General features: G+C 59.1%; 34 protein-coding genes and 5 pseudogenes (1 of these 39 only partly in view). 17 read left to right on the forward strand and 22 right to left on the reverse strand.

The window, feature by feature from the left end:
* Together PQR54_RS25310 and PQR54_RS25315 are read left to right on the forward strand one after the other, a co-directional pair.
* Window positions 1-262, forward strand: the 3' portion of a protein-coding gene (locus PQR54_RS25310) for a hypothetical protein (protein WP_408250464.1). It extends 38 nt beyond the left edge of the window; 262 of the gene's 300 nt are visible here — the last part of the coding sequence; the start codon falls outside the window, past its left edge; its stop codon occupies window positions 260-262.
* 98 nt (window positions 263-360) lie between these two features.
* Window positions 361-582: a hypothetical protein gene (locus PQR54_RS25315; RefSeq protein WP_408250466.1), complete on the forward strand. Its 222-nt coding sequence runs from the start codon at window positions 361-363 to the stop codon at window positions 580-582.
* A 108-nt stretch (window positions 583-690) separates the two neighbouring features.
* Here the strand turns inward: PQR54_RS25315 and PQR54_RS25320 are convergent, their stop codons facing one another.
* The 4 genes from PQR54_RS25320 to PQR54_RS25335 form a co-directional block, all read right to left on the reverse strand.
* Window positions 691-924, reverse strand: coding sequence for a hypothetical protein (locus PQR54_RS25320; RefSeq protein WP_408250468.1), 234 nt, complete (start codon window positions 922-924; stop codon window positions 691-693).
* Window positions 914-1,069: a hypothetical protein gene (locus PQR54_RS25325; protein ID WP_408250470.1), complete on the reverse strand. Its 156-nt coding sequence runs from the start codon at window positions 1,067-1,069 to the stop codon at window positions 914-916. The genes PQR54_RS25320 and PQR54_RS25325 overlap by 11 nt, the downstream gene beginning before the upstream one ends.
* Before the next feature lie 98 nt (window positions 1,070-1,167).
* A complete protein-coding gene (locus tag PQR54_RS25330; protein WP_408250472.1) occupies window positions 1,168-1,557 on the reverse strand; it encodes a hypothetical protein in 390 nt (129 codons plus the stop codon).
* Window positions 1,554-2,570, reverse strand: a complete 1,017-nt coding sequence (locus PQR54_RS25335; RefSeq protein ID WP_408250474.1) for a PRTRC system protein D — start codon at window positions 2,568-2,570, stop codon at window positions 1,554-1,556. Before PQR54_RS25335 ends, PQR54_RS25330 begins: the two co-directional genes overlap by 4 nt.
* A 1,291-nt stretch (window positions 2,571-3,861) precedes the next feature.
* Between PQR54_RS25335 and PQR54_RS25340 the strand changes: the two genes are divergently transcribed.
* Window positions 3,862-5,001: an integrase domain-containing protein gene (locus PQR54_RS25340; protein ID WP_408250476.1), complete on the forward strand. Its 1,140-nt coding sequence runs from the start codon at window positions 3,862-3,864 to the stop codon at window positions 4,999-5,001.
* A 241-nt stretch (window positions 5,002-5,242) separates the two neighbouring features.
* Here the strand turns inward: PQR54_RS25340 and PQR54_RS25345 are convergent, their stop codons facing one another.
* Genes PQR54_RS25345 through PQR54_RS25355 form a run of 3 tightly spaced genes read right to left on the reverse strand, consistent with a single transcriptional unit; the run spans window position 5,243 to window position 8,673 of the window.
* Complete coding sequence (locus PQR54_RS25345; RefSeq protein WP_408250478.1) at window positions 5,243-6,319, reverse strand: porin; 1,077 nt, start codon at window positions 6,317-6,319, stop codon at window positions 5,243-5,245.
* A gap of 54 nt (window positions 6,320-6,373) precedes the next feature.
* Window positions 6,374-7,306 (reverse strand): alpha/beta hydrolase fold domain-containing protein, encoded by a 933-nt coding sequence (locus PQR54_RS25350; protein WP_408250480.1) that lies wholly within the window; start codon window positions 7,304-7,306, stop codon window positions 6,374-6,376.
* A complete protein-coding gene (locus PQR54_RS25355; RefSeq protein ID WP_408250482.1) occupies window positions 7,306-8,673 on the reverse strand; it encodes an MFS transporter in 1,368 nt (455 codons plus the stop codon). Before PQR54_RS25355 ends, PQR54_RS25350 begins: the two co-directional genes overlap by 1 nt.
* A 199-nt stretch (window positions 8,674-8,872) precedes the next feature.
* On the opposite strand from PQR54_RS25355, the gene PQR54_RS25360 reads away from it, so the two are divergent.
* On the forward strand, window positions 8,873-9,418 hold the full coding sequence (locus tag PQR54_RS25360) for a MarR family winged helix-turn-helix transcriptional regulator (RefSeq protein WP_408250484.1): 546 nt from the start codon (window positions 8,873-8,875) through the stop codon (window positions 9,416-9,418).
* Between the two features lie 521 nt (window positions 9,419-9,939).
* Here the strand turns inward: PQR54_RS25360 and PQR54_RS25365 are convergent.
* The 4 genes and pseudogenes from PQR54_RS25365 to PQR54_RS25380 all read right to left on the reverse strand — a co-directional run.
* Window positions 9,940-10,878: an HNH endonuclease gene (locus PQR54_RS25365; protein WP_408250486.1), complete on the reverse strand. Its 939-nt coding sequence runs from the start codon at window positions 10,876-10,878 to the stop codon at window positions 9,940-9,942.
* A gap of 144 nt (window positions 10,879-11,022) precedes the next feature.
* Entirely contained in the window at window positions 11,023-11,934 is a 912-nt protein-coding gene (locus PQR54_RS25370; RefSeq protein ID WP_408250488.1) for a DUF72 domain-containing protein, read from the reverse strand.
* 1,364 nt (window positions 11,935-13,298) lie between these two features.
* The gene (locus PQR54_RS25375) at window positions 13,299-13,862 is read right to left on the reverse strand and encodes a hypothetical protein (RefSeq protein ID WP_408250490.1); all 564 of its coding nucleotides are present in this window, start codon (window positions 13,860-13,862) and stop codon (window positions 13,299-13,301) included.
* Window positions 13,863-14,454: 592 nt separating this feature from the next.
* Window positions 14,455-15,114 (reverse strand): annotated as a pseudogene (locus PQR54_RS25380) (IS6 family transposase); the annotation flags it as partial.
* Between the two features lie 130 nt (window positions 15,115-15,244).
* Here PQR54_RS25380 and PQR54_RS25385 point away from each other — a divergent pair.
* A pseudogene (locus tag PQR54_RS25385) lies at window positions 15,245-16,034 on the forward strand (IS110 family transposase).
* 263 nt (window positions 16,035-16,297) lie between these two features.
* Here the strand turns inward: PQR54_RS25385 and PQR54_RS25390 are convergent.
* The 4 genes and pseudogenes from PQR54_RS25390 to PQR54_RS25405 form a co-directional block, all read right to left on the reverse strand.
* Window positions 16,298-16,372, reverse strand: a pseudogene (locus tag PQR54_RS25390) (IS6 family transposase); the annotation flags it as partial.
* A 44-nt stretch (window positions 16,373-16,416) separates the two neighbouring features.
* Window positions 16,417-17,544 (reverse strand): hypothetical protein, encoded by a 1,128-nt coding sequence (locus PQR54_RS25395; protein WP_408250492.1) that lies wholly within the window; start codon window positions 17,542-17,544, stop codon window positions 16,417-16,419.
* A gap of 1,089 nt (window positions 17,545-18,633) precedes the next feature.
* A complete protein-coding gene (locus tag PQR54_RS25400; protein ID WP_408250494.1) occupies window positions 18,634-19,713 on the reverse strand; it encodes a MarR family winged helix-turn-helix transcriptional regulator in 1,080 nt (359 codons plus the stop codon).
* A gap of 90 nt (window positions 19,714-19,803) precedes the next feature.
* Entirely contained in the window at window positions 19,804-20,844 is a 1,041-nt protein-coding gene (locus PQR54_RS25405; RefSeq protein WP_408250496.1) for a Gfo/Idh/MocA family protein, read from the reverse strand.
* Window positions 20,845-21,166: 322 nt separating this feature from the next.
* Between PQR54_RS25405 and PQR54_RS25410 the strand changes: the two genes are divergently transcribed.
* The 6 genes from PQR54_RS25410 (at window position 21,167) to PQR54_RS25435 (ending at window position 28,104) form a co-directional block, all read left to right on the forward strand.
* Window positions 21,167-22,021: a fumarylacetoacetate hydrolase family protein gene (locus PQR54_RS25410; protein ID WP_408250498.1), complete on the forward strand. Its 855-nt coding sequence runs from the start codon at window positions 21,167-21,169 to the stop codon at window positions 22,019-22,021.
* A gap of 27 nt (window positions 22,022-22,048) precedes the next feature.
* Window positions 22,049-23,065, forward strand: coding sequence for a cupin domain-containing protein (locus PQR54_RS25415; protein WP_408250500.1), 1,017 nt, complete (start codon window positions 22,049-22,051; stop codon window positions 23,063-23,065).
* 136 nt (window positions 23,066-23,201) lie between these two features.
* Window positions 23,202-24,293: a porin gene (locus PQR54_RS25420; protein ID WP_408250544.1), complete on the forward strand. Its 1,092-nt coding sequence runs from the start codon at window positions 23,202-23,204 to the stop codon at window positions 24,291-24,293.
* A gap of 27 nt (window positions 24,294-24,320) precedes the next feature.
* Window positions 24,321-25,310 carry a substrate-binding domain-containing protein gene (locus PQR54_RS25425; protein ID WP_408250502.1) on the forward strand — a complete coding sequence of 330 codons (990 nt, stop codon included), beginning with the start codon at window positions 24,321-24,323 and terminating at the stop codon, window positions 25,308-25,310.
* Between the two features lie 25 nt (window positions 25,311-25,335).
* Window positions 25,336-26,682 (forward strand): MFS transporter, encoded by a 1,347-nt coding sequence (locus tag PQR54_RS25430; protein ID WP_408250504.1) that lies wholly within the window; start codon window positions 25,336-25,338, stop codon window positions 26,680-26,682.
* 171 nt (window positions 26,683-26,853) lie between these two features.
* A complete protein-coding gene (locus PQR54_RS25435) occupies window positions 26,854-28,104 on the forward strand; it encodes a flavin-dependent oxidoreductase (RefSeq protein ID WP_408250506.1) in 1,251 nt (416 codons plus the stop codon).
* Between the two features lie 597 nt (window positions 28,105-28,701).
* On the opposite strand, the gene PQR54_RS25440 is transcribed toward PQR54_RS25435, so the two are convergent.
* From PQR54_RS25440 to PQR54_RS25450, 3 genes and pseudogenes are all read right to left on the reverse strand, one after another.
* The gene (locus PQR54_RS25440; RefSeq protein WP_408250546.1) at window positions 28,702-29,886 is read right to left on the reverse strand and encodes a porin; all 1,185 of its coding nucleotides are present in this window, start codon (window positions 29,884-29,886) and stop codon (window positions 28,702-28,704) included.
* A gap of 105 nt (window positions 29,887-29,991) precedes the next feature.
* Window positions 29,992-30,617: pseudogene (locus PQR54_RS25445) on the reverse strand (DDE-type integrase/transposase/recombinase).
* A gap of 212 nt (window positions 30,618-30,829) precedes the next feature.
* Window positions 30,830-31,099: a hypothetical protein gene (locus PQR54_RS25450; RefSeq protein WP_408250508.1), complete on the reverse strand. Its 270-nt coding sequence runs from the start codon at window positions 31,097-31,099 to the stop codon at window positions 30,830-30,832.
* Between the two features lie 567 nt (window positions 31,100-31,666).
* Between PQR54_RS25450 and PQR54_RS25455 the strand changes: the two genes are divergently transcribed.
* Window positions 31,667-33,526, forward strand: coding sequence for a hybrid sensor histidine kinase/response regulator (locus PQR54_RS25455; protein ID WP_408250510.1), 1,860 nt, complete (start codon window positions 31,667-31,669; stop codon window positions 33,524-33,526).
* Here PQR54_RS25455 and PQR54_RS25460 read toward each other — a convergent pair.
* Entirely contained in the window at window positions 33,468-34,217 is a 750-nt protein-coding gene (locus PQR54_RS25460) for a response regulator (RefSeq protein ID WP_408222694.1), read from the reverse strand. The two genes, PQR54_RS25455 and PQR54_RS25460, sit on opposite strands and share 59 nt — an antisense overlap.
* A 2,191-nt stretch (window positions 34,218-36,408) precedes the next feature.
* Between PQR54_RS25460 and PQR54_RS25465 the strand changes: the two are divergent.
* Window positions 36,409-37,556: pseudogene (locus PQR54_RS25465) on the forward strand (IS3 family transposase); the annotation flags it as partial.
* Between the two features lie 105 nt (window positions 37,557-37,661).
* Here the strand turns inward: PQR54_RS25465 and PQR54_RS25470 are convergent.
* The 3 genes from PQR54_RS25470 to PQR54_RS25480 all read right to left on the reverse strand — a co-directional run bounded on the left by PQR54_RS25470 (window position 37,662) and on the right by PQR54_RS25480 (window position 39,945).
* On the reverse strand, window positions 37,662-38,063 hold the full coding sequence (locus PQR54_RS25470) for a hypothetical protein (protein WP_408250512.1): 402 nt from the start codon (window positions 38,061-38,063) through the stop codon (window positions 37,662-37,664).
* Window positions 38,064-38,179: 116 nt separating this feature from the next.
* A complete protein-coding gene (locus PQR54_RS25475) occupies window positions 38,180-38,821 on the reverse strand; it encodes an HD domain-containing protein (RefSeq protein ID WP_408250514.1) in 642 nt (213 codons plus the stop codon).
* A gap of 125 nt (window positions 38,822-38,946) precedes the next feature.
* Window positions 38,947-39,945 (reverse strand): GlxA family transcriptional regulator, encoded by a 999-nt coding sequence (locus PQR54_RS25480; protein WP_408250516.1) that lies wholly within the window; start codon window positions 39,943-39,945, stop codon window positions 38,947-38,949.
* A gap of 378 nt (window positions 39,946-40,323) precedes the next feature.
* On the opposite strand from PQR54_RS25480, the gene PQR54_RS25485 reads away from it, so the two are divergent.
* The 4 genes from PQR54_RS25485 to PQR54_RS25500 all read left to right on the forward strand — a co-directional run bounded on the left by PQR54_RS25485 (window position 40,324) and on the right by PQR54_RS25500 (window position 43,509).
* The gene (locus PQR54_RS25485; RefSeq protein WP_408250518.1) at window positions 40,324-40,947 is read left to right on the forward strand and encodes an HD domain-containing protein; all 624 of its coding nucleotides are present in this window, start codon (window positions 40,324-40,326) and stop codon (window positions 40,945-40,947) included.
* A 149-nt stretch (window positions 40,948-41,096) separates the two neighbouring features.
* Entirely contained in the window at window positions 41,097-41,693 is a 597-nt protein-coding gene (locus PQR54_RS25490) for a carbonic anhydrase (protein ID WP_408250520.1), read from the forward strand.
* Between the two features lie 182 nt (window positions 41,694-41,875).
* The gene (locus PQR54_RS25495) at window positions 41,876-42,757 is read left to right on the forward strand and encodes an NAD(P)H-binding protein (RefSeq protein ID WP_027779174.1); all 882 of its coding nucleotides are present in this window, start codon (window positions 41,876-41,878) and stop codon (window positions 42,755-42,757) included.
* A gap of 32 nt (window positions 42,758-42,789) precedes the next feature.
* Window positions 42,790-43,509: an SDR family oxidoreductase gene (locus PQR54_RS25500; RefSeq protein ID WP_408250522.1), complete on the forward strand. Its 720-nt coding sequence runs from the start codon at window positions 42,790-42,792 to the stop codon at window positions 43,507-43,509.
* Window positions 43,510-43,766: the final 257 nt, after the last annotated feature.

Raw genomic sequence — 43,766 nt, forward strand, 5'->3', positions numbered from 1 at the left:
AGTCCGGCTGATGGATCCGGTCAACGGTGAGATCGGCGTCGGCGAAGGGCTGGAGACGGTCCTCGGCGCATACATGAAGTTCCGTGTACCCGTGTGGTACTGCCTGAACCGGGCTCTGCTGTCCGACTTTGTCGTCCCGGAAGGCCTCGGCATACGCGTTGTCCATATCTTCGCGGACGAGTGGGTTGCCTCGTGGTCGGCGCCGCTGGCGCTAGCACACAGAAAGCAAAGTGCCAAGGCGCATCACGCGTTGCATGTCTGATTGAAAGCGGGCGCTCCCGCCGAATTTTTTAAACCGCCCGGTGGGGATTCGTCCCCGCCGGGGCCGCAATCCGTCCGGGCTTTTTTTTGGAGAAAAGCATGTTCACCATGATTGTTGGCCGGTTCAAGATCGTTGCTACCTCTGGCGTGAAGAACGGTTCTGTTCGCGTTGGGAAGTCGGATGCTGTTGCGTACGACGTGATCGACCGCTATCGGCGGGAGAACCCCAGACCCGAAAAGGTCGGCATCCCGTTTGATGACGTCTGGTCATACTGCGTTCGCCGTCAGGCAAGCGCACAGGGCGTCGCGTTACTGCATTAACGTGTCAACCATCCCTTGAAGACAAAACCCGGCCAATGTGCCGGGTTTTTTTCGCCCGCGCGTAATGGCGGGATCAGCTTTGGCGGCCGCGCTCCTCACGCGGCCCCGTCAATCATTGTAGGCGTGATAGCGAAACACGACTTTCAGCAGAAAGGCGAAAAAGAGGATGGTCGGCCGCACCAGACCGACTGTGTAGTACCACGCGGAAAGGCAAACCACGAAAATAGTGTCGCTGACACGGCTTTTCGGAAACTCGGTGTCGATGCAACAGATCGCGAACAGCACAACAGCGAGGATCACCCGTCGATAGATGGGTGGAAGACCCATGAATTTACTGAACATCGTCGCCACCTTTCATCAAACGGGCGTTGAGGGCGCGCAGGAACAGCACAGCGGACTCCCATACTGCCAGGCCGGCCGCCACGAGAATCCAGAAGCGTGCCGCGCGCGTCCAGTCGGATTGAGCGAGTAGATCGAAAAGGTTCATGGTTTGGTCCGTAGGGCAGGTTGCTCACAGTTGACTTCGCCGTGAGCCGATGACCCATCTTCGCAAATGTACTGCGAAGTCAAGGCCATCGGACTACCTCAGAAGTCGGCGAACTGCTCGCCTATCGCGTCCGTGTCGAACCGCCGCGCTGAGGGCGGCGAATGGACGACTGACGGCAGATCGCTCGCAAAGGCAGCCTCTGACCGGCTAGCAGCCGCGGAAGCGTCCGGCATCGACTTCGGCCTTTCCGCAGGTCGGCTATATCCCGATCGAGAGCCCGTGAGCATCGTCGTCGACGACCCCTGCTCGTTGATAAGCCCGCGGAGTGGCAAGGCGGACTGCGCGCGATCGCCGCGGACTGCAGCCCCCGCGATGGACCTGAACGCACCGGCCCTTAGCCGTGCATTTGCAAACTGGCTGAGATAGGCGAAGAGATCAGGGTCGGTCGCTTCGTTCAGCGTTACCTTGATCAGCATCTTCCCGTTCATGCAGCGGCTCCCATCGCCTTGCGTTCGCGCGCGAGGGTGGCTTCACCGACAATCAGGAAGCCTTTTACGTTTGCATAGCAGGGCGCCTCGAGAACGTCGAGCTGGGCGCGGGGGAAGGCTGCCCGGATGACGGGCTCATAGAGCTTGGCTCCGCCGCCGGTCAGTACGATCGAGCGAAGGTCCGCGGTGCGCCCTACGCGGTTCTGCATATCCTTGACCGTTGAGGTCATGACGGCCTCAGACTGCTCAAGCAGCGGAGCGAGGTCAATGTCCCTACCGTAGAACAGCATCGGTTTCTTCTCACGAAGACATTTGTCGATGCGCTCGACGTCGACCGGCTCGGACTCTTCCTTCGAGATCAACGCAGCGATGCGTTTGTAGACCTGGGATGCGCCGCCGGGGACGCCGCCGCTGCGCCGGTCGTTCATGGTGAAACCGTGCGCGACAACCCAGTCGGTCGTGAAATAACCAACGTCGATCACGAGGTGCGCGTTTTCGCGATCGAACCTCTCTCCGCCGTACTCCGAGAACGAGACGAGTGAGCCGAGGGGTTGCGGCACGACCTTGACGGAATTCACCTTCACCGGGCCGTGCCCGAAATCGAGCGTGCCTGTGAATGCGTCACGAAGGTGCGCAGAATACTGCGTGATAGTGTGGACCGGCAGGCCGAGTACCATGCGCTCAACTTCTGTCACGCCGGCGAAATGCAGCGAACCGCCGAGCAGTGCGGCATAGCTGGGCGTAAGGCAGAAGTCCTCCGACAGCGTCCGCCCGGCATTGCCGTAGGCAGACGACATTTCGACGCCGGGGCCGATCTCATATGTCGTTCCGTCGACCTCGATCGGCGCGACCTTGCGCGCTGAAAGCACTCCCTGGCCGAAACCGGACACCGCATCGCTAACGGCAAGGGGTGCTAGCGATGGAAACATCTGCGTGGCGATGTCGGAGCCCATACGAAACGCACTCTTGGTATTGCCGTATCCGACGTCTACTGCGAAAACTGAAACTTTCATGGCTCTCTCCAGAGTTGTAAGGGGTTGGTCGCTGCGAGGCGTGGGGCCAAATTTGGGCACTTATGTGCCCAAGCAGCGACGCTGATTAGTCGCGCTAAACCGCTTGGCCATTTAACGGGCACATGTGTGACCAAAATGTGCCCCAGCGCCTGCATGACGATCCAACTCTATAGGCGTGCGAGAGAAGTCAAGGCGGTAAAAGCTCGCAACATTTACGCAGCTTTCGCACCGCCGCGTGTCGCGTGGGCCTTTAATCTCTACGTTACCAACCGCGCGATTCGCGCATCGACCTCCGAGTTTCACCATTGAAGGGATCGCTTTGCCTGGCGATTTACCTTCCTGTCACAGGCCGCAAAATGAAGCGGCCTTTTTCTGAATCAAATCAAATACACCGTGGGCCAACTTGAGGACCCCGGACACGCGATATCCATTGGGTTAGCGGGCGGTTTTGCCCCATTTTGCGAATTGAGACGAGGTGGCCTCGGACAGTCGGACACATTCGACACCGGGAATCACCACGTATCAATGAGCATGGACACATCCTTTCAGCACACGAAGCTGGGTACGTTGCAAGAGGCCCGACACACCGCGGCGGATTGAACGCGCTTGGGGATGGGGGTATGTGTACGCCATTGCGGCGGGCATGTCCCTGTACGGAAGATTTACGGCAGGCGCAGCCGGAGAAGAAATGGCGCAAAAGGAATTACCGAGCAAATGGCCACAGTCGTGCGAGTCGAGAGACAGGGGCACACAAGCGCGCGAAAGCGTGTTTCGGCCGGCGCGGTAGCCGTAGCAGCCGCATAGCGGATTCGCGGAGCGAAAAGCTCTGAGGCTCTACCAGCGACGGAAGCGGGACGATCAGCGACGATGGATTCTGCAAAGGCAGATCCGGTTCGCCGAGGCGCAACGCAGCAAGGTCGCAGGCGGTTGTCACGCGGGAGCGTGAGGGCTGGCAGCAGGCAGCAGCACGGACAGTCGATGCACGTATCTTCCACGTGCGGGGCTGATCAGATGGAATCGCTAAAGGACAGGAAGGCAGGACCCGGCGGGGCACGCACCGCGTAGCGCAAAAGGTCGATGCAGGGGATAGGCTCCCGGGCGTCCCGCGCGCGGCGCGATCAGAAGGATGCGATGTGCCGCGCCGGCGGCATGGTTCGCTCGGAATTGCGGCACCCGGCGAATGCCGACGGGCGTTGTCTTAATGATGGCGCGGCTTGTGGCGGGAACCCTGTCGGTTCGCGTAGCGAGATCGCAGAGGACGTGCCACTCAAATTCGTGGACTAAGAGACTGATGAAGTCAGCAATATTGAACATACGCGCGGTACTGCGCGATTACCGATTGCCAGCGGACTTCAAAGGGGCGCTCGAGGAGTTGCTGATGAGGAACGTGAACCGGGTTCACAGTCGCACGCGGGTCAGTGCGAAGCCACTGTCGGTCAGGACGCAGAAATTTCGGACGCAGGCGATCTGCAAGTCGTTCGAGGAATTGCGGCAAAACGGCTATGCGCTGCAGTCCCCGTTCGCATTGAAGCAGAAGCACGTACGGTTCCTTGTGGATTTCTGGGTCAAATCGAAGCTGAGCGGCGGCACGATCGAAAACAAACTGACCTATCTGCGAGCGTTAAGCGAGTGGATTTATAAGCCCGGCCTCGTCGGCACGCTAGCCGATTACGTCGACCGCGAGGCGCTCGATCTCGTGCGGACGTACGTAGCGCAGGAGGATAAATCGTGGGAAGGTCACGGCATCGACGCGGCGGCGAAGATCGCTGAAATTGCCGTCACCGATGCGAACGTCGCGGTTCAGTTGAAGCTCCAGGCGGCATTCGGGCTGCGCGTTGAAGAAAGTTTTCTTTTACGCCCAGCCGAAGCGGTTCGAGATGATGGTTTGCTGCGTGTCACGCGCGGTACAAAAGGTGGCAGGGACCGCGTAGTGCCGATTGAATTTAAACTGTCCGTGCTCGAAGAAGCGGCGCATCTTGCGAATCCGTTCACCGGATCGACTATCCCGCACGGACGGACGAAGCAGCAGTGGAAGGCGCGCTACTATAAAGTCCTGAAAAAGCACGGTGTGACTCAGGGGGGCATTGGGGTGACCAGTCACGGTCTGCGTCACCAGTTTCTTCAGCAGATGTATGAGCGACTCACTGGTGTTCCAGCGCCGGTCAAACGACCGGGCGAAAGGGTTGATCGCGATCTGCACAGGGAAGCTATGCAGCGAGTCGTCGAGGCAGCGGGCCACAGCCGCGCGACCAAGGCGAATGCGTATCTTTCGACACATTACGCGCAGGCCGGCAAGAAGAATGCCGAGGTGACGCACGAGATGGCCCAAACGGCGGTCGCTAAAGCGAATGGGGTCAAAAGCCACGCGGCAGCGGCGCTCGGTATTTCGCGTCAGGCGCTATATCGGTTGTTGTCGGATCGATCGAAGTGACAGGTTGTGCACTCGCGTCGATGTGGATTAAGTCGCTTCACGGCGCGATTCTGTTCTCGGAACATATGCTCATCAGGGGTTACCGGTGACGTCGATGGCGAGGGTCAGTGATCGATCCCTCTCAGACCTCCGGCACGCCACCTCTCAATGACCGTTTCGGAGGTCGATCGGTCATTGACCGCCGAGGGCCTAATTTGGGCCACGGCTGAGCGCCGTCATTTCTTGGCCCATTGCACGGAGTTTAGAACTTGGTCCGCAAGCCAACGCGCAAGGCGAGTTGATTCTGACTTGTCGAATACCCCACATTGGTCGCTGGATTCACAATCAGAAAGAGCCCCGCCGGTTGAGCGGCCGAGTTACTGTGAGCAAAATTAGCACTGACGTAGACGTCAGTTCGCTTCGACAACAGGTAGTGCAGCGCCGCGCTCATCTGCCCAAACTGAACTTCCGGATAGTGGTCGTACATGTACGCAATACCTCCGTACAGATCCGGCGCGAAGAAATAATCGAAACCGCCCTCTACTACACTGACTAACAGTTTGCCCGTGCCTGGCACGCCGCTCACGCGATTGTTCGTGTAGTTGCCGAATATCGTCAACGATCCGAACCGATAGCGTGCACCCACGCCGATGTTACGAATCGATGTGCCGAGCAACGCGGCTTCGGCCACCGAGGCGCCCGTGCCATTGGCGTTGGTATAAGCCGCACCGATCGCAAACGGACCACCGTTATCGTAATTCAGGCCGAAACTCGTGAAGCGTGGTGCACCGGTCGTTCCACCAAACGAACCCGCCACGTTGCTAAAGCCATACATCGCCCCAGCACTGAAGCCGGCCACGTTACCGGTCACGTACTTCACCGAATTGTTGACCTGTTCGCCTGCAAGGCGGTCGATGTCCAGCAGGTGCGTAGCGTACACGCCACCGAATCGCGCGATAGCCGTGTCGAATACGATGTTATCAAGCATGAAATCGTACTGACGTCCTAGCGTCAATGTGCCGAAGCGTCCAGTCAGTCCCACGGCAGCCGTGCGTCCGAACATTGCGCCGCCCTGGCCGAGCGCGCCGTTACCGAGCGTGAAACCGTTCTCCAACGTGAAGATCGCTTTCATGCCACCACCAAGATCTTCGGATCCCAGCAAACCCCAGCGATTCGCCTGGGCGATACCCGTATCTTCGATGACGGCACTGTGGCCTCTTTGATTGCTCACATAGGTGATGCCCGCATCGAGAATGCCGTATAGCGTGACCGAGCTTTGCGCGTGAACGGACGAAATGCAGGCTATCGCGAGCGCGATGCCCGTCAGTACTTTTTTCATGGCGTCTCCAGACCAGTCTATATTTTTTTGTTTGCGCAGCGGAGATTCGATCCGCTAACGCGCATCGAACAAACGATCGACGCACCAGTCCGCCGTGTGTCGCATCGCTTTGCGTGCTAGCGGCGTGTCGAATTTGGTGAAACCGTGTGGCATGGTTTCGTAGATATTCAGCGCGACGCGTGCGCCAGCGCGGTCTGCGTGATCGGCGAAGCGCTCCACGTCGCTCAACATCACTTCGTTCGCGCCTACACACAGCAGCACGTTCGCGCTCGCGTCATAGGGCGTGTTCAACGGTGCCGCGAGTGGATCGCTCTTGTCCGCGTCGTCGATATAGAGATCGAGCATCCGCTCGCCCATTTCACGCGTGGCGATATCACGCGCGGCATTCACGTGCCATGAGGCACCGTGCATCCGCAAATCAGCCATGGGACATAGGCCCGCCATGCCGGCTGGCAACGGACATTCGCCGCGCATGACGCGCGCCGGCAAGGTCAGCGCGAGACACCCGCCCGCCGATTCGCCGACGAACACGATCGCCCGGCTCTCATGACCTTTCGCGAGCAATGCGCGATAGACATGAAGAACGTCCAGACTCGCGGCGGGAAAACGATGCTCGGGTGCCTGCCTGAAGCCGATCGCGAGCACCGTGCGCTTTGACAACGCCGCCAGTTCGATCGCGCTTCGGCGGCCCAGTTCGAGACTGCCACGCACGAAGCCGCCACCGTGCAGAAACACAATGAGCCCGTTGGCGTCTGCATCGCTCGTGACAATTTTTTCGCACTGCACACCGGCGACTTCGCAAGATGTGACGACAACGCCCGGCGCATCGACTGCGTATGAATTCGATTTCAGAATGGATCGCGTTGCCTCGCGCATACCGCCTGCAGACTGCGGGCTCGCGTAGACTTCTGCAAATCCGCCGTCGCCAAGCAATGCGGCGGCGAAGCGGCGATCTTCATCGCTCGCGGAAAAGTATTGAATGTTCATCACGCAATATCGGTGGAGTGGGAAATCGGATGCGCCGCCGGTGCGGTCTCACGAGCCAGTTGCCTGAGTGCACGTTTCATTGAAAAGTACGCTGCACACGCGCAGACGAGCAGTACGACGGCGAGCGACACGGAGAGCGCATGCGCGTCGATGGGACCAGCGGCGAGACGGTCACTCGCCGTACCTACCAGCAGCGGTCCAGCGCCGGTACCGACAACATTGACGCCAAAGATGAAGAGGCCGATCACGCGGCCGCGCATGCGGTTGGGTACGCCGACCTGCAGCGGAATCGGCATCAGGGACGTCAACATACTGATCACGAAGACCATTACCGCGTAGCCAGCGGCGGACCATACAAGCGCCCCGCCAAAAGCCATCAGCACGATCGCAGGAATCAGCATCAGACTGAATCGCGCCGCCAGGCGAATCACACGACCGACGATTTCCGTGTCCGCAACACGCCCAACGAACCCCTGACCACTCAGCGAACCGGCCAATCCACACACCAGAAACACGACGCCGAGCACAGGTCCGAGCGACACTGCAGTTCCGAACTGGCTGCGGATCGCGAAGGTCGGATACCACGTGATCAGCGAAAAAAAAGCCGCGAGAATGCACGCGTAGCCGCAAAAGTAACCACGCAGATGGGCTGCATCGCGAGTTATGAAGTGCATTACGTCACGCAGGCTGGCGCTATCTTTCTTCTGTTCAGCGTTCTCGCCGCGTTGGGGTTCGCGCACGCCGAACAGGATGAGCAACGCGAGCAATAATCCAGGCACGCCGACAACCGCAAAGACCGCCTGCCAAGGTTGCAGATGTCCGATCCAGGGCACGTTCATGCCCCCCGTGCGGCCGAAATGATTCAATAGATAGCCGCCCGCGACGAGCGATGCACTTCCGCCGATGTACGGTGCCGCGGTATAGATTGCCGTTGCACGCGGCAGCATCCGGGGTGGAAAAAGATCTGCGAAAATCGACAAAGCGGCCGGTGAACAGCCAGCCTCTGACAACGCCGTGACAGAGCGCACCGCCAACAGTTGCGCGTATCCGGCTGCGAGTCCCGATGATGCCGTTGCGATACTCCACAGTGCAACACAGCTCGATGCAACCCGCACACGATTGCGGTTATCGACCAGCCAGCCGAGCGGCACACCGCCGATCGCGAAACATAGCGCGAACGCCAGACCCTGCAGCAATCCCACCTGTGTATCGTTCAAGCCCAGGCTATGCTGGATCGGATCGATCAGCAGTGTGAGAATCTGGCGGTCGAGGTAAGCGAGCGCGAAGGCCGCCGCAAATAGTATGACGACCATCCAACGGTGCGCGCGGCCACGCGGCTCGCGGTTCGGTACATCGGTTGAATCCATGACGTCTCCTTAAGGAAAGCTGATTCACGCTTCTAATTTAGTTTCATTTGAAACTAGTATCGCTTTATGTGAAACTATTTTCAACAGCGATTCGCTCGGGGTTTACGCGTGCCGTCTACCCGGGCGGGCCGTCTGCGCAGACAGCAGAGCCGGACGGCCGACGGCTATACTGTCGGTCGAGGACATCGGGAGTGAGATTTTGAAGACACGGGTGCAAAGCGAGGAATTACGCCAGGCACGGGCGTTCCTGAATCGGCTGTCGGGTGAAAAAAACGCGGCGGAGGTGGGGCCGTTTCCGCAAGAACGCTACCGGTATGATCTATCGCAGGTGCAGATCCTGTCGACGTTGCTGGAGCGCCTCTACACGAAACAAATGCTGCCCTTGCACGAATTGCCGCTGCTGGAGTGGCGTCTGCTCGAGGCGATCGGAAACTCGCCTGGCATTACGGCGGCGGAATTCTCGCGCTACTGGGTCTACGACAAGGTCACGGTGAGCCGTGCGTTGCGCACGCTAAAAGCCCGCGACCTGGTTGAATCAGCTCCGCATGCAACCGACGGTCGCCGTGCCGAGTTGCGTCTCACAACAGCAGGGCAGGCGGCTTTCAATGATCAGCTGGGCGCCAAACATCGTCTTCTCGAAGCACTGTCTTCTGTGCTGAGCGACAAGGAAATGACGGAATTTATGCGCGTCTCGCACAAGCTAATCGATCATTTCAGGCGAGTGGACGAAGAGACTCATCCTTAGAATTGGCTGTCGTAACTGCGGTCGGCGGAGTCAGTAACGGATGCTTGCTAGTGCCATTCAGTGAATGGCCGGCCTAAACCAACTAGCGAACTCACCCACGTCGATGCACGGACATCGACACAGGCCGATGAAGTGATGTGTCTCGTTGAAACAATGAATGGCGGTTTTATGAGCGAAGCCGGCGTTTGAATGTCCGAGCCACGGTTCAGACGAATGACGCCCCATGGCCGAACGGAGCCGCACGGCACCTCTCTCATCGCAAATGTAGGCCTCCACGCGCTCTCAGCAGCTCGTAGCCGCCCTGCCGGCTCCCGGCACCTGCGCTCAAACCGCGCGCCGGCGCATCGAGCTGAAAAAATAAAATGCATGTCACGCGTGCGCGTTTGGGCTTCGGGAGGCCATGCATTGGACGATGCGGCGGTTGATGACGCTTTGTTTCTGGCGCCAATACCATCAAACGGAAGCGCCGTGCGCTCAACTGGCCATATCATCAGCGCGACTAACAAACGAAATTTGCCTGTTCATCGTCTGAATCGCGACGCATAGTCCAGCAGTATCTGGTTAAGATTTTCCTTGTCCGGGCTGTAATGTGCTTCTGTATGGCAATTCGGGCAGATGGCTACACAGTTCCACGGGCGGTCACCGTTCCTGACCCCGAGGATATGATGGACTTCTAGAAAGCCTGCAAAGCGCTGCTTTTCACCGCACCCATCACGCTCACAACGTTCGGTGCGCGCGAGCACGGCCTTCCGGGTGTCCGCACGGCGCTTATGCTGTTTCACGGTCCGAATCTGCTGTTCAGCATTATCGCTGCCGATTTCACCGCGGTCATGCAGATCGTCAAAGGTGGTGTCATCGACATCGTTGTCATCGCGCTCGGCTTCATCAGTTTTAGTCTGGTTTGACGGCCAGCTGCGAGCGTGAGCTTGGGCAGCTTCCCGGTCGCCCTTGAACTTGATGAAAGAGGATGTCTGCGTTACCGCCGTGCCTCTCACAACGCCGAGCGCTGCGCATTCACTGTAAATCTGTTCCTTGACGGACGGCGGTCCCTTCGGCTGGGAAAAATCTATGTGACGACCGCAGACGTCCCAGACTGCTTCGACCGGACGGTGATTGGTAGAGCGCTGACCTTCACTCCTGCCCTTGTCGACCAGCCGGAAGATGTACTGTTTGCCGTCGTCCCCCGTCCACACATGAGTCGCGCCCGCGCTCGCAGCATGCCGCTCTTTCAGTTCGCCCCGAAAGCGGATGTGCCGTGTTTCCTGCAGGCCGTCGAGACCGAGCGTGCGCGCCGCATTGGCCACGCTCTTGTATCGGGTAGTAATGCCATCTACAGTGACCTCGGCAGCATGCTGTTCGCCACGCGCGCGAGCAATTTCCGGATTTTTCCACGAAGCCTTCACGCCCTCACTGACACTTTGACGAGGCGACCGGAAACCTCTTTTGGGTAGACGGCTCATTTTGTATTTCGGGACCGTGCCCGCTTCGTTTAAGAGATAAGTCTCGTTTCTAAGACTAAGAGCACTATAGCCAAAATTAGCCGAGAGTTGATTCCCTCCCTTGCCGTGCGTCCGTTGTTCGATGAGGAACGGTCACTCAGATGTTCAACGCTCGTCGATGCGAATGACAGCTCCTGGCCGACTGCCGGCTATCCGGTATGGCTGTATCGCGTCACCGCCGAGGATACCCATTAGCGTCCTCGCGTTCCGCTGGCCTTGATCCTCGAAATTATTGTTGAATATCACGTGGGTACGTTCAACCTGCTTTTTTTTCTGCAAAATCATCGCCGCGAGTTCTCCAAGCTCCCGGTCGTCGTAGTCATAGTTAAACCTCGACGAAGCCGAGGCAGCGCCCTGAACGTTCCATGTCTCGTGGTTACGACCGTGCAGCCGGATTAAGGCGAGGCGGGAATTCGTCACCTCCCATACGACCGGAATCGAATTAGCGGTCGTGTTCGGTTCGTCCACAACGACATTTACAAAGCCACGCTCGCGCTCCAACTGAATCGTTGAGGTCCGCGCTTTCTCGGAGAACCACGACTTGTGGCGGAACTCCGCCGCGACCGTGAAGCCTTCCATGACGTCGGCGCAGTGTTCCACGTGCGCACGGCCATCCTCGTTATTCACCACCCACGGAGCGAACTGGAAATGCACGGCGCCTAATTTTCCTGCCTTCCTTAGCGACTCAATAGCTTCGATGTACCGACGCCATAACTTACGAAGAACTTCCCCCGGCGTGTCCTTGTAGTACAGGTTCTTCTTTTCGCTAGGCGGAAGCGCGGCCTGAATGTCTTTGGGCAGCTTAGTGCGGTCGGGCTGATGGCCAGTGAAACGCCGGAATGCCTTTATATTGAAAGTGAAGTCAGGGGGCGTGCGCTCTGCCCAAAGGACCGAGTTCGAGGCGCTCGGCATTGCGTAGTAGCTGGAGTCCATTTCGACCAATGGGAACCGGGTCGCATAAAACCGCAAGCGAGCCTCTGCGCTGGTGCAGCCAGGTGGATAATCGCTTGCTTGCAATGAGCGTTGGATCAGTCCATGAGGCGGTCCCGGTGGCGATGGTCATCAGTGTCTCCGTTTGCGGTTCACAGTCATTTCTAGCTAGCGAGGGAAGTGAAGCCGCCGGCTTTCGACGCTGAATCCGCTGTCGCCTTTTTCTGAAGACCGGAGCCAGCTGCCTACGGCGTCAAACGCTGTTCGACGTGTCGCTGGATTTCCTCGGCCTTTTCCTGCAAGCAACGCGTTCGAGACAACGGACAGCATGGCGTTTGGCGCCCGCAATCACTGCGGGGCTTTGACGTTCGAGAGAGCACCGCGTGTTTCCAATTGGGGGGGTGGTGTAAAATTGGAAACAAAGCGGCGCTTGAAAATACACAATCCATTCAATAGGTTAGCGGCAAGATAATTGGGGCCATGTTATAACACGTTATAGGCACTCGGTCGTGCTTTGGACAAAGGGCAGGTTTTATTAGCGCGGAGTGAAGCATCTCGACCGAACCTCGCCATGCCGAATATGACCACAGGCGGCGCAGCCGGCCGGATCGCCGTGCGCACGTCAGCCCGACCTCGTTGAACTGCCGCTTGAGGGCGATTTCTACTGCATGATACGAGCGCGACGCCGTGGCGAGCCAGGACGCCACGACGCGCGGACGGTGGTATGTCCTTCACCACGTCGGAAACGCCATTGAGTTCGCTGACGATTGCGGTATTGATCAGGACGTCGACCAGGCCTCGCTGCGGCCTCAGCTGCTGGGCCGTGAGTCCGATCGAGGTCACGGATGCGACGACCGCGAGAGCAAGGATGGACACCGTGGCTCGATGAGTGAGTTTCATTGAATATCTGCGGGTGGTTGGCGATGCTCGTGTGCGCAAGCGTATGCCCTATTTTCCGGCGACAGCCAAAGGCGCGGATGCATAAAGACGAAGGAAAAACAACGGCTTTGCTCATGCCGACGCGAGCATTCTGACTCCCGCAATGAAAGACGAATGTAATCGAGTCCTGGAAAGCTATGCCGGATTCGTGGGTCATTGTTCGGAAGTGGCTGTAACGTGTTAATGCCTTTTGCTAGACCGCCGCGTGGCGTGCTGATGAAGATTTCGGCCTTACTCACCCGACCTGTCCGACGAAGCTCAAAAAACAGGCACCGGGCGTGCGGAGTGCCTGCGGCGGGCGGTCGATATTCGTGGGCTGTAGTTATGCACAGCCTTACCCACATCTTCTGTTGCTAACAGTTGCGACGCCGCGCCAAGAGACATGCCGAAAACGTAGCCATTCGCACAACTACGCCCGCATCGCGCCGGTATCGTTCGTGGATCACCCGCGCCATCGCGCATCGACCAAATGATGTCCGTTGCGGACGTCCACATCTGTTCATCCCGTTGATTTAACCCGCTGGGCACATCCCTTCGCGGGCGTGCGCTTGCTCATTTCCCTTTTCAGGAGAAACGCGCATGTACGAGAAGTTCCAAGCAATCCAGACCGTAGCAGCCGACGCGCGCGTCGTTGCCGCTATCGCGATCTGACAGGGATGCGTCATGACTCGTGTGCGTACGCTCGCGAGAAGCGCGGCTTCTTCGGCACTCGGGCGCACAGTCGGCCAACCAGCCGTGAAAAGCAGATGTGTGGGAATCTCCGACTCGATCGTCTGACGCTGCAACGCTGAAGTCTTGGCGCGCTCGACGTCCGCTTGCAGGGCAGGCGAGAGCAGGTTGGGTGAAACGTCGGCGAGCCAGCGTTGGCCTTGAAACGCGAAGGTAGACGCTGCTTTCAGCGCGACCATTTCGCGATAGAGATCGTGGTTGTCGGCGCAACCGGCGGCAGCGCGCAGATCGTCGAGCGAACTCATGATGCAGAACGCACAGGAGACCCGCGATGCGCCATACCGGGTGTACGCTTCATGCAGCGCGAGCCCCGCTTCGGCGATCTCGCCGAAGACCTCCTCGACCACCGCGTTGACGCTCCTATGTCAACCAGCGGCTTCGCTCGGCGGTTTTGTAGGATATGTGCACGCGTCCTCGTCTCTGGACTTTCTGACAATCGGTGGCGCGACGATCCTTGCCGTCGTTGGGGTACTATTGTGGTATGTTGGATTTCGAGCCATGAAAGGAGAATGAAATGGGCGCAACTATCTTCACCCTCGTATTGGGCGTGTCCATTGCTGCATTCTTTCTCTGGACAAACCACAACGGCGAGAAACGCGATCGCGAACGCGATTGGGGGAAGTGATTAGTGACGTGGCCTAGCGCTGCGTCCCAGATGTAAAGCCGCACCCAGACGGGTCGCGGCTTTTTTTTTCGTCTTTTCCGACCATTGGACGCGCCTTCGGGCGCGTTTTTTCTTTTGCGAGTCAACAATGAATTCATCCGAAAACGTGCTGTTTGCAAAGGATGCCCGCGAGGTTATGGCTTCCTGTGTCGCGCCCAAACGGGAGCGGCTGGACACAGAAGGAAAGACTGTGGAGCAGGTGTTCTCGATGCTGTCCTCGGGGCTTTGTCAACTTGTCGAGACTGAGGCGGAAAGACGGCAGGAAAGAGCAACCCTCAGAAAGCGTGGGACGGATTTCGGGTGACTTCGGTGATTTCGCACCACGCAACGAATCGCGTCGCGAGTTGTTTGCGATAGAGTGAAGCGCGCAGCAGATGCCGCTTGAGCGCGAAATGTTGCCGGATCGGCCCGAAGCACGAGAGAAATTTCTGTGTGCGTTTCGGGTCGCGAAAGCCGCGCATGCGACGCTCGCGTTCGCGCGTCGGTTGGTGGCTGTTCTCTGCGCGGTTGTTCAGTCGGGCTGCAGCTTTGACGAACACGTGCTTCACGTTCGCAAGTTCCGGGATCTCGGCTTTTGCCGCCGGATAGCTGCGCAACTGATCGGTGACGATCTTGCGCGGCACCGGGCGCGAGCGCAGCACACGCTTGAAGAAGCGTTTGGCGGCGGCCTTGTCGCGCCGCTTTTGCATCAGGATGTCGAGTTCGGCGCCGTGCTCGTCGATCGCACGCCACAATAGGTAAGTCTCGCCGCGCAGTGTGACGAACATCTCGTCTAAATGCCAGGTGCTGCCTGGCTTGCGCCGCACCGCCTTGGCGCACTAAGCAAATCCGGCGCCGAACTTGTCGCACCAGCGACGGATCGTTTCGTACGTGACCACGACGCCACGCTCGAGCAACAACTCCTCGATGTCGCGCAGGCTCAGGCTGAACCGGAAGGCAGTATGACTTTGCGTGAGACAAGGGCTGGCCCGCCGTGGGGAAACTGAACGCGGGTTAGCATTGCTGTCAGAGCCGCACGGGCGTGGACTGTGCCATGCCCCGGCGATTTCCTCCACGGAGGCCAGCATGCGAAACGATAGCACGGTGTACGTTGGACTGGATCTTCACAAGGACTCGATCACGGTCGCCTACGCGATCGACGCGGGCGAGATCGAGCTGCTGGGCAAGACCGGTACGACCAGGGCCGACATCGATCGCCTGTGCACACGCCTGCAATCCAAGGCGCCGCACGTGCGCGTCGTGTACGAGGCAGGTCCATGTGGTTACGGGCTGTACCGTCAGCTCGTCCAGAAGGGCTTCGACTGCATGGTCTGCGCACCTTCACTGATCCCGCGCAAGCCGGGCGAGCGCGTAAAGACCGACCGACGTGATGCCATCAAGCTGGCGCGCTCGCTACGCGCCGACGACCCGTCGGCCGTGTACGTGCCCGGCATTGAAGACGAGGCATTCCGGGATCTCGCCCGCGCTTGGGCGGCTGCCCGCGAGGATCTGCGCCGTGCACGGCATCGACTGGAGTCGTTCCTGCTCGCGCATGGCGTCCGTTATACCGGTAGCGCAAACTGGGGCGAGGCGCACCGTCGCTGGCTGGGCCGCTGTTCGTTTCCCAGCGCCTGGCAGCACCTTGCCTTTGACGAACACCGGCGCACGATCGAGGACCGGCTTGCGCAGTGCGCCCGCCTGGGACGCCCAGGTGCGGCTGTGCCGACGATTCCGCCGGCTGACCGCGCGAGGCAAGCCCATCAACATCACGGTCGTGGCTATTGCCCGCGAACTGGCGGCGTTCATCTGGGACATCAGTCGACTGGCCATGGCGCTTGCAATACCTCGCAGCAAACCGCTCGCGGCCTGTGTGTGATTTCCCGAACAACCGAAGGAGTTTCCTGAAGGCGGCGCAGCCCGGCATCCGAGCAACCCGCGATGGTATTACGCAATGGGCATCACCAACTTGCGGCGGAAGTTAGCGGCAGGCTCATGAGGCGGACCTCTGTAATGCGGTATCCAACCCGCGGATGTCAGTGTGATCCACCGTCGAGACTTACTGCTGCGCCGCCCTCAGGAAATTCATGCGTCGATGCAACCTGGAAACCAATCTCGCGATTGACTCGCAAAGTCATATCAGTACCAGCGAACGGCGCAGCTGATGACGATAGCAGGGAAGCGATGGCCGTGATAAAGCGATTTCGTTTTCTTCATCACTTCATCCTATCGCCGCCTCCTCATCAACCTGACAGTGCCGATCAGAGAGATACAATCTGCTGCAATAGCTCCAGCGCTTTCATTTCGTCCAGACGTCCGGTACGTGCCTTACCGGCAATCGTCTTAATTAAAGCCTCAGCGATCGGCGCAATACCGATCAGATCGTCGAGGCTGGTGACCGGGGTGGTGCGGCGTGGTTCTTCGACCACGTCGGTGAAGGAAGCCGGCGCGGGCTGCTGGAGAGACTCGGGCGGTGTGACGTTGCTGTCAGCAAGTTGTAGAGCCACTTGATCGGAGACTGACGGGAGGACGCGACTTTGGTGCTTTGCCACTGCATTCGTGACGGCGGCATCACCGGCGCGATCCGTCACGGAAGTATGTGTGTCTCCGGCGCGCGCGGTTTTCGCCTTCCTGCCCGCGGCTTTTACGGCTACTGCCGGTTCCGGCTGGATTGCGGCTCGCGGGCGTTGCTCGTCGGTGGCAGGCTGGCCCGACAGAGGATCAAGCAGATCCGACACCGGCTCAGGAATGTCCGTGACTGAACGCGGAACGTCCAGCCAGCCAGTCGGCAACCCCAGTCGTTCAGTAAAGCGGCTTGCTTCGGTGTCGTCCATGCGCTTCTGTCCATATAGACGGTTATCCAGGTTGGAGGCACTGATATTCATCACCGTACTGAGCCGCACCTTCGATCCCTTGCGACTGGTGAGCACGTGCAGGTTAGCGCGACGGGTGTTCTGCAGTATTGCCGCATCGTTCAAAGGCAGGGACTGTTGAGCGCCCGACTTCGATGTTGCCTTTGCTTTGGGAGATGCGGGCTTCAACGGTGGTAGCGGGGCAGTTTTTGCTGCTACTGGTTTTCTCTTCGCGACGGGCTGTACAGCGCCGCCATCGATTCTCTTCGGCATTTCTGATTCTCTGAGCAAAGGGGCGGTGAGGGTAGGGCGGTCATTCGCCAATATGGCATGGGCGCCATCCAGTTCCAGTCCGTACGCGGGCTCCGACTCGGCGGTCGCGCGAGAAAAATCAAGCGGCGCTCTCAAGCGACTGATGGTCTCTGCTGCAAGGGCAGGATTGGGCTGATCAAAAAAGCCGTCGGGTAGCCCGAGAGTCGTTTCAATGTGGAAAGCCGTTTCTGGCGTGAACCTTTCACCATTGATCAGTTCGGTCACACGCGTCAGGTTAGAGTCCAGTCCGAGTGCGATGTTCTCTGCACCCACTGTCTCGACCAGCCATTTGAACGACCGCGTCTTGAAAATGGACGCCGTTTGTGCCGGTTCCCGCGCGGACTGTACTTTTATGTATGGCTTGCTCTGTCGATGCGGAGCAGTCGTTGGGCCTTGGCGCGATTGACGCGGACCCTTGTCGCGAGATCCCGAGTATCGCCCATGTGACTGACTCATAGATTAAGGCTCTCCGTCGGTGAAATCATGATGAGACATTATAAACGACGGGGTAACGGCGGAACGTTTGCAGGCGCTATCAGAAAGGGTTCCGGACGTTAATTTCCTTCTTGCGTTGTCATTCGAGCGGCACGTAATCGGCCATTGCTGACGTTCGGCTGCAGGGGGCGTTGCGTCGGCAGCAAGTCGGTTAGCGGCCATTCGCAATCTGACGTCAGCGAATGGCACGTCTCGCTATTAATGAGGGGGCTGTCCAATCCCTCAGCGGTCTCATCTACTCACCTAAAGCAGTGGTTCATTAGAACTCGGGTATTGCGTATTGTTTATTGATCTGTCGATCGCAGCTTTTAGTTCCTCCGCCTGGTCGAGAAAGGCGGCGAGCTCACCGGGTTCCCCCATGCTACTCGACCGCCATTCATCCATTGGTCTCGCGGTGGCAATAGCGCGCGCGCTCTGCACTAGATCTTCTAACTCGCGGACGCGCAATTCCCGCTGCTGTAAGTAATATCCGCTCCATTTGCTGAACGCCAAGATCCACAGTGAAACGGTAAGGGCGTGGGGGCGTAGCCTGGCGTGTGTGAAGGCGTGATGTCTTGTCCGAGAGCCCAGTGCGGGAGATCTGCACGCTGGGTTCGATGAGCGGGATGTGGAAACGGGGTTAAGGCGAGGATATTCGGGCACCGCCAGACGAAAGAGGCTGCAACAGACAAGCCGAACCTACGGCTACCGCGCCACATCTCGACTCTACCGACCAAAGCCGATCGCATAAGGCACGATAGCCGCAGTCCTCAATCCATGAATCGAATGAAAGGCTTCAGTTCAGCCTATATGACGCGCTTTCAGCTTCGTATTGCCGCATCAGGCGTCGGCACGAAGCTGACCCGCCGGACCGCCAGCATGAGATTCATCTACCGGAGCCCGGCTGGTGTCGTTATGCGCCCACACGAGACGCTCCATCATCGCGAGGAACATATTGCGCTCGGTTTCATCGAGTCCGTGCAACATTCGAACGTTCGACCGTTCGGTCGCGTCAAAAACCGTCTCATATAACTGATGGCCGGCAACCGTCAAAAAGAGGACTTTCGCCCGACGATCCGTAGCACTCGGCTCCCGCGTGATCAAGCCTTTGGTTTCTAGCCGCTCAAGCACACCGGAAAGGGTGTTGCGATCAAAGCCGACTGTTTGGGACAGCCTTATCTGATCAATACCAGGTCGAGCGAGCACTGATACTAGCGCGCCGAACTGTACCGGCGTAATGTCGTAGCCGGCGGTCTCTTCGAGAAACACGGTGACAGCAAACTGTTGCAGGCGACGCATCTGGTAGGTCGGCCGGCTATAAAGGGAGCGGCCAAGTGATGCGTTGTCTTCCGGGCTTCCCATTGGGACGCGCGAGACTTCGTTGGTATCGCGAACAAGGGCCGCCAGCATGCGTGAGAATCGCTTTCGGTCGCGTGCCCTCAGTGCATCCAGCAGGCGAGCGTCCGCCCGATCTGCAGACTCGGCAAGCTTGCGATACATCGCCTGTCCGCTTTTCGTTGCTCGAATGACTTTCGCCCGACGATCTTCGGCGTCGGTCTCGCGTGTGATCAGCGCTTTACCTTCGAGTCGGGTCAGCACACCTGACACTGTGGACCGATCGAAGCCGGTGGCCTGCGCGATGCGCAACTGATCGGCATCGGGCGAAGCCATTACAGCGGCAAGTACGCAAAACTGATCGAAGGTCGTGTCGAGACCGTCCGCTTCCTCGAGAAACAGCGTAACGGCGAGCGTCTGTAGCCGGCGAATCAGGTGGCCGGGTTTCTTGTAAAGGACTTCGGAAAGAGTTTTCTGAACCACGGGATCGAGTTGCACCGCATGAAATTTGATCGTCAGATCATAGCACGCGGCGCACGATACTCCGTCCTGTGACGATTTGCCGAGGACGTGCAGAAACTGCACATCCCCGGCGCCCCCCAACTGCGTTGCAAGCAGCAGGCCGAAGGTCGGCGCTGCTGCGTGGGCGGGCCGGCGGGTGCGTCAATTCACCCGTTACGCGGCTGTTGCATTGCCCAACGCGTAGGCTTCATCGATCAGACGAACAGCGTTCAGGCAATCTTCGACGCCGACTGGCGGAGGTAGTCCATCCCGCCACGCTGTAAGGATGCTGGCGAGGCAGTGGTACGCCGGGTTTTCCGTCGGCAGGTCGGAAAAATTCTGTTCTCCATCGGCAGTCACGATACGGATGTTGCCGTCCTTGGCCATCAGCAATGCGTCGCGCCCGACGATTTTCCACTCGCCATCCGCGCCATCGAGCAGCTTGTCGCGCCCCGCTCCAGGTTGGACGCCCTCCGTTGTCCGGCGGGGGTACGTATTGCCCACTTCGAGGGTGCCGCATACCCCGGTGGGCGTTCGTAAAAGTACGCTCGCATAGTCTTCCACGCGGGTTCTCAATGCCTGATAGCCGAATTGTGCGCCGGTGACGCATGCAGTTTCACCCGTCAGAGAGAGAAAGATGTCGAGTCCGTGCATGCCGAGGTTGCGCAGACAGCCACCACCCGACGCTTGCGGATCCAGCATCCACTCACAATTCCAGGCGGGATAGCGGGCCGACGTAAACCGGTTGGTCCGGATGTACAGATGCGATAGCGGTCCGAAGGCCCCTTCGGCGAGCATCCTGCGCGCGTGCCGTACGAAAGCGGAGTCGCGCTGCGGCATCGGGACTGCAACATACGAACCTTGCGCACGAACTCTTTCGGCGATTGTTGCGACTTCCTTCGCATTCAGTCCCATGGGCTTTTCCATCAGGAACGGCAGCCTCCGTTCGAGCAGATCGTGCGCGACCCCAGCCATGGTGTCATGCCGCCCCAGCGCCACCACAAAATCGGGGCGCAGCGTGTCGAGCATCTGGGTGGCGCTCGCGAACACGGCCGGGTGGCCCACCTCCGTGGCACGCTGCGCAGCGACAGCCGGGTTACTGTCCTGAACGCCAATCAGTTCGACTTCGGGCATCCTCGCGAGATGCCGCAAGTAGGCTGCGTCATAAATGGAATGCCAGTGGCTCACACCTAGTGCGGCGATCCGGATAGTCATCTCTTAAGTCTCCTCTTCAATATCGTGTCACAAAACCTCGTCGCTGACGAGTGTCCAGCCACGCTCACTCAGCCGGCGTTGACGCGCTGGCTGACGATTGATCGATCGTCACCGCGGCTTCCTTGAACAGCAGGCGAGAGAGCGTCCCTCCATTTCCGTACCGTTTCCTTCCCGTCTGGTTCCTCAGCAGCCACTGTATTCAGGTGGTGCGGTGTTCCGTCTTGACAATGAAAAGCACTGTGATAATCTGTGTACGTACTATATGAGAGATCAGTGAGCGGCGCAAGCCAAGGCTCACTACATACCAACGGAGGAGCATGCAATGCGTTTGTGCCGTTTCAACCAGAACCGTCTCGGCGTCGTCGAAGATGATCTTGTATTCGACGTGACTTCCGCGCTCGATGTGCTGCCGCCAGAACGTTGGCCTCAGCCGTTCGGCGATGCGCTATTCAGGCATTGGAACCTCGTGCTGCAGGCCGTTCGCGATGTGCGGCCAGGCGCGGCGGCGCAGTCGGTTACGTCTGTCGATTTTTACGCGCCGGTTGCCACGCCGAGCAAGATCGTCTGCGCGCCTGTCAACTATCTCGACCACAAGAACGAGGCCGATGCCGATCCGGCCAATTTTTATCAGCACCTGAACAAGATCCAGGAGGCCGGACTTTTCCTCAAGTCTGCTAGCGCACTTGTCGGGCCGACGGAAGGCGTGTGGCTGCGCCATCTCGACCGGCGCAACGATCACGAGCTGGAACTGGCCGTTGTGATCGGTCAAGCGGCGAATCGCGTGAGCCGTGAGCATGCTTTGTCGCACGTCGCCGGCTATGCAATCGGGCTGGACATGACCGTTCGGGGTCCGGAAGAACGGTCATTTCGCAAGTCGGTGGACAGCTTTGCCGTGGTGGGCCCGTGGCTGGTCACCGCCGACGAGTTGAGCGATCCGTCCCAGCTCGATATCGAACTGACCGTGAACGGCGAGCCGCGTCAGAAGAACAACACCCGAAACCTGATCGTGGACGTCCCGGGCCTCATCGAAATGGCGTCGCGTTTCTACACGCTTCATCCCGGCGACATCATTCTGACCGGCACGCCGGCGGGTGTCGGGCCGGTAGTCCCCGGCGACACGATCGAAGCCCGGATCGCCGGCATCGGCTCGATGCGCGTGGCGGTCAATGCGATCTAGTCGGCGCGCCAATATCGGAGACTGATCATGAACGAATACGACAAGTTGCTCACGCGGATGGACGAACTCGATACGGCGCCGCTGTGGGAGTTGTATATGAAAATCGCGAGCCGCGAGCCGCGCTGCGCCGACAAACCGATGCACTGGTCATGGGCCGATCTCGCCGGCCTGGTCGACACCGCGGCGCGCGAAGTGTCGCTCGAAACGGCGGAGCGCCGCGTGGTGTTGTTCGCCAATCCCGCTTTCGCGCCGAGAGTCGTGACGACCACCAATCTGCAAGCCGGCATTCAGATTCTCGAGGCCGGCGAATCCGCGCGCCCGCATCGCCATAGCGCGTCGGCGCTGCGCTTCATCATGTCGAGCAAAGGCGGCGCGACGTTCGTCAACGGTCAGGAGTGCCCGATGGCGCCGGGTGACCTGATCACGAACCCCGCGTGGTGCTGGCATGAGCATGTGAACGACACGGATGAGCGCATCGTCTGGTTCGACGGCCTCGACGTGCCGCTCGTACAGTATCTCGATGGATTTTTCTTCGAGGAAGCGCCGGACGATTTGAGCTACCCGAAGGACGCGTCGGCGCTCGCGGACGCGTCGTTGCTGACCGGCGGCTTCGTGCCCGATCCGCCGCATGCGCCGGTGCCTTTCTCGCCGCTCTATCGATACTCGGGAGAACACATGCTGAATGCGTTAGCCGCGATGCCGCCGGCGCCGGACGGCTCGAAGCGGATGCGCTACGTGAATCCCCTGACTGGCGGCGCAATCATGCCGACCCTCGACTGCTACATGCTTGAACTCGCCAGGCACGCGCAGACGCGCGCGTCGCGCAGCACGTCGAACGCCATTTGTCTTGTGGTCGAGGGTGAAGGACGTTCGACGATCGGCAGCACGACGATCGAGTGGAGTAAGAACGACGTCTTCACGATTCCCCATTGGCACTGGACCAGCCACCAGTCCACTTCCGCCGACGTCAACGTCCGGCTGTTCATCATGACCGATCGGGACCTGCTCGCGAAGCTGCATCTGCTGATCGAGCAGACCGAGTAGCTGCCGGGCCTCTCATTCCCAACCGCGCAGTAGAAGCCGCAACGACGGCGATAAAACAATCTTGGAGACTTTGATGAAAACGACGAAAACACAGGGAGGTCTGCGCCTCGTAACGGGCTGCATCGCAGCGGCGGCAATGCTCGGGACGCATGCACCCGCCGCTCACGCACAAAGCACGGTGACGTTATATGGGCTTCTTTCAGAAGGGGTCGGATACGTCAGCAACGAAGGCGGGAAGTCGAACCTGAAGCTTATTCCCGGAACGATGCAAAACAACCGCTTCGGCCTGCGCGGTACGGAAGACCTGGGCGGCGGCCTACGCGCCATCTTTACACTCGAGAACGGGTTCGATATCACGAACGGCAAGTTTCAGCAGGGCGGCCGCATGTTTGGTCGCCAGGCCTACGTCGGACTGAGCAGCACCACATGGGGAACCCTGACGGCCGGCCGTCAGTACGACGTCCCGTTCGACTATCTGACGGGCTTCGAGGCCCCCGTAGCTGCGGAAGGGCTCGGCGCGCACATCGGCGACAACGACAACGTATTCGGCAGCTATCGCTACAACAACGCGTTGAAGTATCAGACGCCGATTTTTGCGGGACTGCGCGGCGAGGTGATGTATGCGATGAGCAATGCGGCTGGCCAATGGGCGATGAACCGCTCGGTCAGCGCCGGTGCTGCCTATGAAAACGGCGGTCTGAAACTCGCCGCGGTGTTTCTCAACACCGACAACCCCGGTGTTGGCGGCAACGCAAACGGGGCAGTTACGGACGACTACGCAGGCGCGCCGTTTGTGCTGTTCCACTCGAGCCCGCTGAACTCCAATGCTGGCGTGCGGCGTCAGCGGGAATTCGGCGTGGGCGGCCAGTACACGGTGGGAGCGTTGCGCATGGCGGGCATGGTGACGGACGTGCGCTACGACTATCTGGACCGAACCAGCCTGCATCTGGATAACGTCGACGTCAACGCATCGTATTTCCTCACGCCGGCGTTGATGCTATCGGCCGCTTACATTTACACGAGCGGGAAATACGGCGGGTTTGACCATGCGCCGCACTGGAACATGGGTCAGTTGTGCATCGATTACTTCCTGTCGAAGCGTACGGACGTGTACGTGTTCGGCAACTACCAGAAAGCGGCCGGCGCCAAGGCGGACATCTATCTGTTCTCGCCGTCGAGCAACAGTAACCAGACAGCGATTGTGGCCGGCATTCGTCATAAGTTTTAACGCACCCGTCATCTAGAAGGATAAGACATGAAAGTTCCGCTTACGGTCGCATGCTGGGATTACGACCGAACCCGGGCGCTGTTCGACGGTCGCGTCGCGATCGAAGGCTGCGACGCCAATCTACTGAATCTGCCGGTGGAAGAGACGTTCTTCCGTGCCTTGAACGGCGCGGAGTTCGATGTCACAGAGCTGTCGTTCAGCAGCTACACGATGTTGCGCTCGCGCGGCACGTGTCCGTATGTCGCTATTCCCATTTTTCTATCGAGGTCGTTTCGCCATTCGGGCGTCTACGTGCGAACCGACCTCGGTATTGAACGTCCCGAAGATCTCGCCGGCCGGCCGGTCGGCACACCGGAATATCAGTTGACCGCCGGCGTCTGGCAGCGCGGCCTGCTGCAGGATCAGTACGGCGTGCCAGCGGAGGCGATCGAATGGTGGACCGGCGGCGTCGACGATCCCGGCCGCCACGAGAAAGTGTCCTTTATCGCGCCGGCAGACATCCACGTGAAGCGCATTCCCGATACGCAAACGCTCACTGAGTGGTTACGCGATGGACGCATCCATGCATTCATCGCGCCACGCGAGCCAAGGTGCTTCGTCAATCGCGAGCCGAATATCGGACGGCTGTTCCCGAACTTCGCCGCTGTGGAGCGTGATTATTATGCAGATACGGGGATCTTCCCAATCATGCACGTGATCGGCATACGCGAGTCGCTCGTCGAGCAGTATCCGTGGCTTCCGTCGAGTGTCTACAAGGCGTTCGCGCAGGCGAAGCAGATCGCACAAGGCGAATTGCGGCAACAGGCTGCGCTGAAGGTCATGTTGCCGTGGCTCGTCAGCGAATACGAGGAGACGGTCGCCCGGATGGGTGAGAACTGGTGGTCGTACGGCGTCGCGGGAAACGAGGGAACACTCGACGCGTTCACGCGCTATCACCATGAACAGGGACTTTCGGCACGCCGGATGACGCCGGCCGACCTGTTTGCCGCGACCACGCTGGATAGCGTCAAGATCTAACAACCGTATAGATGGAGGAGACGAGATGAATTCGGAAAAGGTGGACGTCGGCGGATTGATCGACGCGTGGGGAGTGAGATCGTGGCAGATCGTGATCATCGCGCTATGCATGCTGGTCACGCTGCTCGACGGGTTCGACCAGTTCTCGCTTGGCTTCGTCGCCCCGGCGATCAAGGCCGAATGGCAACTGAGTCCGCAACAGCTGTCCTATCTCTTCACGGCGAGCGTTCTTGCGAGCGTCGCCGGCGTGCTCGGGGGGCCGCTGGCCGATCGCATCGGCCGTCGTTGGCTCGTGATTGGATCGACCGCAGCGTTTGGCCTGTTCACGTTGTTGAGTTGTACCGCAACCGACGCGGGGCAGTTCTTTTTCTGGCGTGTGTTGACTGGCCTCGGGCTCGGCGCGGCAGTGCCGAACGCGATCGCGCTGTGCGCCGAGCTTGCACCGAAACGTACACGTTCGACCGTCGTGGTCGTGCTGATCTGCGCGGTGCCGTTCGGGGCGGCCCTGGCAGGCTACGTCTCGGCGCAATTGTTGCCGCACCATGGCTGGCGCGCGCTTTATATCGTGGGCGGGGTCGCACCGTGCGTCGCTGCGCTGCTGTTGATTGGGTTATTGCCGGAGTCGATACGGATGCTCGCGCTACGCAATACGGCGGTGTCGCAAGCTCGCATCAGGGTGCTGCTGAGCAGGATCAATCCGCAATGGCAGGCGCCTCCGGCCGCGATCTTCTACGTGCAGGAGGAAGGGCTTACGCGCAATCCGATTGGACGGTTGTTCGAAAAAGGGCGTGCGCTCGGCACCGTTTCGCTGTGGCTGATCATGGCGATGAACCTGCTCGAGATCACGTTCCTCGGCGTCTGGCTGCCATCGTTGATCCTGCGCTCGGGCCTCGACGGCGCCGTACCCAGCCATGTCACGTCGGCGATGTTAATCGGGGCGACGATCGGCTCTGTGCTGATCGGACGGATCGTCGACCGGTTGAGTAGTTTTTCGATTCTCGTGCCCGTGCATCTTGCCGGCGCGGCGGCGGTGGCCTCCATGGGATTCGCAATGGGCAACGTCGGCGCAATGTACGCCGCGGCCTTCATGATCGGCCTCTTCGTGAACGGGGGGCAAGGCGGCGCCGACGGGATGCTCACGGCGTTCTATCCGACTTCGATGCGCTCGACGGGCATCAGTTGGGCACTGGGCGCCGGGCGGCTCGCTTCGATCGGCGGTCCATTGGTGGGCGGCCTGATGCTGGCGCGTGGCTTCTCGACGCCATTGATTTTCGTGCTGGCCGGTCTGCCGGTCGTCATTTCCGCGCTGACCATTCACAACATGTGGCGCAGGACGGCGCGCGCACCGGTTGCCGAGGCGGTTGGACATTGAGCCGCAGCCGATTGTGGCGCGGCAGCAGTCAGCCTTATCGAATCGCGAAGCGTCGTAGCGACGACGCTTCCATCTGCGGTACACAGCATGTCCGTATGACCCCGCACGTCTGGGCTGCCTCGTCGACACGAGCGGTGCCGGCGCGCGATTAACGATCAAGTGGAGTGATGTATGAACAACAGGATGGAAGAGGTAATCATCGTGGGTGGCGGGATCGGCGGCTTGACGCTCGCCCTCGCGCTGCACAAGGCAGGTGTGCAGTGCGGGGTCTTTGAAGCGGTCCCGCAACTCAAACCGCTCGGCGTTGGCCTCAATCTGCTGCCGCATGCGATGCGCGAAATGGATTCGCTCGGTCTGAAAGAGGCGCTTTGCGCAAAAGGCATTCTCACGCGCGAATATAGTTTCTACACGAACCACGGACAACTGGTCGACCACGAGCCCCGTGGGCAATTCGCCGGACTGGACTGGCCGCAGGTGTCGATTCATCGCGGCGATCTGCACATGACGCTTTACGACGCGGTGTGCGAGCGTCTCGGTGCGGATGCCGTAGTCCTGGGTCAACGATGCATCGGCTTCGATCAGCATGCCGACGGGGTCACCGCGCACTTCGAGGACGCAGTGGACGGTAGGCGCTTGCCGGACGTGTCCGGAAAAGTGCTGATTGCCTGCGACGGTGTGCACTCGGTGGTTCGCAAGCAATTTCATCCCACGGAAGCGACGCCGCGCTATCAAGGCTCCACGCAATGGCGCGGGGTCACGCGCTGGAAGCCGTTCCAGTCCGGCGCCAGCATGTGTTATATCGGCACGTTCCGCACCGGCAAGCTGATTACTTACCCCATTCGCGACGACATCGACAGCGAGGGGCATCAACTGATGAACTGGGTGATCGAATTCGCCCGGCCTGAGGAACAGCAACGGGACTGGAATCGTGCGGGCCGTCTCGAAGATTTCGTGCATCTGTTCGAGCATTGCCGGTTCGACTGGCTCGACGTTCCAGCGATGCTCCGGGCAGCAGACGCGGTATACGAGTATCCAATGGTCGATCAGGATCCGTTGTCCTTTTGGACGAGAGGGCGCGCGACGCTGCTCGGCGACGCAGCGCATCCAATGATGCCGCGTGGTTCGAACGGGGCAGCGCAGGCTATCATCGATGCAACGACGCTTGCGGGCCTCCTCGCCGACTCGACCGACTGGCCGCAGGCATTGGTCGAATACGAGCGACGCCGACTGAAGGCGACCTCGGACGTAGTGCTCGCGAACCGGGAAATTGCGCCGGACGCGATCCTGCTGGTGGTCGACGAACGCACCGGCGGCAAACCGTTCAACGATATAGACGAAGTGATTTCGCATGAAGAACGCAAACAGTGGCAACTGCGTTATAAGCAGGTTGCCGGTTTTAGCGCCGACTCTTTGACTCGGTAAATTCTGCATTGCGACTACTGGGCGACTCAGCGAGCGGACAGGTTCCGGTAACAGGTTTGTGGCCGGTGCCAATATTCAGCCGGGAAGTGGATGCTGTTCCCAATGTGACGATTTGCCGGGCCGCACTGTGCCGGTCACGCGTCAGGAGCGAGTAGGTCGACGAAGTCGCGCCGCACCACTACCGATCAACGTTTCAAATTTCTCTGTACTCGAACGGAGGCTGACGGGTATAGCGTGAGCTACGGACAGTCAGCTGCTTTGGTTGCGCGTCCGTTCGGGGTCGCGTGGAACGAAAGAAAGTTGTCACCGGCCAACGCCCGCCCGGACGAGGTCGATGCCTCAAAGTTGACGACTTTACTTCGCTTCTGAACGAAGTAAAGTCGTCAGTGCGCCGGGAGACCGGCAAGGAGTAAAGAGTGCAAGTGTCTTACAACGAAGGTCTAGCAAACCACGTTGTCCCCGAGTCATGCGCAGTATGTCGCGAGACATGCGGCGAAGCGTTGACAGGGGTACGCTCCGCTCCGATCAGGAATCTGGATTCTCGAATGGTGTGAAACGCCAGCGCGAGCGCCCAAATTCACAACGTGCTGGAACTCGTCAGAACTTCACACGCAAGCCGCCTAGCACGGCGACCTGCCGATTGGTCGACGATGGGGTTCCCACATCGGCAATTGCGGCGATTTTCTGGTAGCCGGAACCGACACGCGTCGATGCATCGCCCGCGGCGAGTTGATAGACGCCGGAAAGATAAAGATCGGTGCGCGCGCTCAACGCATAGTCCAGCCCCAGCGTGAACTGATGCCAGCGCGGTTTCAGTTGTTTCCCGCTCAGTCCGGTCAAGCCATCCGCGCGGCCGTCAGTGAACGTATACACGCCGATCAGCGTCACTGCAGGTTTGAGCAGATACTGAAGATTCGCATCGTAGTTGTTAAATTTGCGCGACGAGCCATCGTTATAGTCAAGTCGTGTTTGGCTGAACGCAAAGCCTACCGTTGTGGGTCCGAATACGTAATTGCCGCCCGCCGCTGCAATCTGCTGACGCTCGACACCGCCATCCAGGCCATAGAAGAGCACGCCACCGTAGTCGTCGCTAGCGATCGTGCCACCCACGGCGCCACTCGTGTTCGACTTCGCGTCCGGACGATCGAGCACGACATAGCCGCCGCCAATCGAGAATGGACCGTTTACGTAGTTCGCCGCCGTTCCCCATGCTCGATTGTTGCCGAACCCTTGACCGTTTCCACTATTTGCCTGGTTGCTGAATCCGTAGAGCGCGTCGACTGTAAAACCTCCAATCGCGTCACTGCGAAACTTGGCCGCGTTGTTGATCCGGAACGTTTGATTCAGGTTGTCGTTGTCGCCAATGTGCGTTGCCGGCGACCAGAGTCCCGGACCCGCAAAACGCGCCACAAGATCGGCAATCGGTTCATATTGATGCCCGAGCGTCAACCTGCCAATTCCGGTCTTTGCGATTCCAACAAACGCTTGCCGACCAAATTCGCGGGACGCCTGACCAAACGTGCCGTCGTTCGGACGGAACCCGTTTTCCAGCGTGAATACCGCCTTCAACCCGTCGCCCAGTTCTTCGATACCGCGCAGACCCCAGCGACTGCCGCCCACTCTGTTGCCCGTCTGTTGCACGTTACTCGAGCCCTTCTGATTGTTGGTGTATGTGATGCTTTCGTCGACGACTCCATACAACCTGACGGAACTCTGTGCTTGTGCAACTACAGTCGCGACGACAAAAACGCCAGCGGCACAGGCGAGAGTGGCTCGTCTCACGGCTTCCTCTTTTTGGTTGGTGAGCACAGCTCTGTCATATTGGATTGCTCGTGGTGCAAGAGCGCACACGAGGCGAGTTTGCCTACAAAGAGGGGGATTTTAGGACTAGCCGGGTAAAGCAGGCCATGTAGCAAAGCGTTCGCCGGGTGGTCGCGATCGGGCGAAGCGCGCAGGAAATGTCGCGTAAGCGCGAAGTGCTGCCGGAAGAGGCCAAAGCTTGACAGAAAAGCCTGCGAGCGAGTGATGCGGCGCCCGCATTCACGAGTAGTTCGATGGCTGTTTTCGGCCCGCTCGTTCACCCGGGCACAGGTCTTGACGAAGACGTGTTTGACGGTGGCGACTTCCGGTATTTCGGCCTTCGCCGCCGGGTAGCTGAACAACTGGTTGGTCACGATCCTCATTGGCGCTTCGGAATACGACCCCAGTATGCATCTATGAAAACCCTTGGCCGCAGGCTTGTCGCGATGCTTCTGCAACAGAACGTCGAGTTCGGCGCAGCGCTGATCGTTGGCGCCCAACAGTAGATACGGTTCGCCAACCTCGCACCAGCACCGTATCGTCTGCGACAGAGACTTCCATCGCAGTTGACAGTCATGCTGCGCTCAAACGGTATTCCTCCAATGTAGCCCAGACTTAACTGGAACATGGAAAATACCAGCGCCCCGCACAACAGTGACCGCGCCCGAAACCCGATGCCAGTGACAGAGCGCCGGCGATTTCCTTTTCGACACGCCCTAGCAGCAAATCCGGTTACCGTAAGAATGCCTTAAACGGGCATCGTTCTGGTGATATTCGACAAACAAACAGTTTCCATTTCAGATCAGCTCATCATGATCTTTCTGATCATCAATGAAGCAACATTGGCGAGATTCGAAACTGACGACCCGGAATACGCCATGCTGTTTCGATTGTCCCAAACGCCGCTCTGGCCCGAGACGGCTCGTCAGCCGCCGCCTTGGTAAAGGTCACGCAACTTCGCTGCCTGACCACTGTTCTGAAAATCCTCCAGCTCGCGCATCACCTGCTCGCGTGTTTTGCCAGGGGAAACAGAAGGCGCAGGCGTGATAGTCGGAGCCCCGACCGCTGGATCCTGCGGGGCGTTCCGCTCCCCTATGGAATCCTTCTGGTTGGTCGCTGATTGCGCGAAGCATCCGTCTGCTGAGATTCCAGTCATCAGGGCAAGACAGACGGTGACCGATTTGTAAAGTTTCATGAGAAATCTCCTGCGGAGTTTAAGAGATCGGCGAGTGCCTCTTTCGTCGCCCGACAGCAGTCCTCGCTTGAACCGGGCAAGTCAGGCTCATTGCAACGATCGACCAATCTGGAGGCATTCGACAAATGCCTTCTCAGCGTTGCTGTCGTCCTCATTCTTGGTCAGACGAAACGCCGTCACAACGCACATGAGTAGGCGGTGGACAAGCAACACCATCGGAAGATGTATGCATTCCCGTTGTCCGATTCGGGTGAAGTATCGGACAGCCGGCCTCCACGACGGCGCTTCTTGCTGAACCCATGCAGGTGTGGAGAATGCGGCACGACGCCGTTGATACATTTGTGGCTGATGGTAGTGATGGCGACCTGTTATTCTGTTTTTATCGTATGGTGGCTACGCACGAAAGTGCTGTGCACCCGTGACCACCGTCGCCGCTTTCGCTGGAATGTGCCGTCTTACTCCGTTAGCCACGTTCGGTGGGAACCTGTCTAACCTGTGGTGCGCCGATAAAGCCTCATTGATATCGCGCACTATCCGCTCACGGTGGCTTTTCCGATCAAGCAACCTATGAGGTCGTCACGCTTCCTGGTGCGCAAGTTTGGCTCGGCGGCTCTGGAGCGTGCCTTCCGTTTGGACTATGCGCGTCGCTACGCGGGGCAACGCAGACTGGCTAGCACCCTCTTCACGCTCACATGGATAGGGTTTTCCGTCCGTGATTATCTGTGGAGGATGGACGTTCTTGATCCGAGCCGCATCCATCACATCGGCTACGTGCGACTCGCGGGTGCCTTGGGTATGGGTGTGGCGGTAAGTTTGATGTGGGGAGCGCGCGCCTTTGACGAACGCTGGGCCGTCGGATTACTAAGTTTATGGACGCTGAGCTGCTGGTTCGCCCTATTGAGGATGTTGGTCATTTATCCAAGGGCCTTGGCCGTCCCGGAAATTTTCCCCGTCCTATATCTCACCGTTTTCATGATATTCACGGCGTTCCGGCTTCGCGCAATTACGGCGGCGTGGTTAGTCGGAATATGCTTTGTTACGTTCCACCTGACGCTTTACCTCCAGCCACTGGATAACGCCGAACCGCAGTGGTTTTTCTGGCTTACGCGCGGGTCGATCGTGCTCATGATGTCTATCGTTGGCATCATCGTAAGCATTCAAATTGAACGCTCGGCCCGGCGCGAATTCGTATTCCGGCGCACGTTGCGTGCAGCCAAGGCGCGCGTTGAAACGACGTCCCGCGTGGTCAAGCAACAAAATGAACGTATGAAAGAACTCATCAAAGAGAAGGAGCGGTTCTTTTCATCTGCATACCACGACATCCAGCAGCCTCTCGCCGCGATCAACCTCTTTATCCGTAGCGCCCGGATAAAACTCGAAGATGAACACGCCGCAAGCCATGATCTCGACGTCATCGAGGAAACGGCACGCGACATCCTCGACATGTTCAAGGATATTCAGGACTATAGCGAATTAGGCTCATACATCCCGCACCTGGTGCCAGTCGATACGCAGGCCGTGCTGAAGGAAGTCTTCGAGCAATACCTTGAACCGGCAAGGTCGCGAGGCATCGAATTCAGAATCAGCGTGCGTCGGCGCCGCCCGCCGTCGATTGAAAGTGACCGCTCCCTGTTCAAGCGGGCATTGTCTAATCTTGTATCGAACGCGATCAAGAACACCTCCGTGGGTGGTGTCGTCGTCGGCTGCATGGAGATCGGGGAACGGCTTCGCATCGACGTATGGGATACGGGCGTCGGTATCTCTGCCGTGCATCGGGACGCGATTTTTGCCGAGTACTATCAGGTCGACAACCCGGGCCGCGACCGCTCGAAAGGCCTGGGGCTTGGACTGTCTATCGTCCACCGGGTGATCGGGATTCTGCCGAAGCACAGCATGAGCTTCTGTTCCGTCGAAGGACGTGGGTCGCGCTTTTCCCTGTACGCTCCGATTTCTAAAATGGTACCCGTTATCGGCACGGACGATCAAAAAAGCGACGAATCCACCTCCGTCCTCAAGGGCAGATACGTCCTGCTGTGCGACGACGAGCCGATCGTTCTCGAAGGCTTGCGGCGTTTGTTCTCGAGTGCTGGCGCACTGGTGGATACCGCCGGGTCGATGGCGGGATTCGAAGCGATTCTGGCCGATAACGGCCGCGCACCCGACATCATTGTCACCGACATCCGGCTGCGCGACGGACCGACCGGCATCGAGGTTGCTGAACAGATCAGGCAGCATTTCGCCTGGGCGGGCGTGCTTCCCGTCGCGTTCATCACGGGTGAGCTGATCTCGCCTCGCGCGCTTCGCGATTTTGCCCAGCCGTTCGTGTTGCTGAGGAAGTCTTCGGCACCGGAAAGCACGCTAGCTGACGTCAGTCGGTTCGTTGCCACCCAACAGACGACAGGCGGCGGTCATGAGAGGGATCTGTGACTGGAGGGACGCCGAGTTTGATGCCTCGATCGGCCAGCATGACGATGAGTTCTGTGCGTCGCCGCAGGTTGAAATGCGCGAGCAGATGACTGATGTATTTCCTTACCGTAATGTCCTCGAGCCCCATTTTAAAGGCAATCGCCTTCGAGGGAAGTCCGCGAACCAGCCACGCCAGTGTTTCAAATTCTCTCGGAGTCAGTCCCAGGTCGGACGCGGCGCTCACTCCAGAAATCGCAGTGGACGGCGCGTCCCCGGGTCCATCTGATAGGGCCTCCGCCGTGCCCATGTCACGCCGGAGCATCGCGATGCTGGCGGCGGGCAGGAACACGCCCCCGGCCAACACCGCACCTATAGCTGCGTTAAGCGCTGCAGGAGATGAAGATTTGGGCACGTATCCCATGGCTCGAAGTTCGATACATCGGCCGATGGTTTCCACGCGCTCGTCGGCCGATATCACAATCACGGGCAGGGACGGTCGCGATTCCTTCAATTCGGCGAGCGCGTTGCAGCCGTCACCATCGGGGAGATCGAGATCGAGAAAAACGATGTTCAGGAGTTCGCACGACGCATGATTGACGCCTTGTGACAAGGTACTTGCGTGGAGCAAGTCGATACCCGGAAAGAGTTCTCTCAGCAGAAGCGCCAATCCGGCTCTGAAGAGCTCATGATCGTCGACGATCAGTGCGCGCATTCCGTCGTCTCCCAAAACAGGTCTCGGAGCGAACTGCAATGAATTTGCCAATGATGCTACGTTTTTAGCAATCACCTGCTTTTTTGTTGTTCCGATCAAATAATACGCGCAATGCACTTACGCCACGGACATTGGCGGCTGCTCCATATCGCTTTGTCTCAAGAGTGGCGGGATTCGCCTGTGGCTCGACAGTTCGAGCACAGGGGAATGACTGCCGCGCCGTGAAAATGGCGATGACTGTGGCGACTTGATCTGGCGAGTGGATCACGGCCTAGTAAAGTGATCGGCACCAGCAATTTGCGGGCCATTTCTGACTGTTGGTGGAAGAATCTGGCGGACAAGATCCCGGAAAAATCAACACCTGTCTGTCAGGAATGCAAAAAATTCCAACCTTTACCACAGTTGAAGAGGCAATATCTGCGCGCCACAGATCCGACGGGCCCCGACAGGTCCCACCGGACGTGACTTGCGCTCGCCGCGCACCTGGACAGTTCAGGAAGGAGCGCGGTCGGGAGGCGAGTATCCGACATGTCACTGGAATCGGACGACGACAGTGCATACATCTTTCGCCCACGATTGCTGTCCGCCACCTACACATGTGCGTTGCGACGGCGTTTCGCCTGACCAAGAATGAATATGACAGCAACGCTGAGGGGCATTTGTCGAGTGTACCCGGAGCGGTCGGTCGTCGTGATGAGCTGAACCGGCATTGGCTCGTGCGAAGACTGCTGTAGGTCGGCATGAAGTGAACAGGCCCATTGCTTTAACTCCAAACGAGCTCTCTCACGAAACCTTATCAATCGATCGCCATCTGTATTGCGGCTCGTGCGCGACACGCTCGATGCACGTGGATTTCGAGCTCAGGGCTCGCGAATAACGAATCGCATGAATGGAAAACGCAACGTAGATAAAGGAACCAACATGAAATCACCATTGATAGTCGCATCCGCTGTCGTGCTGTTTGTCATGGCCGGTGTTGCGCATTCGCAAGGCACACCGCAAGCCTCTCAAGCCGCCCCGCAAGAAAACGCCGCAACACAAGCCTCTGACCCGAGTGCGGGGATGGAAGCATACGGCGGCACACCCGACACACGGGTACAAAGCGGTGCAAAACATGCCAGACCGTGCCGGATAGATCCACAATGCAACGTTTTTTTTGGAGGGAGCTAACAAAGATCTGACGGCGCGCGAGCCATGACTGGAAAGTACCCGATGCCAGTATCGCGAAGGGGACGAAATCCTTGTCCGGCTTACCGAGTTTGCTGTCACTTTTTCAGGTGGCGCCTCCTGATAGGGGAGGTGCCTCGACACGCGAGAGGCGCGAGGGCTTCGAGAGCAAGCGGAATGGGCGTCACAACGAGTATTTGGGCGGTCGCGAAGCTTGAGTTCGAAATGTTCGAAATAACTGCGCCAGTTGCAACTGGCAGGACGTCAACGTTGGTGCGGGCCAAGGCCAACTCTTCTTCGCGTCAATTACAGTAAGCCTTCGCGGGACCGCTCACTTAAAACGACGTCTCGGCCGCGCGTTGTGCGAATTCTTTCCCCGACCGCGCGTTCGGCGTCGCTAACGCAACCCGTTGATGACGAAAAGGTGAAGAAATGAAAGTGCAGCCCTCAGCTGTAACCATCGTGCTATTCCTGCTCACCGCGGCCGGCGCTGCCGACTCTCAGGAAATGCAACCGTCAGACGTCGCTGGCCACTCATCCAGTCAGCAGCCGATAAATTCATCGCAGCGGACGATGCCGATGGACGACGACAGTATGTGGGACTACGGAGCCCAACCGGGCGGACGAAATGGTTACGGCAAAACCCGAGGAGGCGGCCAACCGTGCGTGGTGGGCGTGTCGTGCGATATCTATCAGGGTAGTTAGCCTGGGTGGCTGCGTCGCGATCAGCCAACTCGCTATCTGAAACGACCGATACGATCGATAAAACAGATGCTGAATGGGGTCGAGAGTGCGAGGGCACTGATCGAGGAAGCTGCCGTCCGACTGCTCGACACCGCCATTGGCAGCAATATCTTTCGCATAGCTGACGTAGAACCGAGCCCGCTCCAACGTCAGCTATGGCCGATCCAGCAACGTTCACCATCTTGAATTGAATAGCCGCTTCCTGGGTGGAAACGACGTCTGAAATTGAGATTGACCCGCAAAAACGGACATCTATCCTTTGGAGAAGGAGGTGCCGATTATGGGCAAGCATCGTACCCCGTACCCGGCGGAATTTCGGGCACAAATGGTCGAGCTGGTGAAGGCCGGACGCAGGCCGGAGGAGTTGGAAAAGGAGTTCGAGCCGACTGCGCAGACCATCTACAACTGGGTGGCGCAGGCTGATCGCGACACAGGTGTGCGGCATGATGGTCTGACCACAGCCGAACGGCAGGAACTCACACGGTTACGTCGTGAAGTCCGGCAACTGAAGATGGAGCGCGACATACTCTCTCACGCGGCAGCCTGGTTCGCGAGGGAGACGGGATCCATTCCACCGAAGGGCGGTACGGATTCATGAAAGCGAACCGGGCCCGCTGGCCCATTGCGATGATGGCACGGCTGCTCGGCGTCTCGACGAGCGGCTATTACACGTGGCTGGTGCGAGAGCCCGCGATGCGCACGCGTAGCGATGCGCAACTGCTCGCGCGCATCCGCACGCTACATGCGAGCTCGCGCGGCACGTATGGGGCACCGCGTATCCATGCGCAGCTCGCGCGCGAAGGCGTACACGTGGGGCGCAAGCGGGTGGCGCGCCTCATGCGTATGGCGGGTCTGTGCGGGGCAAGCCGGCGGCGCTGGCCGCGCACCACACGGCCACGCGCAGGCGCCCGGCGTGCGCCTGATCTGGTGCGCCGGCACTTCAGTGCCGACGCGACAAACGTGCTGTGGGTCGCAGATGCGACCTATGTACCCACGGGCGAAGGATTCCTCTATCTGGCGGTCGTGCTGGATGTGTTCAGCCGTCGCATCATCGGCTGGGCGATGTCCAACCATCTGTACACCGAACTGATGTTACGGGCGCTGGACATGGCGTTGCAGCAACGACGCCATGACGGTGTGATTCTACATTCCGATCAAGGCTGTCAATACACCTCCATTGCCTTTGGACGGCGATGCCGCGAAGCAGGCGTACAGCCGTCGATGGGCACGGCCGGCGATGCCTATGACAACGCGATGTGTGAGTCGTTCTTCGGCACACTCGAAGCCGAACTGCTCTGTCGCGAACACTTCGCGACCCACGAACAGGCGCGGCGGCGTCTCTTCTCCTTTCTGGAGAGCTGGTACAACATTCGCCGGCTACACAGCAGCATCGGCTACTGTTCGCCGCTCGAATTCGAAAACCTTCATGCGCAAGATCAAAGCCTATCGCCGCGCCGGTTGTCCACCGCCGGGCAGCGTCATGGTCGAGACAGGCGACCCGCCGCCCGGCCGTGGATAACCGGCGATTCAACCTTATCGGGAGGTGCCACACCACATTAAACTCAACTGCAAATCTATCCGTCGAACCGGGTCAACCTCAAATATCCCAGTGACGGTGCGGGCGAATGACGCTTCATGGCCGATCAGTGCCTGATGCGTTTTGCATACCATGCGATGTTTGATCGTCAGCCATAGCTGGGGAACCCAGCCGCCGGACACAGACCGGAATAGGCCGAATATCCACGTGAGCAGAAGGGCAGGAGCAGTCAATCGTCGATTCCAGCGCGAAAGCTGTCTGGCGCCGACTGCAGCCGATGTCCCCAGAAGCGGCAACAAGGCGGACGTGACTTCAGTGGCAAGCAGCCCGCCGATAAACGCTAGCACCGCCGCGACATGGCCGGCCTTGATCCACACATAGAAAGCCGGGCTGCTCATTTAGCGCTGTGCGTGCGTGCAACCTGCAAACGTTGCCGGCAATAGATCGCCTGCATGTCGGTGAAGAAAGCGCCTGCTTCTGCGGCCTTGGTGGAGTTGCGCGTCACGCGAAAGGCTCAGCTTTCGAAAGGTGCCCCAAGGAGCAGGTCGCAAACGTTGGGAATTTCGAGACCAGGCACAAGGCGACGTCCAACGTCGGCCAGACCTGTTCCGATGGCAGTGTGTGGCTTCCGTCTCGCGACCTCGGCTAGCGCCTCCGCGAACGCCTCCTTGAAGCCGAGCCGCGGGTAGAGCGCGAGCGTGTCGTCGATCAGTTGGGGTGAGATCTCGTCCATCCTAAGCCCCAGGACGTCGACGTGAGCGCCGAAGTGGACGAGCGCGACTTCCGGCTCCCTGCGATCGGCGATTTCGGCGGACGAGTGAAGGGCGATGGCATCCCAGACGATGTCGACCTTTGTCTTCGGATAGTCGTGCGCATGCAGAAATCTACTCGCGGCGTCGGCGCCATCCACTTCGAAGCGCTTATCCGCAGTGTGATCTTTCGACAGACCCAGGTCGTGAAGCAGCGACGCAAGATAAACCAGCTCGCGGTCGTACTTCATTTGCCGCTTTTTGCCGATGAACTCAGCGAACCACCATGTCCGGTGGACATGATTGAGAAACGGCTCCGAATGGGCTTGCTCGACGAGAGCGGCCGCTTTGCGGACGAGCTCCGAGTCCGGCGCAGTTATGCCTCCGATGATGACAGGGGTTTTCATATACTTTCCTCAAAAGTCTGATTCGAAAAAATAGTTCACCCTGTCTTTGGCGGCAATGACAAATAGCCCTCGTCCTGGGACATTCGTTCGCTCCGACGGAAAAAGCAGCTCTGCCGGGTTGCGCGTCAAGACTTCGACTGTCCGAAGCGGCTGCGATAGTCCTGCGGAGACACGCCATAAACCTTTGCGAATGCCCGGCGCATCCGTTCGTCATCTCCAAAACCGGTCCGACGCGCGATGACTTGAATAGGATCGCGCGCGGATTCGAGCAGGCGTCTGGCCGCTTCTATGCGGATCTTCTCGACGGCCCGCGCAGGGCTTTCCCCGGTTTCGCGAAGATAGACACGAGCGAAGTTGCGTGGGCTCATCCGCGCTGCGTCCGCGAGTGCCGGAATGGATAAGTCCGCTTCGAGATGGGTTCGAATCCAATCGTGAAGGTCGTCGAACCGGCCGCGCGCGTCGCGCATCTGCTGACGCAGTTCCATGCTGAACTGCGATTGACCGCCGGGTCGTTTGAGAAAAAGAACCATGCTGCGCGCCACATTGAGCGCCGCCAAGTGGTCCAGATCGTCCTCGATCATTGCCAGCGCCATGTCAATCCCAGCGGAGACACCGGCCGATGTCCAGATATGATCGGAGGTGACAAAAATCGCGTCCGGCTTGACGTTGATGGTCGGGTGCCGGTCCTCGAGCCGGCTGCACGCAGCCCAATGTGTCGTCGCATCGCGGCGATCCAGAACGCCCAACTGGGCGAGGACGAACGCGCCCGTGCAGACGGAGCCGAGCCGACGAGGCCGGTCGAGATAACCCACGAGCCTCGCCCGAAGCGATGCAGTCGCGGCAGCGGGCATGATCAGGTCGGCGCCGGCAACGAGCAGCGTGTCGACGGAGTCGATCACTGCGTCGTCGAGCCGTACGGTTTCCAGCTTGACGCGAGTATCGGTGGAGACCGGGCCGCCCGCCTCGGAGGCAAGAACGACCTGATAGGCGGGACGACCATCTTCAAAGCAGGCGTCGCTGAATGCTTGCAGCGGACCGGATATGTCCATCAGCTTGGCACCGTCATAAGCGACGATGACAACCTTGCGAGGTATTTGTCCGTCCGAATTGTCGGTCTTAGCCATTTGCCTGAAGCATCGAGGTGTCGCGAGTTTCCCGGATTGCAGATCCAGCCAGCAACCTTCGAGGTCCGCCGGCACGCACGACGACAAGACCGCCGGGAGCAATCGGCGGCGCGTCCTGGCGACAGGTTATAGGCATTTGGTGTGCGGCAGCAATGACAATCACCCCTCTTTTTCTGCCGCCGCTGTGATAGGCCGGCCTGGCTGGGCCTCTCGAGGGCGGATGGTTCGACGTGGGCTCACGCAATTCGCACTGAATGCAGGCAGGACGGGCGCGCACTACCATTCGGCAGAAAACGAGGTGTGAATGTCAATCGCGGAATGGTTCGTGATCCTATACTCGGCTGACTATTTTGACAGTCAGCCAGACAGGACATTCTCGTGATCTCGGATATTAAGGTACCGGACAGCAGCATTGTCCGCGAGGCTGAGGAGCTTGCACGCTCGGTCTCGAATGACGCGCTCTTCAACCACGTGATGCGATGCTACTGGTTCGGTGAGCTGTTCGCACAACAAGAAGGAACGAAGGTGGATAGCGAGCTGATGTTCCTGTCAGCCGTGCTGCACGATCTGGGACTTACCGATCATGCCCCCGGCCCTCACCGCTTCGAAATTGAAGGCGCGAGTGCGGCGCGGATGTTCCTTGTTGAACAAGGCGTACCGGAGGATCGTGCACAGAAGGTTTGGGACAACATCGCGCTGCATACGTGGGATATGAATCATTTCAGGGGGGACACCAGCCGCTTGATGCAGTTGGGCCTGGCGTATGACGTCTCTGGAGTGGCCGGCGCGCAGCTGGACCCAGCAGACGTCGCCGAAGTGCTACGACGATACCCCCGCCGGAACTTCAAGCGCGCTTTCAACGAAATGCTCAATCACGAGGTCGACTGCAAGCAGCCGTACCCGCACTGGTTTCACATTTGCTCCCGCGTTGAGCACAATCGGTCGCCGCTCACAATCGTGGATGCGCCGGTTGTGCTGGACTGGGCGCCGTTCGACGAATGAGCAGTGCTTCGAGCGCCTGTGTTGCTGGCAGAAATCGAGGGCTCAACGTCATTTGTGCGGCAGCTCGACAAACCTATACTCGGTAGCAATAGCAGCCCCCGAACGCTGCCTTCGTTTAAGCAAAGACCGTACAAATTGGAGCAAGCCAAATGACCAAATACAGCGAATTCGAATTCAGGACGCAACCGTGGTTTGACCCGGCGTGGTTCGATCGGTCCGCCTTCCAGGGATTCAATCAGTTCATCCCGATGAAGACCATCGTGATCCACTGCTTTGATCCGCGGGCATCCGAAATACCGCAGGCTGTCGCCGACTATTTCGGGGACGAGGTCTATCCGGGCGAAAACATTCTCGACGAAGCCGGCAACCGGATCGGCAACACGCGGACGCTGTTCGCCGTGTCGAACGCGGGTGGCCGTGCCTTTTCGGCTCTCCAATCGGTCGCTACGATGGACTATCTTTTCAAAGTACAAAACGTCGTGGTGGTGCATCACTCATTCTGCGGCGCGACGGCTTTCACTCCGGAGACTCTTGTCGACAAGTTCCATGATCACCACCACGCCGATATCTCAACAATGTTCGATCAGGATAGCCTCGCAATTTCACATTTCGAGGAGTCGATCAAACATGATGTCGAACTGCTTCGAGCCAGCCCGGCTGTGCCGAAGGAGGTCAAGCTCTACGGCTTCTTCTATGAGATGAATTCTGGCGAGTTGACGGAGGTGGTGCGGGACATTCCAGCATAGCGGCGTCGCTGCTGGACGAAATATGGCAACAGATCGCAGCGATCAAGGCAGAAAGTGAGTCATCGAATGACGCCTTCGTTCGCCTCGAAATGTGCATATACACGCAATGACACGGCGCGAAAATCAGCTCGCGTCGTGCCTCGGAACGCAATACCCCTGAACGTATGCAATGGAGAATCATCATGCAACAACGCAAGTACCTCATTACCGGCGCCACGGGCAAGACCGGCGTCCATACTGTCAACAACCTGCTCGAAGCCGGGCACGCGGTGCGCGCCATGGTACGCACCGAAGACGCGCGCAGCGCGGCGCTGCGTGCCGCTGGCGCCGAAGTAGTAGTAGGCGATCTGCTCAATCACGACGACCTGATTCGCGCCACCTCGGGCGTCACGGGGGCGTACCTCTGCTATCCGGTGCGCCCGGGCTTCATCCAGGGCACCGCCTATTTCGCCGATGCTGCGCGCCGCGCCGGCCTGGAAGTCGTGGTGGAAATGTCGCAAATATCCGCGCGCGAAAACGCGAAGAGTCATGCCGCGCGCGATCACTGGATCGCGGAGCGCGTACTGGACTGGTCGGGCGTGCCTACCATTCATATCCGCCCGACATTCTTTTCCGAATGGCTGATCTTCCCGTGGGTGCTCGACACCATCGTCAAGGCCGGACAGATCGCACTCCCGTACGGCGAAGGGCGCCATGCACCTATCGCAGCGGAAGACCAGGCCCGTTTCATCGCTACCGTACTCGCGCAGCCGCAGGAGCACGTCGGCAAGGCGTATGAGTTGTGCGGTCCCGTCGAAATGGATCACGGCGACATCGCGAACGAAATCAGCAAGGTCATCGACAGGAAGATCGTCTATCGCCCGGCCACGCTCGACGAATACCGCGCGCATTTGCAGAAGTACGATCTTCCCGAGTTTGCGATCCAGCACTTCATTGAAGTCGCCGTCGATTACCAGAACGGCGTGTTCAAAGGCTCCGACCACGTGATCGAACAGGTTACCGGGAAGGCACCACAAACGGTTGGGGAGTTCGTTCGGGCCAGGCGTTCGCTTTTCCGGCCGTGATTCGTTACGCCATACTCACCAAGGAGATTGAGATGAAGATTGAGAACTCCGTTGTATTTGTGACCGGAGCCAGCCGCGGACTGGGCCTCGCATTCGCGCGCGAGGCGCTTGCCCGCGGCGCGGCGAAGGTGTACGCGGGCGTACGCAATCCGGCGGCCTTCAGCGAGCCCGGCATAGTGCCCATCGCACTCGACGTGACGGACCCCGCTTCGGTCGAGTCGGCCGCGAAAGCCGCGCCGGATGTCACCATACTCATCAATAACGCAGGAATCGCGGAAATCACCGGGTCGCCATTTGCCGACAGCGCGGAAGATCACGCTCGCCGCATCTTCGAAACGAACTACTACGGCGTCATGCGAGTGACCCGCGCTTTCGAGCCCCGGCTTCCCGGCGACGGCAGCGGCACTATCGTTAACGTGCTTTCCGACGTCACCTGGCGTGCGGTGCCGGTTCTTGCGCCGTATGCGGCGTCGAAAGCTGCGGCGTGGAGCTTCACCAACAACGTGCGAGCCCATCTGAAGGAAAGGAACGTCCGCGTGGTGGGCTTGCACGTCGGCTTCGTGGATACCGATCTCACGAAGGACTTCGACGTTCCAAAGGCGAATCCCATCGATGTCGTCCGGCAGACGTTCGACGCGCTCGAAGCGGGCGAGAGCGAAGTGCTGGCGGATGCTGGTGCCCGGGCGCTGAAAGCGACGCTTTCTCTGGCAGCCCCGGGCTACATCGATCCAGATATCCTCGAAGGGAAGTGAGCGGGAAGAAGCGCCGCGGCTTCGCGAAGTGGCGCTTGATGCGGCGCTCGCTGGGCAAGGCGTGATCGACCAATGCACCTTTCTGACGCGACGGTCAGCAATACAGGTAGAAGCCGTCGTTCGGGTGGCTCGTACACAATTTGGGCGAACGGCTGCAGATGGCCGATAGCACCAGTTCGACGACCGTCCCGGGACTGGGCATTTGGAAGCCTCAGCGGCCGATTACCTGCGGTTTCAGCGAACGCGTACTACCGTTA

The organism is Paraburkholderia phytofirmans, from assembly GCF_046028095.1.
Lineage (GTDB): Bacteria > Pseudomonadota > Gammaproteobacteria > Burkholderiales > Burkholderiaceae > Paraburkholderia > Paraburkholderia phytofirmans_A.

Coding starts and splice junctions, on each gene's coding strand:
- PQR54_RS25315 (WP_408250466.1), top strand. CDS start 361: ATGTTCACCATGATTGTTGGCCGGTTCAAGATCGTTGCTACCTCTGGC.
- PQR54_RS25320 (WP_408250468.1), bottom strand. CDS start 924: ATGTTCAGTAAATTCATGGGTCTTCCACCCATCTATCGACGGGTGATC.
- PQR54_RS25325 (WP_408250470.1), bottom strand. CDS start 1,069: ATGAACCTTTTCGATCTACTCGCTCAATCCGACTGGACGCGCGCGGCA.
- PQR54_RS25330 (WP_408250472.1), bottom strand. CDS start 1,557: ATGAACGGGAAGATGCTGATCAAGGTAACGCTGAACGAAGCGACCGAC.
- PQR54_RS25335 (WP_408250474.1), bottom strand. CDS start 2,570: ATGAAAGTTTCAGTTTTCGCAGTAGACGTCGGATACGGCAATACCAAG.
- PQR54_RS25340 (WP_408250476.1), top strand. CDS start 3,862: ATGAAGTCAGCAATATTGAACATACGCGCGGTACTGCGCGATTACCGA.
- PQR54_RS25345 (WP_408250478.1), bottom strand. CDS start 6,319: ATGAAAAAAGTACTGACGGGCATCGCGCTCGCGATAGCCTGCATTTCG.
- PQR54_RS25350 (WP_408250480.1), bottom strand. CDS start 7,306: ATGAACATTCAATACTTTTCCGCGAGCGATGAAGATCGCCGCTTCGCC.
- PQR54_RS25355 (WP_408250482.1), bottom strand. CDS start 8,673: ATGGATTCAACCGATGTACCGAACCGCGAGCCGCGTGGCCGCGCGCAC.
- PQR54_RS25365 (WP_408250486.1), bottom strand. CDS start 10,878: ATGAGCCGTCTACCCAAAAGAGGTTTCCGGTCGCCTCGTCAAAGTGTC.
- PQR54_RS25405 (WP_408250496.1), bottom strand. CDS start 20,844: ATGACTATCCGGATCGCCGCACTAGGTGTGAGCCACTGGCATTCCATT.
- PQR54_RS25410 (WP_408250498.1), top strand. CDS start 21,167: ATGCGTTTGTGCCGTTTCAACCAGAACCGTCTCGGCGTCGTCGAAGAT.
- PQR54_RS25415 (WP_408250500.1), top strand. CDS start 22,049: ATGAACGAATACGACAAGTTGCTCACGCGGATGGACGAACTCGATACG.
- PQR54_RS25420 (WP_408250544.1), top strand. CDS start 23,202: ATGCTCGGGACGCATGCACCCGCCGCTCACGCACAAAGCACGGTGACG.
- PQR54_RS25425 (WP_408250502.1), top strand. CDS start 24,321: ATGAAAGTTCCGCTTACGGTCGCATGCTGGGATTACGACCGAACCCGG.
- PQR54_RS25430 (WP_408250504.1), top strand. CDS start 25,336: ATGAATTCGGAAAAGGTGGACGTCGGCGGATTGATCGACGCGTGGGGA.
- PQR54_RS25435 (WP_408250506.1), top strand. CDS start 26,854: ATGAACAACAGGATGGAAGAGGTAATCATCGTGGGTGGCGGGATCGGC.
- PQR54_RS25450 (WP_408250508.1), bottom strand. CDS start 31,099: ATGAAACTTTACAAATCGGTCACCGTCTGTCTTGCCCTGATGACTGGA.
- PQR54_RS25455 (WP_408250510.1), top strand. CDS start 31,667: ATGAGGTCGTCACGCTTCCTGGTGCGCAAGTTTGGCTCGGCGGCTCTG.
- PQR54_RS25460 (WP_408222694.1), bottom strand. CDS start 34,217: ATGCGCGCACTGATCGTCGACGATCATGAGCTCTTCAGAGCCGGATTG.
- PQR54_RS25470 (WP_408250512.1), bottom strand. CDS start 38,063: ATGAGCAGCCCGGCTTTCTATGTGTGGATCAAGGCCGGCCATGTCGCG.
- PQR54_RS25475 (WP_408250514.1), bottom strand. CDS start 38,821: ATGAAAACCCCTGTCATCATCGGAGGCATAACTGCGCCGGACTCGGAG.
- PQR54_RS25480 (WP_408250516.1), bottom strand. CDS start 39,945: ATGGCTAAGACCGACAATTCGGACGGACAAATACCTCGCAAGGTTGTC.
- PQR54_RS25490 (WP_408250520.1), top strand. CDS start 41,097: ATGACCAAATACAGCGAATTCGAATTCAGGACGCAACCGTGGTTTGAC.
- PQR54_RS25495 (WP_027779174.1), top strand. CDS start 41,876: ATGCAACAACGCAAGTACCTCATTACCGGCGCCACGGGCAAGACCGGC.
- PQR54_RS25500 (WP_408250522.1), top strand. CDS start 42,790: ATGAAGATTGAGAACTCCGTTGTATTTGTGACCGGAGCCAGCCGCGGA.